Origin of the sequence: Anaerofilum hominis, assembly GCF_014287275.1 — a bacterium.
In the GTDB taxonomy this organism is placed as follows: domain Bacteria; phylum Bacillota; class Clostridia; order Oscillospirales; family Ruminococcaceae; genus Pygmaiobacter; species Pygmaiobacter hominis.
The window spans coordinates 1-55,903 of sequence record NZ_JACONZ010000001.1 but is presented as its reverse complement, the minus strand read 5'-3'; the positions used below and the strand labels follow the sequence as shown (position 1 = coordinate 55,903).

The window sequence follows — 55,903 nt, the reverse complement described above, 5'->3', positions numbered from 1 at the left end:
TGGGGGAAAACGACAGCCCTGCCGGACAAAAGCCCGCTGCCGCCGCATACCCGACCGCGTTTTGGATGACCTCGCGGTGGGTCTCGGCTTCCCGCACCACGCCCTTTTTGCCGACCTTTTCCCGGCCGGCCTCAAACTGCGGCTTTACCAGGCAGACGCCGGCGGCGTCTGCGGCTGTGAGGGCCGCGGCAACGGGGAAAACATGCCTGAGGGAGATAAAAGAGACGTCGACACTGAAAAAATCGATCTTGTCGGGAACCTTTTCACTGGTGAGATAACGGATATTGGTGCGCTCCAGGTTGACCACCCGCTCATCACAGCGCAGCTTCCAGGCCAGCTGCCCGTAGCCCACATCCACGCAGTAGACCTTTACCGCCCCGTTCTGCAGCATGCAGTCGGTAAACCCCCCGGTGGAAGCGCCGATATCCATGCACACGCGGCCGTTCAGCTCCAGCGGGAATTCCGCAAACGCTTTTTCCAGCTTCAGGCCCCCGCGGCTGACATATTTGATGTCCTGCCCGCGCAGCTCCACCCTGGCGCCCTCCGGCACTGTGATGCCCGCCTTGTCGGCTTTCTCGCCGTTGAGATAGACCAGTCCCTCCATGATCAGGGCTTTGGCGCGCTCCCGGCTCTGCACCATGCCGTGCTCGGTGAGATAAAGATCCAGCCTGCTACCCACGCTTTCCATCATCCTTTATCCATTTGATTATGCCGTCCCGGTCAAGACCGTACATTTTTTGCAGCTGCGGCACCTCAGCGTGGTCGATATGTCCTGCCGGCAGCCCGCGGCTGCGATAACGGCCCGCATAGTCCCGCCGCTGCAGCGCCAGCCCCAGATGCGCCCCCAGCGAGCCGGAGACGATGGCGTCCTCAGCCGTGTACACCCGGCTGTAAGCACACAAAAGCAAGACCAGCTTTTCCGGCAGCGGATTGAGACGGGTGACCTTGTAGACGTCCACCGGCAGGCCCTCCGCCGTCAGCGCACGGCCCGCCGCCAGCGCCTCCCGCGTCAGCAGGCCATAGCTTACCAGAGCGACCGGGGCTTCGGCGCCGCTGTGAAGCACACAGTCAAAGGGTTCGCCGCTGCAGCCCAGCGCCGCCAGTTCACGGCATTCCGCTCCCTTGGGGTAACGGATGGCCCGCGGGCCGGAGCACTGCGGCGACAGCAGGCGCAGCAGCCAGAAGCGCAGTTCGGCATAGTTGCAGGGCGCGTAGAGCGGCACATCCTCAAACTGACTGAAAAAAGCCACGTCGTAAATGCCCTGATGGGTCTCTCCATCTCCCGGCACCAGCCCGGCCCGGTCGATGGCGAACAGCACGTCCGCCTTTTGCAGGTTGACGTCATGGATGAACTGATCGTAACTGCGCTGGAAAAAGGTCGAATACAGCGCCACCAACGGGCGCATCCCCTCCACCGCCAGCCCTGCCGCAAAGGTGACCGCGTGCTGTTCCGCCATGCCCACGTCAAAAAAGCGGTCCCGGTGCTTTTTTGAAAAATGATGCAGCCCGGTGGCGTATTTCATGGCGGCGGTAACGGCGCAGACCCGGCTGTCCGTATCGGCAAAATCGGCCAGCGTGCTGCCCATCGCCTCGGAGAAAGAATCGTTCATCGGCTCGTCCGGGTCCGGCAGGTTCCGGGTATCGAAAGCGCCCACCCCGTGAAAAGCGGCAGGATTTCGCTCCGCCGGTGTAAAGCCTTTTCCTTTTACAGTTTCGATGTGCAGAAAAAGCGGGCTGTCATACTCTTTGGCGCTGGAAAAAGCGGCGATGAGATCCTCCAGATCATGGCCGTCCAGCGGGCCCAGGTACTGAAACCCCATCTCCTCGAAAAAAGTGGAATTGTAGATGCTGCGCCGCAGCACGGATTTGGAATAGACAAGCGCCTCTTTGATGTAGCGTCCAACCACGGGGGTCTTGTCCAGAATATCCTCCGTGCGGTGCTTGGCCGTGTGATAAGAGGGACTTGTGCGCAGGCTGGTGAGATAGCGGGAGACCGAGCCGACATTTTTGGAGATGGACATCTTGTTGTCGTTGAGGACCACCACCAGATTGTCGAGGGTGTCGATGTTGTTCATCCCCTCATAAACCATGCCCCCGGTAAAGGCGCCGTCCCCGATCACCGCAACCACGGTGCCCGGCTCCCCCTTCAGCTTTTTTGCCCGGGCAATGCCCACGGCTGCCGACAGCGCCGTGTTGCCGTGCCCGGCGATAAAGGCGTCGTGCGGGCTCTCTTCCCGGTTTGGGAAGCCGGAAAGCCCCCCCGCGCGGCGCAGGGTATCAAAACGCCCTGCCCGCCCCGTGAGGATCTTGTGGGTATAGCACTGGTGCCCCACGTCAAAGACAATGGCGTCCTGCGGGGTGGTAAAAACCCGGTGCAGCGCCACCGTCAGCTCTACGGTGCCCAGATTGGAGGATAGATGGCCGCCTGTTCTGGAGACGTGTTCGATCAAAAAGCCGCGGATCTCGGCGCACAGCTGATCGAGCCGGTCCGCGGGAAGTCCTTTCAACTGCAATTCTCCGGATAGGATCTTATCCAGGATGTTTTGCATGTCTTCCAACTCCTATCATGTAACGGGAAAGATCATTGCCATCAGGATGCCCAGCAGCGCGCCGCTGAGCACCTCGAACGGGGTGTGGCCCACCTTTTCTTTGAGGCGCTTCCCGTTTTCCCGCAGGGGATTTTCCTCGTCGTCCTCCTCGTTCATCCAGTCGTCCACGATGCGGTTGAGCACTTTTGCCTGCTCGCCCGCGGCGCGGCGCACCCCCATCGCGTCGTACATGACGATAGCGGCAAGGATAAACGCAAAAGCAAAAAAGGGCGAGGACACCCCGAATTTGCGCGCGGTGGCAATGGTCATGGAGCAGACCAGGGCCGAATGGGCGCTGGGCATGCCGCCCGCGCCGAACATCCGCTCCAGGTCCAGCTTGCCGGTGAGGAACAAATCGATGATCGTTTTGCAGATCTGCGCGGCAAGCCAGGAAAGAAGCGGGACGTACAGAATATAGTTGCACGCCAGAAATCCACACAACTTTTGCATTTGATCCGCCCTTCTTTTCAGCTTTTTCGTGCCGCCAGCGAACGCGCCAGCTCCACAAGGAACTCCGCGCGGCCGCCGTAAACGCCGGTCAGCCGCTCACAGGCGCGCTCTGTAAGCTGCTGCGCCTGCTGCATGGCAGCTGCCGGTCCCTTGAGGGTCGCAAAGGTGATCTTTCCCGCCGCGGCGTCGCTGCCCACCGGCTTGCCCATCTGCTGTGCCGTGGAGGTACAGTCCAGCACGTCGTCCACGATCTGGAACACCAGCCCCACGGCGCGGGTATAAGCGCCGCATTCCTCCTCGTCCTGCGGCGTGTGGGCCGAGGCCAATACGCCCAGCAGCCCCGCCGCGTGGATCAGGTCCCCGGTCTTGTGCGTGTGGATGAGGGTGAGCTCCTGCTCGGAGGGCTGCTTTTGTTCAAAAGCGAGGTCCAGCTCCTGGCCGTAGACCATCCCCCGGCCGCCTGCAGCGCGGGCGAGACAGGCGACGGCGGCGGCCGCCTGCGCGTTCTGCGCACCGCTTGCAGCGATCACCTCAAAGGCCTCCGTGAGCAGCGCATCCGCCGCCAGCAGGGCTGTAGCTTCGCCGAATTTTTTGTGGCAGGACGGCTGTCCGCGGCGGGTAGCCGCATCGTCCATGCAGGGCAGGTCGTCGTGGATCAGCGAATAGCAGTGCAGCATTTCCACGGCCGCCCCAAAAGCAGCGGCCGTATTTCTGTCCCCGTCCAGCAGGTCGCAGAACGCCAGGGTGAGGACGCCACGCACCCGCTTGCCGCCGGCCATCAGGCTGTAGCGGGCCGCTTCGCCCACCGCAGAACCGGGGACAAACCTGCGCCCGCACTCCAGCCTCAGCTGCTCTTCCAGCGCGTTCCCATAAGCGGCATACTGTTCGCTATAGCTTTTCATCCTGACCGCCTTCCGTCTGCTGTTCCATCGTCCTGCCGATCTCTTCGATCTGCACCTTGGCGTTTTCCAGCACCCCGCTGCAGGCGGCGATCTTCTCCGCCGCCTGGGCGTAGAGCTTCAGCGCCTCTTCGAGAGGGGTGTCGTCGTCCGAAAGCCGGGCGATCATCCCGTTCAGCTCGTCCAGCATCTCCTCAAAGCTCTGTTTTTTCTTCATCCGGCAAGCTCCCTTCCGTGATCTTGTCCACCGTGCAGCGCGCCCCAAAACCACTGAACAGCAGTGTGAGGCGGTCGCCCGGGGAAAGCTCTTCCCTGAGGCGCACGGCACGTCCGTCCTTCAGGGCGGCGCAATAGCCGCGGGACAGCGTGCGATGCGGGCTCAGTGAGTCCAGCAGCGCCGCCGCCCGGGAGAGCTGCTCCGACTTTTGCGCCGCGGACCGGCCCACAGCGCCCCGCAGCGTTTCCTTTGCGGCGGCAAGCTGCTGCTGCGCCTGTTCCACCCTGCGCGGCAGGCGCGCATAGGCGGAAAGCGACGACAGGGCATGATATTCATTATAACACATCTGCAGCCGCCGCAAAACCAGGGCGCGGGCTTTTTCCCGCAGCTGGACCACCTGCGCCCGCAGCGCAGGGCCGTCCGGCAGCACCAGTTCGGCCGCCGCGGTCGGGGTCGCGGCGCGCAGATCCGCCACAAAATCCAGGATGGTGTAGTCGATCTCGTGCCCCACCGCGCTGACCACCGGCGTGCGGCAGGCATATACGGTGCGCGCGAGCTTTTCCCCGTTAAAGACCCAGAGATCCTCGCGGGAGCCGCCGCCGCGGGCGACGATGATCACATCCACCTGCCCCTCTGCATCCAGACGCTGCACCGCCCCGGCGAGCTCGTCCTCCGCCTCCCGTCCCTGCACGCCCGCATGCGCCAGAAGAAAGCGGGCGGCGGGCCAGCGGCGCTGCGCCACCGAGAGGATATCGTGCAGGGCGGCCCCGCTTTTGGAGGTGACAAGGCCGATCCGGTGCGGAAAAGCGGGCAGCGGCTTTTTTTTCTCCGGCGCGAAAAGCCCCTCTTTCGCCAGCCGTGCCTTGAGCTGCTCGAATGCCATCTGCGCGGCGCCCAGCCCGTCGGGGAACAGATCTTCCACATAGACCTGAAAGGCGCCGTCCCGCTCATACAGGCTCACGCGGCAGCGCACCACCACGCTCATGCCGTTTTCGGGTTCAAAGCTCAGCCTGGCCGCATTGCTGCGGAACATGACCGCCTTGACCGAGCAGGTCTCGTCTTTGAGAGAAAAATAGAAATGCCCGCTGCGGTGATGCACAAAATTTTGGACTTCACCGCGGATCGCCACGTCGGTGAGCACCGCGTCGCTTTCCAGCAGGGATCTGACGTACCGGTTGAGCGCCGTGACCGTGATGATATTAGCCATGTGTCCCCTCCCCGCTCCTTGCCGCCAGGATCGCCGCGCCGGCGGCGTTGTCGGAGGAAAATTCCCCCGGTACGAACCGAACGCCCGGCACCCGGGCCGTGACATGATCGCGGATGATACCACTGCTCATCACGCCGCCCGCGCAGACACAGGGCAGACGGCCCTCCTGCGCCTGGGCGGCCTGCAGCATCCGCGTCACGGTCTTGGCGATGGCGGTCAGACAGTATTTTGAGACATACGCTGGGTCCCGGCCCTCGGCCAGCAGCTTTTCGCACTGATTCTGCAGGCCGGACAGGCTGCAGTTGGTCCCCTGCACGCTCACCCGCGGGTCGGGCTGCTCTGCACAGGAGGCGGCAAGGCGGCTCACCTCCGCCCCTGCGGGAAAGCCGTAGCCCAGCTTTACGCCCAAGCGGTCCACAGCCTGTCCCGCGTAGAGATCTTGTGAGGCGCCCACCACCCGCAGCACCTGCAGCCGCTCTACCAGGAGCAGTTCGGTGGTGCCGCCGGAAATATGGAACACCAGCGCCCGTTTTTCATACAGGTCGCCCCCCGCCGCGTACAGCGCCGCGGCGATATGTCCCTGCTGGTGGGTGGTCTCCACCAGAGGGATGCCCAAAGCGGCGCTCACCGCGCTGCCGATGGCGCGCCCCACCAGAAAACAAGGCATATAGGAGCCTTCCACCGGGCGCGGTTTGACGGACACGCCCACGGCAGAAAGCTCCCTGCAATCGGTTTTTGATTTCAGCTCGTCGATCATCTCCGGCAGCGCTGCCGTGTGATGAAATACCGCGTCGCTCTGGCGCAGCCCCAGCGCCCCCTCCCGCACCGGCAAAAAGCGCTTGAGCATGACCGGCACGCGGCCGCTTGCCGCATCGTAGACAGCCAGAGAGGTGGCGTAATTGCTGGTATCGATGCCCAGAAACGTACTCACGCCCGGTCTTCCTCCGTCAAAGGGGCGGCCTCGGCGGTTTCCTGCGCCTGCTCCGCGCCGGAACGCTCCCTTGCCAGAGAGCCCAAAACGCCGTTGACAAACTGGTAGTCCTCTTCTCCACCGAACTTTTTGACCAGCTCGACCGCCTCGTTGATGATCACACTGTCCAGATCTTCCTCTGCGCCGAAGAACATTTCGGTCACCGCCAGCTCCAACGCGACCAGACAGACCCGCGGGATGCGGTTCATCTTCCAGTTTTTCAGCTTGGGCTCGATCAGCTTGTCCGCTTCTTCACGGTGCAGGACCAGGCCGGTGAGCAGCGTTTCGCCGAAAGCGTCGACCTCCAACTCGCCTGCTTCGCGGGAATAGGCGATGATCTCCTCCATGCTGCCGGGCCGGAAGGACTCCTCAAACGCGGCGATAAAAGCGTTTTCTCTGGCTGTACGTCTTTTCATCGGATACCCCTTTTGCACAAATTTGCCCTCCTGCCGGGGCGGGAGAGCCAAAAAACACTCACGTCCCCGGTTTGCGGAAAGCCGTCCGCAAAGCCGGAGACACGAAAAATAGCCGCACGGCGGCTATTTTTTGGTCGTTCAAATTTCTTCTGCCGCGTCCTCGTCGGAGGGCTGCTGCAGCGAGACGCCGGTGACCACGACATTCACCTTTGAGACGGTGATGCCGGTCATGTTCTGCACCGACGCTTTCACGTTCTTTTGCAGCGCTTCGCTGACCGAGGGGATGCGGTACCCATAGCGCACGACCACATCCACCGTGATCTCAGCGACCTCGTCGGTCAGTTTCACGGTCACCGGCTTCTGGATGCTGACTTTGGCGAACATGCCCTTTACCGGGGAGTTGCCGCAGGAGACCGCCTTGACCCCATCGATCTCCAGCGCCGCGAGGCGGGAGATCTTTGCAATGACGTCGGTAGAGATCTGCAGGCTGCCGCCCATCATATCAGAACTTTTCACTTCCATGAAAGTGCCTCCTTTTATCTGTGGCCGTCTGCTTTCCAGGGCGAAAACAAGCCCCGCAGGAAAGATCGCCGGCCCGGTCGTTGATCTTTGTTCGCTTTGCGGCCATAGCGGTAAGGTGTCTGCCCGGACCATCCGGCGCATGGCCCCGCGACCGGGGAAAAGGCCGGCTGGAAGCTGCGCTGCAGCTGTCGCCGCATCCCGACCGCTTTCCGCTTTTAAGGCAGAGCCCAAAGCGCCGCAATAAGCGATATCCTGACCGCCTGCGGCTATACGACAGCAGCCGCGCCGGTGGCCGTGATACCAGCGCGCATCCAAAGCGGGTTGCCGTGTGTGCGGCTGCATGCGCGGCGAGGCGCTGCGCATAAATGGTATCACTTGCGATTATTATACCATTTATTTCTTTGGCATGCAACAAACGCCGCGCGCGCTATTTCACCTCGACCACCGTGATGTTTTTGGCTGAAATATCCGATTTGGCGATCACGATATCCCTGATCTGAGCCACCTCGCTCTTGGTCAGCGCGTCGCTTTTAGTCTTTACCGTGATGTTCGCCTTATCCCCGTCCAGAAAAGCGACGCAGTCCACAAAGCCTTTGGCCTTGACCATATTTTCGATCTCGCCCTCGGCCGCAATGCTGGTGATGATGCCCGAGAGCTGATCGGTCAGCGCCTTTTTCTCTTCGTCGCTGAGTTTCGAGTTTTTCAGCGATTTCTGAAGAGTGTCCAGAGCTTCGTCCCGCGTCTTGGAACGGGTGAGCCGCGCCTCGTCAAAATATTTCGAATCCCCCGAGGTGGAAAGAGAGACCAGCTGGGCGTCGCCATAGTTTTTATCCGCTGCCGGCGGCTGGCTTTCGGCCTCGCCCTGCACCTCCAGACCCGCGTCGCCATTGGGCTGGGCGGCGGTCTGCACCGTGCTTGCGGAAGAACCCGTCGTCAGCCCAAAATCCGCTGATCCGGTCTTGGCGTACTCCCAGTTCAGATAGACCGCAACGCCGAGCGCGACGACAAGGGTCAAAAGGGTGATCTTCTTTCGGTTGAGCATGCTTTTCATACATATTTCCTCCGTTATGTCATTTTTGTTACACAGATACGGTTCGTTGGTATGCCCAGAACTACCGACACGACATCGGTAATGCGTTTGACCACGGCAACGTCGTCGCCGCCCTCGCATACGATGGCCACCCCTTTGATCTCCGGTTCGCGCGCGGTCTCTACCAGAGCCTGACGGCCGGACCCGGCGTCCACAAGGACAAATTCATTCTCATAGCTGCTCTGCTGGCTGGAATTCGCTCCCGAATCGGAAACGGTCTGCGTTTTTGAGCTTTTTTCGGTAAAGGCGTACACCGTCTCGGCTCCGCCCTCCAGCGTCAGCATGACCTTTACTTTCCCCACGCCCTGGACGACCTTGACGGTATCCAGCAGCCGCTCTTCCAGCTTTTGGACGTAAAGTTCGAGGTTTTCGCCCTCCGCCTCAGCCGGCGCCTTTGTCTTTTGTCCCGCCAGATCCGAGAGAAAGATCAGCAGGATGCCAGCCAGACCGAGAAGAAACAGGGCGCTGGTCCTTTTCTTTTTCCCCTCCGGGGCCTTGAATCGTTCCCATAGCTTTTTCAGTTCCATGTCTCTTCCATTCCATCCCGGGCGGAAAGGACGAGCGGCGCCTCACATCCCAGCGCACTGTCCACCGTTTCCCGAATCGTTTCTGCGTCCCCATTGCATACCACGGTCACAGAGGCCAGGACCGCTTCCCCGCTTTCATTCAGTGCAAGTTCGACCGATACTTCGCCGGGCTCGAACCCGGCCCCCTCCAGCCCGCGTGTGACCGTGGCCTCCAGCTGCCGCCCCGCCTGCCCCAGAATACTTTCCGTCAGGTCGGCCTGCACGTAAGCAGGCTGCGACTGTTCCAGCGAGAGGCTGAGATCCGCGGCGGAAAACTCCCTGACCGGCGAGATGAGGGTTATTAAAATATATAGGGACAGCACCAGCTTTATGACTGAAAAAGAGCCCTTCTCGGGCAGTACGCTCTGCAGCACCGAGACGAGCACCGCGCTGACGCAGAGCACCAGCACCCACTTGCGGATCAACTCCATCTGCTTTGCCTCCCCTCAATTTCCCAGTGAGATCATCAGAGCGGTCGACAGGATGATCATCACTGCAAAGAAGATCAGGATCGAAATGTAGAGTTCCAGGCACTCGCAAAATCCCCCGAACACCCTGGAAGCCTTGCCGTTGCCGGTCACCGTGGCCGCGGCCGCGGCAAGGCTGAGTGAAAAATAGTAGGCAAGGCAGCGCAGCAGCAGGGGCGCAAACAGGACCACGATGGCGCAGATGCCCGCCGCCCCCGCCGTGCCCTTGACCACTTTGAGCCCGGCATAGACCGTGCCGATGGCATCCGAGACCGCGCCGCCGATCACCGGCACGCTGCTGCCAATCAAAAATTTACCCGCCTTGAGGGCGACGCTGTCCGCCGCCCCTGCCAAAAGGCTCTGCAGCCCGATCACAGCACCGAACACGGTGGCGATGAGCCCCAGCCCCCATTTGATGAATTTGGAGACCATGGCCGCCAGGCCGCCGAGGTCCACGGCGGAGGAAAGGCCGCCGGAGATATTAAGTGCCATATAGATCTTCATAAAAGGCAGCAGCACCCCGGTGATCAGCGTGGCCGCCACCACGACGCTGGAGAGAAAAAAGCCCGTGTACACCGCGCCTGCCGCCGGCTGGCCGCAGGTCGCCATCACGGTGGCGAACACCGGCACAAAGCTGACCACAAAGGTCTTGCACTCCAATATCATTTCTCCGATCTCTGAGAGCAGCTGTAAAAGCGGGCGGCAGGCAAACAGAAAAGAGGCGAGAATGACAGCCATATCCACCTGCCGGCCCACCTGCATGTTGGCCCAGTCTGCCGTCATGGCCTTTGCCAGGGCGGCCAGCACCAGCACTGCCGCCAGCTGATAGAACATTTTAAGAGGCCGCTGCAGCTGCTCTTTCAGCGCGCGGAGCAGCGCTTCCCACAGGCCTTGCGGGGTCAGCTCCTGCAGCTTTTCGGCCCCCTCGCCGTACTTGTCTAAAAATTCGCTCACCTGCTGGGGCAGGCCGTAGTCCTCCCTCTCGTCTGAGGCGGCGGCCACAGGGACCGCCAGCATCAGCATCAGGATCAGCAGCGCCACTATTTTTTTCATCCTTTTGCTCCTCGAAAATTTACGGCCCGGCGCGCCGGCGGGAAACGACAGGCGCAAACCCCGCGCTTTTGCCCAGCGAAGAGCGCTCTCCCCGCGGCCGCATTTTTATCGCAGCAGCTCTGCCAGCAGCTCGACAAGGCTTTGGAACAGCGGCAGGGTCACCGCCACGATGGCGATCTTCCCCGCCAGCACCACCCGCCCGGCTACAGCGCCCTGTCCTGCATCGGCGCAGATATCCGCCGCCCCCTGTGTGACGATGGCGATGCCCACCGCCTTGACCACGCAGCCAAAATCAGCGCTGCTGTAAGTGTCCGAAAGCCTGGCCAGCATGTCGAGAAGCGGGCTGAGCATCCGGACGCTGTAAAGCAGGAAAAGGCAGCATACCGCCACGGTCGCCACCACCGCATAGGTCTTGCTGTACTGGTTCAGCACACTGATCAGAACGGCTGCGACCACCGCCATCGCGGCGATCTTGACAAGCTCTCCCATCACAGGTTGAAAAGATATTTAATGGTGCTGAAAAGCTCGCTGATCTGCCCCACGATCATCATCAGCACCACGATCAGCCCGGCCAAGGTGGTCATCATGGCCTGTTCTTCCCGTCCCGAGCGGATCAGCACCTGGTTGAGCACCGCGACAATGATGCCGATCGCGGCGATCTTGAACACAAAATCAATATCCATGTTTTTCTCCATCCCGAAAAGCTAAAATAGTAAGATCGCGGCCGTCAGCCCCGCGCAGACGCCAAGGCTGCGGTAAAGCCTTGCGCACTCGCGCTCCTTTTTTCGCGCTTCCTCCTGCGCGGAGGCAAAAAGGGCGCCGTAGTAGTGCAGTCGGCCGCATTCCTCCTGGGCGCTTCCATTGCCGAGCCCCAGAAAAAACTCGTGAAAAACAGACTGCTCATGCGGGGAGAGCGAGAGCCGCGCCAGAGTGTCGGACAAAAAGCGTGTCCTCCAGGAGGCAAATTCCTCCAGGCCCCGGGTGTCAAAGCGCAGGACCGAGAACTGCCGTCCCTGCGTCTCCCTTGCAAAGAATACCGGCAGCGGGTCCCGCTGATAGGCCACGTTGTTCTGCAGCAGTTCGCACAGTTCGATCATGTCCTCGTAAAACATCCGCTTCGTCCGCAGCGAGGAGGCGCCGCCGCTGCCAGCCAGCCAGCCGCAGGCCACGATCACCAGCGCGCCGGCCAGCTTAAAAAACAGCGTCCACATCACAGATCGAAGCCACCTTTCCCGGGGAGGATGCCCCTGCGAGAAATACCACCCGGTAAAAGGCCCCGGTCTGCAGCAGCTCCCACGCTTGCGGCCTGCGCCGCAATTCCTCCATGCTTCGGCCGTGGATGGTGACGACCAGCCCAACGCCCGCGTTGGCCCCGGCCGCGACCGCCTGCGCGTCGCCGGACCCGCCCACCTCGTCGCAGAGGATCACCTGCGGCGAGAGGCTGCGCAGCGCCTGCAGGATCCCCAGATGTTTGGGATAGCCGGACAGCACATCGCAGTTGTCCGGGGGAGGATCTGTAAAACCCCGTTCCCCGGCAGGCCAGAGCTCCCGGCGCTCGTCCACCACTGCCGTGCGCCTGCCAAGCTCAGACAGCGCGAGAGAGCAGGCCCGCAGCACCGTCGTCTTGCCGCTGGCAGGCGCCCCGGCGATCAAAAGGCCCAGCGCAGGTTCCTGCAGCAGCTCGGACAGCTGCTGCGGTAAAAGGGCGTTTGGCGTGCGCGCGACGCGAATACACAGGGAGGTGGGGCATTTGATCTGCAAGATCCCGCCTTGCGCATCCCGCACCGCCGTGCCTGCGACCCCCACCCGGTGGCCGCCGCTGATGGTAAAAAAGCCCTCGGCGATCTCGCGTTCATAGCTGTGCACCGAATATTGACACAGGGCAAGGAAGCACTCTCCCAGCTGCCCGTGCGTCAGGCGCACCGATCTTGGACCCTCTTTTTCTTCCAGCGAGCCGTCCCGCAGCAGATATCTGCTCCCCTCGGGCAGCGTCAGCAGTACCGGCCTCCCGCTGCGCAGGCGGATCTCGGTGACTTCTGCCGCTTTCCTTTCGGCCACCCGCATCAGCACAGTGCTGAGGAATTGCGGCAGCTGGACCGCCGCCTCAAAAAAACGTTCAGACATCAGACAAGCCCCCCTTACCAGAAAATATATTGAGACCTGTCCACCGATAGAACCACAAAAAGGACGGCCCCCGAAAAATGCGATCTTTCGGAGGCCGTCCTTTTTTACCTTATAGGTCTTTTGAAAAGCAGGACATCTATTTTCAGCCGGGACGCAGAAAAAGCAAAGGTGTTCTGTTGGACACAGGGCGTATCCGCCCCGCCGCGGTGCGCGGCAGAAAGCGACCGTTCCGGCCGGGCGGAGCAACGCCCCGCGGACATTTTTCACGGTGCAGCGAGGGCCGACGGCACAGCGGAGGCGTTCCGGACAAAACAGTTCTCCTTGCTTTCTACTGTGCGGTACAACAAAGGCGGGGCGGCAAAACGGACCGCTGCGCACAAAAGCGCGCCGCAGATGGTAAAAAGAGCGCTCCTGCCGGACTTTTACCGTCAGGCGCTGTCCAACCCGACCAAAACAAAAAGTCCCGGCCATTTGGCCAGGACTTTTTGTTTTGGTGCCTCCGGGCGGAATCGAACCACCGACACGGGGATTTTCAGTCCCCTGCTCTACCGACTGAGCTACAGAGGCAAATGGCGACCCGGATGAGGCTCGAACTCACGACCTCTAGCGTGACAGGCTAGCGTTCTAACCAACTGAACTACCGGGCCAACTCTGGTGGGAACAACAGGGCTCGAACCTGTGACCCCCTGCTTGTAAGGCAGGTGCTCTCCCAGCTGAGCTATGCTCCCGCACCTGATCAGACAATCGTCATATCACAATTGACGGTGCGAGTCAACCGGGATATCCAGATCATTTTCACCGCAAAACGGTGATGGAGCGGCTTACGAGGCTCGAACTCGCTACCTCCACCTTGGCAAGGTGGCGCTCTACCAGATGAGCTAAAGCCGCAGATGTTCTGTCTTCAGGTCATGTTCTGACCCGCGGCGACGAAATTTATTTTACAGCAAAATACGCCCTATGTCAAGTATTGATTTTGAAATTTTTTCATTTTTTGTCGCTTTGCGGCAAAACTGCAAAACGACGCCTTTTTTGCGCCGTTCTGCCGTGCCCTTGCGCCGCAGCTGCAGCAGGCCGGGACAGTCTGTTTGACGTCCCGGCCTGCCTGGGTCATTTTTCTTTTTCTTTCAGCGCGCCGATCTTGCGCAGCTGCTGTTCATAACCGCCCGGTCCGTACTGAATACAGCGGTTGACCCGGCTGATGGTCGCGGTGCTGATCTCCACTTCTTTTTGGATCTGGTCATAGGTAAACCCGGAGAGCAGCATCTGGGCCGCTTTCAGCCGCTGGGCCATGTCGCGCAGCTCTTTAATGGTACACAGGTCCTCCAAAAAGCAGGCGCATTCCTCATAACTCTCCAATGATAATATCGCTTCGAACAGCCGTTCTGTCTCGGGACTCCGCAGAATATCCTTCGCTGCCATCAGCACCGCTCCTTTATTTCTGCTCTGTAATTTTTACTTTCGCACTTCACAGCTTCATTATAGTAAAAGAGAGGCAAAAAAGCAACCGGAAAAATAAATTTATTTTGAAAGCGTGCTCAGATCAGGAACCCGCCGTTGACGCCGAGTATCTGGCCCGTGATAAAAGAGGCCTCTTCCCCTGCCAGAAAAAATATCGCCGCCGCAATCTCCTCGGGCCGTCCGATGCGGCCCAGCGGCGTCTCCTCGGCCAGGCCGTCCAGCACCGCTTCTCCCAAAGACGCGTTCATCTCAGTGTCCACCACGCCCGGGGCGACACAGTTGACCCGGATGCCGCTGGGTCCCAGTTCTTTTGCCAGCGCCTTGGTCAGGCCGATCACGGCCGCTTTGGAGGCGGAATAAGCCGCCTCGCAGGAAGCGCCCGTGACGCCCCAGATCGAGGAAACGTTGATGATGCTGCCCGCTTGGCGGGGGATCATCAGCTTTGCCGCCGCCCGGGCGCAGTAAAACACGCTGTCCAGATTGACCGCCTGCACTTCGCGCCACTGTGCGGGCGTAAAGTCCGTAAACAGGCCGGTCCGGGAGATACCCGCGTTGTTGACCAGCACGTCCAGGCTGCCGAAAAGCTCTGCCGCCCCCTGTACCAGCGCTTCCGCCTCCTGCGGCTGGGAAAGGTCTCCCTGCAGCACCGCCGTCTGCAGTCCCGCGGCGTTCAGCTGCTCGCTGAACGCCAGCGCCTGCCGCTTGTGCCGGTTACAGCCGAGAACGACATTATATCCCCGCCGGGCGAACAGCTCTGCCGCGGCGCGGCCGATCCCGCGGGAAGCGCCGGTGACGAGCACGGTACGGTTCACGATTCCCCACCGCCGAAGATGACGTTGTCCAGCAGCTCCACATCGTCGGGGTAAGCTTCCGAAAACGCCTCGTAGGCTGCCCGCCGCAGCGGCTCAAACTTTTCTTCCATGCCCAGCTTGACCGGCAGTTCATAGGCCACGCTGTAAAGGTCATAGACGATCTTTTCAACCAGGCGTTCTTTTTTCAGGCGCATCAGGCCGAAGATCTGGGTATTGTAACTGCCCTCGGTGCAGGTGGAAAGATAGATGCCCATTGCGTGCACCAGCTCGCGATAGACCAGAAACCGTTCTTCCTCGCCGGCTTCGGGGGAATCGATCCCCAGCTTGACCAGCATGCCGCTGAGCTCTTTTTCCGCGGCGCGGACCCGGAACCGGGAATCCACGTCCTTGCGGCGGAAACTCATCGTCACCCACAGCGCCACATAACCGTCGGCAGGCGGCGCATTTTTTTTCGTCTTTTCGCCGTAGCGCAGCGCCCAAAGCTTTTGACGCAGCTCATTTACAGCGGGGTCCCCCTCCCCTTTTTCAACGGCTTCTTCCAAAAGGGCCCTGCGTTTCAAAGGGTCGGTCTCCTCATAATAACATTCCGGCCAGGGCGCGCGCTCTTTTCGCATCGGTGCTTTCCTCCATCCAAGTCAGCTGGTTCCAGCGGCGGCTCTTATCCCCAGGTACAAAAATGGGGGAAAGAAAAACCGACAGGCTGTTTTTTATTATTATATCATATCCTTATCACAAGGAGAAGAAAAAAGCAAAAGAGCGGCGGCGGGACGCTCCTTTGCCATTTCTTTCAATTGCCTAATTGCCGCTGGCCTGGCGGAAACAGGTCTATCAGAATGATATGTCTTCCATTTTGCTGGTTAAATGGAGAAAATAGGCTTTTTATCATTCGGCCGCCTTAAAATTATAGATGGGTTTGATGTGTTCTATCATCTGCGCAGTGGCTTGGATCTGTGCAAGGATATCCTCCATGCTCTTGTATGCCATGGGGGATTCATCGAGCGTATCCGGCAGGACGCAGGTGGAATAGACATCTTTCATTTCCTCCCGATACTGCTCCATGGAAAGAGAGGAAAACGCCGCTCTCCGGCTCATCAGCCGCCCTGCTCCGTGCGGCGCGGAAAAGTTCCAATCGGGGTTTCCTTTGCCGATACAGATGAGGCTGCCGTCGCGCATGTTGATGGGAATAAGCAGCTTTTCACCTTTCTGGGCGGAAACCGCCCCTTTTCTGAGGATCATCTCGTCAGTGTCGACGTAGTTGTGAATAGTGGAGAATTCTTCCACCGCGGAAAATCCCATACCACGCAGGATCACGTCCATCATCGCCTTGCGGTTCAGCACAGCGAAGCGCTGCACAATGCGCATATCATGGATATAATCCTCAAACAGCCTGCCCTGCACATAGGTCAGGTCTTTGGGCATGGCGATACGATGCTCTTTTTGAAGGGCGGTCACCGCGGGCTGGATCTCCTGAAAACGGCCTTCTGCCTTGAGGGACGCAATAAGCTGCCCGATTTGATAGTGCGCGCCTCCCCATAGGGCCCGCCGCCCCTGCTCCTGATAGTAATTGGCCACCTCAAGGCCCAGATGGCGGCTGCCGGAATGGACCACGACATAAACGTCGCCAGTGTCAGAGCGGTCCGCCTCAATAAAATGATTGCCGCCGCCCAGAGTGCCGATGCTTTTCGCCGCCCGGTCCAGGTTTACATGGGGCGCGCAGCGAAGTTCTGTTAAGTCAAGTTGCGCGCTGTACTCGTGCGGCAGGTGCCTTATCTCTCGTCCACAGGGGATATCGCGGTGGATCAGCGCGTCCAGCTTTTCGAAGTCGACGTCCCGCTGCGCGATTTTTACCGTCTCCATGCCGCAGCCGATATCCACACCCACCATTCCAGGAACGATTTTGTCGGTGATCGTCATGGTCGTCCCAATAGTGCAGCCTTTGCCGGTATGAACATCCGGCATAATGCGGATTTTACTGTCCTTGAACGCCTCTTCATCACAGAGCGCGCAGATCTGCGACGCTGCTCTTTCTTCCAACTCGGATGTATAGCACAGAGCGGTATTGAATTTCCCCTTGATTTCGATCATGATGTTTTCCTTTCTGCGTAAAGCCGGAATGTGTGCGCTTCTGGCTTGGGATTTGCCGTTCGGGAAAGAGCTTTTTGCGCATCAAACCCATAAACAGCTCTGTGCGCGTCTCCCTCTGCACGGCGGTGAAAGAAATTTTGAACATCTGCATCAGCTGGTGCGCAGCTATAGAATACTAAAGATATCCTCTTTTATCACGGAAAAAAAGCTGCGAACTTAACGCCGGGGCTGGGCCCGGCTAATTGAGTTCGCAGCTTTTTTGCATTTTCAGACGTTCTTTGATCAGATCCACAAAGGCCTCCGGCGCAGTCACTTGAATCAGGGGGCCAAAGGAAAGGATGCGGATCACCATTTCCGTCTCGTCTTCTTGACGATAAAAAAGCTTGATTCGGTAACGCTCCCCGCAAAGCCGCTGCGCTTCCTTTTCAAAGTGCGCAAAATGCAGCAGTACCCGCTCCAGCGCATTGCGGTCATCATACAATTCCAACACCACGCTTTTGTCAATGGCAGCAGCGGGATCTTCCAAACCGGGCGGAGCATGGCCCTGAAACGGCTTGCAGGACAGTATCCGCCCGAGATTAATGAATTTTCCGTATCGGGAGCCGAAAGTGACGAGCCGGAATTTGTCGTCCTTTTCGGAATACTCCAAATACTCCGGCATGACGTCTAAATGGATGCGGGTCCCCCGACGGCTTTTTACATCGATACTAAGTGGAGAACCGTTTTTGACAGCGTCCAATATCAGGCGAAAGGTCTGGATATACCATTCTTCTTCAAACGGATCGCCATCCGCGCACCGGTCAAAAATATGAACATCATCGGGCGTAAAGAGCGGCGAAATATCTTCAAGACCGGAATCATCAAAATCGAACAGCCGAATGCGTGGGTCCAGCGAAATCGCTTTCAGCCAGCGCTTTTGCAGCAGGGTAAGCGGCATAGTGGGCGGATATTCAAGGGGCGTTGTACCGTCCGGCCGCAGCAACTGCCATTTTCCGCTTGTGAGCGCCGGTTCGATGGTCAAAACGCTTTCTGAAAACGCCCGGCTCTCGATCATCGTCCGCAGCTCTTCCCTGGTGACAGGGCGCTTTACCGCCAGCTGCAGGATTGCTGCGACGGTGTTGTAATAGGCGCCGTAAAGCTCGCTGAAAATCATCCCTCATCGCCTCCGCTCAGCCCATACAGACGATACATCGCATCCATATCCTTTTTGAACTGGACTTCCAGTTCTCGGTTGGAGAAATGGATCTCAACAATGCGGCAGATAAAGGTGCGGATCCACGGGATCAATTCGCCTGAGTCATAAACATCGGCAGAAAAGCGGCTGGTATGCGCGTCCACGCGCTCTATCTTTCCGCAGCGCTTCTCCCGTTCCAGACGGCGGTGGATATGTTCTTCATCGCTGCCATATCGCACCGTAAACTGTACGTGCTCCAACTGATCTGCGCCGCCTTCGGTGCTGACGCCCCAAATATGTTTCTGCATCTGATCGAGCTTCTGCCTATATCTTTCATAGTTTTCGCACATCTCCCCTGCCTTGACCGACAAAATATTATCAAGCCGGACGGGATCGATTCGTCTGTTTCGCGGGACATAGGCCATCAAATACTGGCGGCCGTTCTGCACACTGATAAAAAGGCGCAGAGGAACGACTCTCTGCACGGCGGTACGTCCCCTGCGGCGGTTTACCGTTTCGATTTGGACAAATCGCCTCCCGCGCATCGCCTCAAACAAGCCGCACAGGATCTCGCTGTCCAGCGTCCCCGTGATATAGTGGTGTTTGAAAGCAAAGTGCCCCTCATGAGCGCCAGCTTTATCCAGCAAAAAGGAGCCTATCACCCCGCAGGGCGCGGCCTCAGAGAAAAAATCCAGCGCATCTGTACAGGGGAAATTGGCGGTGTCGGATCGGCGGTACAGTATCGTTTTCCCATGCGCTTCGGCGCGGAGCAACCCCTGCGAAACATATTCTTTTAATTTTTTGCGCACAGTGGATGCATCAAAAGTTTTTGGCGCGTCAAAACACGAAAGCCGCCTGTCGATTTCGTCCATGATCTCGTTCAGCGACAGCTGCGTATCAGAGTCGTGCAGAAAATCAAAAATCAGGAAATGGAGAGTGATGTCTCCGTCTGTAAAGCTTTTGGCTTTCCATGCCTGATAAAGCGGATCGTGACGAGAGATACGGCTGTCGATGGAGATCGAAACGCGTTTGCCGTCCGCCATCTGCCGAAAGCGCATATAGTCGCCCAGCCAACTTTCCACGCGGCGGCGTTCGTCGTCATAAGAGCGGGCGCTCTTGTGCGTAAATTCATCGCGGCTCTTGAAGCCGTACACATAAAATTCACGCAGATAGTCCCGAATATGGCTGAAGTTTTTGATCAGCTCGCTGTATGCCGTACGCTCATCTCCTTACGGTATCCTGTGATCAAGATCAATAGAAAAATGCAGAGCAGCGGCAAAGGAGGACGATCCCCCGCCGCCTGCATACAGAAAAACAGGCGCCCGCGCGCTTTATATAGTAATTATATCTTTTTGTCCCACCTGTGGCAATCTGGGGGCCGCAATCAGAGGCCCCGCCGCGCGCTGAGAGCGAGCAGCGCGCGGCGGCCCCCCGACACAGCGGCGATAAAAGAAAATGACCGGCCCCAAAAAGGGCCGGTCGTTTTTTCTGGTGCGGAAGATGGGACTTGAACCCACACGTCATTGACACACGCACCTCAAACGTGCCTGTCTGCCGATTCCAGCACTTCCGCTTATCTCGCGGCGCATCTCTTTGCCGCGAAACTTATTCTAGCACAGTACGCGCGGGAAAGTCAATATCCAGGTAAATTATTTTTATCCTCGCCGCGCCCCACATGCGGTGCCTCAGCCTCAGCCCCGTCCGCTTCCTCTGCAGCCGGGTCCTGTAAAGTGGTCACCCCGCGCAGACGCCGCTGGATCTGCCGCGTGCGCACCCCGACCAGATTTTCCAGCTCATCCGAGGCCTGGTGCAGCCGGTTTTGAGCCTGCGCCAGCGCCTTGCCAAAGGTTTCAAACTCGGACTTCACCCCGCCGAGAATATCCCATACCTCGCTGGAACGCTTCTGGATCGCAAGGGTGCGGAACCCCATCTGCAGGCTGTTGAGCAGCGCCGCCATGGTGGTGGGTCCGGCGATATTCACCTTGTAGTCGCTCTGCAGGCGCTCTACCATGCCGCGGCGGACCACTTCCGCATAAAGCCCCTCCACGGGCAGGAACAGAATGCCGAACTCGGTGGTGTCGGGCACATGGATATACTTGTCGCGGATGTCTTTCGCCTCGCTGCGGATGCGGTTTTCCAGCATCTTCCCAGCGGCTTCCACGCGGACCGCGTCCCCGCTGTCATAGGCGTCCATCAGGTCAGCATAGCAGTCGCCCGGGAACTTGGCGTCAATGGGAAGATAGATAAACTCTCCCGCTTCCCCTGCCGGCAGCTTGACGGCAAATTCCACCCGTTCGCTGGCGCCCTTGCGGGTGGCGACGTTTTCATCGTATTGATCGGGCGTCAGGATCTCTTTGAGGATGGCCCCGAGCTGGATCTCCCCCAAGATCCCCCGCGTTTTGACATTGGAGAGGACCTTTTTCAGGTCTCCCACTCCTACCGCCAGATTCTGCATCTCTCCCAGGCCTTTGTACACCTGTTCCAGCCGTTCATTCACCAGCCCAAAACTCTTGGACAGTTTATCCTCCAGCGTTTTTTGCAGCTTCTCGTCCACGGTTTCCCGCATCTGATCCAGCTTTTTTGCGTTGTCCTCCTGCAGGGCCGACAGACGGGTCTCCATGGTGCGGCGCACGGCGTCCAGTTTGAGTTCTGTCTGCAGGGAGAGCGTTTTAAACCGCTCGTCCAGGCCCTGCAGGCGGTTGTCCTGCAGCTCTGCGATCTGCTTGAGGGTGGCGGCCTGCACTGCGCCGTAATTTTTCAGGGCGCCGTTCATCGAGGCGGCCATCTCGGTGCGGGTGGCGCGCAGCTCGTCGTTCAGGTCGCGGCGCAGCGCCTCATCTGCGCCCCGGCCGCCGCCCTTTCGCAGCAGGGCGGCAAAGGAAAGCGCCAGGCTGACCACCGCAAGCCCCACAAGCAGATAAAATTGAAAGTCAGTCATCCGTGTTTCTCCTTCCGGCAGCTTCCGGGAAATAAACCGCAGCAGCGATTCATAGGTATAGTATAAGTGCTCTTCCACTCCAAATCAACTCAAAAGGTGGCCGGTAAATTATGTTCTATACCCTTATCATCAGCAAAAAACAAAAAATCATTGCAGCTGTGCTTCTCCTCGCCCTTGCCGGCGGCCTGGGCCTGCACGCGCTGCGCGGCGGTGTTTCCTATTGCACCAATGAAGATCTGGCCGGGGGCGCCTCCGACGGCGTTGCGGCCGGCCTGCCCGCCGTCAGCCCTGCCCCCGACGCCGCCCCGGACGGCGCGCAGAAAGTGGCTTATCTCACCTTTGACGACGGCCCCAGCAAAACCACTGAGCAGGTGCTGGACACCCTGAAGGAGTTCGGGGTCCCCGCTACTTTTTTTGTCTGTACGGCGGAAAACAACGAAAAGTATCTGCCCCTGCTCTCCCGCACCGCGGCGGAGGGGCACCAGATCGCACTGCACAGCAACAGCCATCGCTACCGCACCATCTATTCCAGCACCGGCGGGTTCTGGGAAGATCTCGAGGAGGAAAAAGAAAAGCTGAAGCCCTATGTCGGCGATCAGCAGCTCAACTGTCTGCGCTTTCCCGGCGGAAGCACCAACACGGTATCGCACAAATACGGCGGCAGCGGTATCATGAAAGCGCTCAAAAAGCAGGCGGCCGAGCGGGGATACCGCTATTTTGACTGGAACGTCTGCGCTTACGACGCCGTGGGCGGCCACCCCTCCGCTTCCACGATCCTGGGGCATGTGCTCAAGGAGGCAAAAGGGCACGACCGCATTATCGTATTGATGCACGATACCGGCGCCACCAAAACCACGGCTGAGGCCCTGCCGGATATCATCCGCGAGCTTTCAAGCATGGGGTATACGTTCGACACGGTCCAAAACTATCCGCTGCCCACGCCGGAGCCCAGTCCCACGCCCTCGGCCTCTCCCGAAGCGGCAGAGGCCCCCACAGCCCCGTGAGGCGGGCCTGAATAAAGTTTGTAAACACGGTGCAAATAGTGTATAGTAATACTGTTAAATCTCCGGGAAAGGAGCTGCGCCGTGTTCGGGTACCTGACGCCTTTGAACGACGAGCTGCGGATACGGGAATACAGGGCCTACCGCGGCGTTTACTGCGGCCTGTGCAAGGAGCTGGGCCGCCGTTATGGTCAGGCCAGCCGTCTGCTGCTCAACTATGACCTGGTGCTGATCGCCCTTGCGGCGGACGGCCTTGCGGGAGTGCCGCCGCAGCTTTCCCCGGAGCGCTGCATTGCGGGGCCGTTTGCCCGGCATCCCATCAGCGGGCCCACCCCGGGCCTTGCCCTTGCGGCGGACGCCCTGCTGCTGCTCAGCTGGTACAAGCTGAGAGACGACCTTGAAGACGAGGGCGCGCTGCGGCGGGTGGTTTCCGGCACGGCCTGCCTCGCCCTCAAAAGCGGCTATGGCGAAGCGACACGGCGGCGGCCGGAGCTGGATGCGCTTTTTTCCCGCTGTATGGCGCGTCAGGCTGAACTGGAAGCCGCGGGATGCGCGCTGCCGGACGAGGCCGCGGCCCCCAGCGCGGAACTGCTGAGCGGCCTTTTTGCCGCATGTGCCGCAAAGGATGAGCAGCGTCCCATCCTGGAACGATATGGGCTTTTTTTGGGCCGCGTCATCTATTTTCTCGACGCGGCGGAGGATTTTGAGCGCGATGCCGCACAGGACCGCTACAACGTATTCCTGCGGGCCGGCGTCTGCCGGGAGGAAATGCTGTGCCAGGCCCGGGCGCTGTGCAACATGTGCGCCGGTGAGGCGACACTGTGCTACAATCTCCTGCCGCTTCAAGAAAACCGGGCGCTTTTAGATAATGTGATGTACCTTGGGCTGCCCCAGAGCATCCTGAGGATCGGGGAAAGTCAAAAGGACAAAAGGAGAAACCGCCATGAGAGACCCATATGAGGTACTGCATCTGCAGCCCGGCGCCACGGAAGAGGAGATCAAAGCCGCCTACAAAGCCCTGGCGCAGAAATACAGCGCCGAAAACTATGCCGCCTCGCCCCTTGCGGAGGAGGCGGACCGGCAGATGGCGGAGATCAACGAAGCCTTTGACACGCTTATGGGGACGCTGCGCACCGGCGCGGGCGCGGGGGCTTCCGGCGGCAGGGACAGCCGCTATGCCAAGATCCGCCGCCTGATCAACGAGGGAAAGGCGGACGAGGCTCTGCGCAAATTGCAGGAGCAGGACGAGAGCGCTGTGAGCGGAGAGTGGAACTTTTTGTGCGCCAGCGCCTATTATTATAAGGGGTGGCTGGGGCAGGCCCTGCCCTATTTTGAAAAGGCGTCTTCCCTTTGCCCCGATAACCGCGAATACGCCGCCGCCTGCAGCAGGCTGAAAAATTCTGCGTCCGGCAATATGGCGGGCAACCCCTATGCGGGGACGCCGCAGGGTGTGGCCGGCTGCAGCTGCTGCGATATGTGCACTGCGCTGATGTGCGTGGATCTCTGCTGCGGTTTTGGACGGGGAGGCTGCTGCTGAGATGCATTCGCAAACCAGGAGGGTCGCGCTGTGCGGCGTTTTTGCCGCCCTCGCCACCGTGATCATGTTTTTGGGCGGGATGCTTCCGCTGGCCACCTTTACAGCGCCTGCCCTCGCCGGTATCCTGCTGTGGCCGGTGGCGCTGGAGTTTAACCTGCAGAGCGGGCTGATGGCCTGGGCTGTGGTGAGTGCGCTCTCCTTTTTTGTCGTCCCCGACAAAGAGATGAGCCTGATCTTTATTTTTCTTCTCGGATATTACCCCATGATAAAGGGAAAACTTGACAAAATCCACAAAAAGGCGATACAATGGCTGGCAAAGATGACAGTGTTTGATCTGTCGGTCTTTGTGATGTACAGTTTGATCCTGTTCGTGTTTCCTATCGGCGAGATCGTCGAGGAGTTCAGCGGCTCTTCACACCTGTTTCTGGCGGGGCTGGTGCTGCTCGGCAATTTTGCCTTTATCGTATACGACCTGGCTCTGGTGAAGATCAGGCTGGTCTATTATTATCGGCTGCGCCCGATGGTTTTTGGCCGGGGCAGATAGGAAAGCGCCGAGAACGCCGTAAACGGCAGAGGAGGTTTGATCGCCATGCAGCCCTAAGCGCCGGGCCCCCGCCCGCACAAGAGCGTGGGGTGACGAGGTGCGAAGTTTGCGGGACCGCTTCCCGGCAGGATGTTTTTCCGGCCAAAGACAGCGGCCTCCATCGAAAGATTCGGCGGATGCTTCGCCGGCCCGATTCCCGGATGGGTCGTAAGAAGACGCACAAAAAACGGCAGCAATGCCGCAACAGAGACGTCTTTACGGGATAAAAATGGATTTTTGCAGCGGCTTTTAGCGCCCTGCAGTTTTTTCGGCTGCCCGCTTCGCAGGCCCGCCCAGAGGGCGCGAAGCCGGGGTGTGGTGTCGCTTTTGAGGGGTTTGCCGCGTAAAGCGCAGCAGCTCTTTTGAAGTGGCCCCTCACAGCCGGTTATGGTGATCGCGCCGCGGCAGGTTGGGTCCCGCGCGCGCAAAAAAAACGTATGCCGCAGACGGCGTACAGCGGAAATGGCCGAAAAGACGGCTTTTTCTGAAAAGTGAAAAGACGCACAAAACACGGTATCTCCCCCTGGGGACTACCTCTGGTTTTATTTTGTCTTTTCAGCCTATACTGTGTTTGATAAAGGAGATTTTTTTATGTGTGGAATTGTCGGCTATGTCGGCCGCCGCGAGGCCGCGGAGGTCCTGATCGACTGTCTGAGCAAGCTGGAATACCGCGGGTACGACTCGGCGGGCGTGGCCCTGTTTGAGGGCAGCGAGATCGAGGTGGTCAAAGCGACCGGCCGTTTGAAGATCCTGGCGGAGAAACTGCGCGGGCGGGCGCCCATTGAGTCCCGCTGCGGCATCGGGCACACGCGCTGGGCCACCCACGGCGCGCCGTCTGACGTCAACAGCCATCCCCAATCCAGCTCGCGCATCAGCATCGTGCACAACGGCATTATCGAAAATTATCTCAAACTGAAAGAATTTTTGCTGCAGAACGGCTATACTTTTGAAAGCGAGACCGATACCGAGGTCCTGGTAAAGCTGCTGGACTACCATTACGACGGCGATCCGCTCTCCACGATCATCAGGACCCTTGCCAAAGTGCGGGGCAGCTACGGGCTTGCCATCCTTTTCCGCGATCTTCCCGGCCGCATCTATGCCGTGCGCAAAGAAAGCCCTCTGATCGTCGGCTATGGCGAGGGCGAGAATTTTCTTGCCTCCGATATCCCCGCGTTGCTCAAATATACAAGGGAGTACAGCATTCTGGAAGAGGGCGAGATCGCCGAGATCGACGAGGCTGGGATCCGCATTTACAATGAATTCGGAAAGCCGCTGGAAAAAGAGCGGCTCACCGCCGACTGGGATGTGGAAGCGGCGGAAAAAAGCGGTTACGCGCACTTCATGCTCAAAGAGATCCACGAGCAGCCCCGCGCCATGGCCAGCACCATCAATTCCCGGCTGGAAAACGGGCTGCCGGAGCTTCATCTGCCGGAGCTGACGGACGAGGCGCTGCGCGGCATCGAGCGCATCCATATCGTGGCCTGCGGCACTGCCATGCATGCGGGCATGGTGGGAAAAACCGCCATCGAGCGCCTGACGAGGGTGCCGACCGAGGTGGACATCGCTTCTGAATTTCGCTATCGGGACCCCATCGTGGACAAAAACGATCTGGTGATCATCGTCTCTCAGAGCGGTGAGACGCTGGACACGCTGGCCGCGCTCAAGCTAGCCAAAGAAAAAGGCGCCAGGACGCTGGCCATCGTCAACGTGGTCGGCTCATCCATCGCGCGTGCGGCGGATTATGTCATGTACACCTATGCGGGCCCTGAGATCGCCGTGGCGAGCACCAAGGCTTACAGCGTCCAGCTGGCGGTCCTGTATGTTTTTGCCCTGCGGCTGGCCCTGGCCCGCGGCACCCTGACGAAGGAGGAGACCCGCCGCTATGTGGGCGAACTGGACCGCCTGCCCCAGCTATTGGAGGGGCTTCTGGCCGACACGGAGCATATCAAATATCTGGCCTCTCTTTTTATGAACTGTGAGGACCTGTTTTATCTGGGGCGCGGTTTCGACTATGCCCTGAGCCTGGAGGGGTCATTGAAGCTGAAAGAGATCAGCTACATTCATTCCGAGGCTTATGCGGCCGGCGAGCTCAAGCACGGCACCATCAGCCTGATCGTGGACGGCACCCCGGTCATTGCCCTGGCCACCCAGGACGCGATTTTTGAAAAGACGATCAGCAATGTGAAAGAGACCAAAAGCCGGGGCGCCAGGGTGATCCTGTTCTGCAAAGAGGGCGTCGAGGTGCCGCAGGACGTGGCGGACTATGTGGTAAAACTGCCACGGTATGAAGAGATCTTCATGCCCATGCTGCTGGTGGTGCCTCTGCAGCTTTTCGCCTATTACATGGCGGTGCTGCGGGGCTGCGACGTTGACAAGCCGCGCAACCTGGCAAAAAGCGTGACAGTGGAATAACACTTGCCGCGCGCGGCAGCGGGCCGTCCGCCTTCCCTGCCTGCCCTGTTCAGAGGCGGCGTAGAACTTCAGTCCCGATAAAAGATATTCAAAGTCAAAACACCGTCAGGCCGAAGCGGCCTGGCGGTGTTTTTTATTGCTCCGCCCTCGCCGCTGGTGCGGCAACCGGGCGGATGGCCGAAAAAATAGCCGCTGCGCGGCTATTTTTTATTGTCACAGCGACCGCCGGCTATGGCGGCGGAGGTTTTGCGTAAAAAAGCTTTGGCTTCCGGCGTCAGGTGCAGCGAGCCGCTGCAAACCATCCTGCAGATCAGAATGGCTATCGAATAAAGGAATAATAAACCTGTTTACGGGCTTGCAGGGCAAGTGAGGCAAGTGATGTGAATGAAAAAATTTCGTGCCTCTTTAGAGGCTGTCTGGTGACAGGCCCCTTATAGAGCCCCTGCCCCCACGGCTAAGCCGGGGGATTTGACTTTTTCAGGCGGCGGCGCAGCTTTCACCCGGGGATATGATATAATAAAAGAAAACGAATAAAAGAATTGCCGAGGCGTTTTCCGCCTGAACACGAGAAACCGGGGAGGAAACAGGATGAATAAGATACGGCGCGCCCTGCCGGCCGTTATGATCGCACTTCTCTGCTTTGCCAATATCCTGTTGCTCCTGCGCCTGCATGCTCTGCGTGTAGAGCAGATGGAGCCGAGAATATATCTGTGCGGCGTTCTGCAAGAACTGGATATCGATGACGGCGGACATGCGCTTCTTCTCCTCGCCACCGAGGCAGGCCCCAAGCGCGTCGCACTGCAGAAAGACACCCAGATCCGGGACGAAGCGGGAAAAAGGCGCAGGCTTTCGGATCTTGAGCTGCAAAACGAGCTGTATCTGGTCGTGGGGACCTCTGTGGTGTATGACGAGCCGGAAACCTTTACACGCTGTTATGGGATCACAATAACGGACTGAAAGCGCTCCTCTGGTGTCGGTTTTGCCGTAAGCGGCCATTCCGACTGGTTCGGGCGGACACTTTCAGCTCTTTCAAAAAAGCGCGGCGAAAATTTGTCCGTTTTGCTCTTTCAAAATCTGCTTTTCTGACCTTCAGAGGTCGACAAGGCTCCCGCAATCTTTCTGCGGCAACGCCCAAATGCGGTCTGGCTCCCCTCCTCCACCTGGATTAAAGACTTCCATCGCAGAATAAAAAGCCATATGAAGTCATTTTTTGGTGTAAAGTTATACTACTTTTCAAATAAAATCTTTCAAAACTTCTTCCACACGGCGGCAGGTGTGATCCGCCTGGGCTTTCACGCCCGGGGACGCCCCCTCCATTGCATAGGAGACGCCGGCGAACCGCATCATGGGCAGGTCGTTAAAGTTATCTCCAAAGACGGCGATCTGCGCAGGGGGGATGCCAAGACGCTCTGAAATCGCCTGCAGGCCGGTGCCCTTGTTGGCAAGGGTGAAATCCAGCCAGCACTCCCCTGCCACCGCAACGCTGACCTGGTCCGCCCAGCGGGTCTCAAAAAAGCGTTCGATCTTTGGGGTCACCCCGTCCGGACACCACGCTGAGATCTTGAGAAACGGCTCCTCTATCGCGGAGAAATCTTCCACGGCCGTGGTGCGGTTGCCCACAAAATAGCGGATATGGTCCACATAGTCCGGCCTGCGCGGCGAGACGTAGCAGGTGCGCTCACCGCTGACCAGAACCTCCAGCGGCTGATATTCCTGAATCTGGCGGATAAGCTCCAGCCCCGCGTCGCGTTCCAGAGCCGTCTTGCTCAGGGCGCGGTCTTTTTCCATCACCAGTGCCCCATTTTCACACAGATAGATCAGTTCATCCGCCACCGGCGCGAACAGACTGCGCAGGTTGAGATATTGCCGGCCGCTGGCCGGGACAAAGAGGATGCCGCTGCGGTGGAGCTTTCGGATCAGGTCAAACAGTTCTTCGCTGAGGTCCCGCGCGCCGTTCTGCAGCAGGGTCCCGTCAATGTCGCTTGCGATCAATCGGATCATTTTCATCCCTGAGAAAATTTTTTCTCTTTTCCTTTCCCTTTGACTGTGCTAAGATAATCACCACGGTCCATAATATCACAAAGCCGCGATTTTGAAAACGGCAGAGAGGAAGTTTGTCATGCCCGAGCCTGCTCTTCTGGAACAGAAAAAGTCTCTCCGCCGTACCGTTCGCGCCGCTGCGGCAGATTTTTACCCCCGGCACGGTGCCGCATCTTCCCGCGAAATTTTTACCCGGCTGATATCTCTGCCGGAATATCAGGCCTGCCGTACCCTGTTCTGCTTTGTGGGCACGGGACATGAGACGGACACCTTTCTTTTGCTCCGGCATGCGCTGCAGCACGGACGCCGCGTGGCGGTCCCTTTGTGTACCGGCCCGGGGCGGATGGAAGCGCGCCTTATCCCCAATCTGGACGCGCTTTCGGCGCGCGGCGCCTACGGCATCCCGGAACCTGCGCCCGACGCGCCCCGGCTCGCCCTGCAGGAGATCGATTTTGCCGTGGTGCCCTGCCTGTGCTGTGACCGAAAGGGCCACAGGCTCGGCCACGGAGGCGGCTACTATGACCGCTGCCTTGAGCACGCTCTTTTCCCGTGGACCGTGGTCTGCCCCGAAGCCCTGCTTGTCCCCGCCGTACCCGTGGAGCCCTGGGATGTGACCGCGCCCATTGTGGTGACCGACCAGGGTGTTTACCGCACCTGAGACCCCGTCTTTTTTATAAAAAGGAGCATCATGTCGTTTTTCCTTTCCAAAGGCCGTCGGACCTCTTTCCCGCCCAAACAGCCGCCGCGTTTCGTGCCGCCCCTTGTGATTTTACGGGAAAATTTCTGGGATCTTCTGCTGCTCAACTTCTGCTTTTGCAGCTGCGTGCTCCCGTTCGCCGCAGCGGGGCTGTTTTTCTTTTTTGCCGGGGCCCTGCTGGCCGCCGTGCTCTGTCTTGCGCTTGCCGCCCTGCTGTCCGGCCCTGCCGGCTGCGCAATGGCGCGTGTGTTCTGTGATTGGCAATGCGGCCGCGCCTGTGCACCGGTCGGACGCTTCTGGCCGGCTTTTCGAGAAAACATCAAACACGGGGCATTGCTCGGGCTTTTTTATCAATCGATGCTTGCGCTGGCCGGCTTTGCCGCCTGCGTTTACTTCTTCAGCCCCCAGGGCTCGCCGCTCTTTCTCCTGTGCGGCTGGCTGTCGCTTTTTCTCTTTCTGGCGATCTTTCTCTCCTCTTTTTACGCGTATATGATGGCGGCCAATCTGGCGCTTTCTCTGCCGCAGATCCTAAAAAACGCTTTTCTTCTCTTTTTTCTGGATTGGGAAAACAGCCTTTTCCTGTGCACGGCAAGCGTTCTTTGCGCTTTGGCGGTGCTGTCAGCGCTTCCCTTTACGCTTTTTCTGGTCCCGGCAGGCGGTTTTTCCATCCTCTGGCTGTTCAATTCCTGTTTTGCCTGGCGCGGTATTCTGCGGTTTGCCGTTCTGCCCAGCGCACCGGAAAAAGAGTGAGAGCTCGGGGTGTCCCATGTCTCCCGCGCTCCGGCAGAAGCGTCTGCGTCAGGCTGGGGCCCGGACGGCGCTCTGCCAGGGCGGGCGCAGGGACGGTCCCCTCTGCCCGGATCTCTGTTTTTCCGCTTCAAAATGGCTGCGTCTCTGTTGGTCTCCGCGGCGGTCGGGGGACTTTGGGGCGTCTTTGACCGGCCCTGCGATCTCCCAGCCCCGGGGCTGGGAGATCAATGGCGCCGCTGTGGCCCCATCTGTCCCGGAGATCGTATGAAACACAAAAAAACTTCCCGCCAGCGGCGGGAAGTTTTTTGTTTGCACGGGAGAAAAGCGTCCTCAGCTCTGCCGGGCCGGGTAAAAACGCTTCTGCACCTCGCCTCGTATCGGACGAAGCGGAAAATAAGCAGCGTTTACAACACGCGGGCTGCAATTCGCGCCGAAAGCGCCCGTTTACACCCTCTGGGCCGGGCGCTGCGGCAAAAAGCAGCTTTTACTGCTCCTTGACCCTCTTTCAGCTTTGCTTGGGCAGGCGTCCTGCGTTTTTTGGGTCTTTTTCAGGCCATCCCGTTCGCCGGAGGGCCTGACCAAAAGCTGCTCTTTTCGGGCGCTGTTCCCGGGGAGAATGGGGTCTTTATTTCTTCTTTTCCGGCCGTCCGGCGCGTCTCTTTTTCTTTTTGACGGTCTCTTTTCCCTCCACAATGCGCCGCTGGGCACGCAGGCTTACCTTGTGCCGGTGTTTATCGTTGTGGGAGTGGAGCAGCAGACCTGCCAGTGCGGCGGCATAGAGCAATGCCTGGATGAGAGAAATGGGCAGGGGCAAGCCCTGCAGCACATGGGTCAGCGCCCCGACCAGGGCCAGCAGCAGCACTGCGATGCTGCTTTTCCAGAGCCGCCCGTCGCAGGCCCATACCGCCGCCAGGGCCAGATATCCCTCGCCCTGAGGCAGGGCCGAGAACACCGGCGCGGGGCCGGCCATCACCAGCGTCACGCCGCCCAGGCTCACCGCGGCCCCGGCGAACAGCATGCCGTACAGCTGGGTGCGGCTTGCGCTGAGGCCCGTGGCCGTCAGGGCGATGTGATTCTCTTCAGCCGCGCGCAGCCGCAGTCCGAAGCCGGTGCGGTTGAGCAGATAAAAAGCGGCCGGGGGCAGCAGCAATGCCAGATAGGTAAACCAGCCCGTATTCCCCAGCAGGCCGCCCAGCACAGGGAGTTCTGACAGTGCGGAAAGTTTCAGGGAGGGCAGGGCGGCGGCAACGGCGGAAGAGACCGCCCCATCCCCGCGGTTTACAAGATGGACCAGCACGCCGGCGCTTGCCGACGCAAAAATATTCAGCGCAAAACTGGTAAGCAGCACGTTGCTTTTGACCCGCAGAAGAAACCAGCAGAACACCAGTGTGAACGCCATGCCGCCCGCGAGGCCGCAGAGCAGGCCCGCCATCCACCCCAATGCATTTGCCCGCCCCAGCGCGGCCGCGTAGGCGTCGGTGCCCTCCGCTGCGCCGCCCAACAGAGCGGCGCGCACCGCGGCATTGGCAAAGTAGCCTGCGGTGGCGCTGAAGACCAGCACACCCTCCGCGGCCAGAAAAAAGACGCCGCTGCGCCGGGCAAAGATGACCCCGATCACGGTAAACATCAAAAATGTGCCCACCAGCAGCACGGAGGCGAGATAATCATTGCTGAAAATAGCGCTGAAAGCGGAAAACAGAAGGTTTTGCTGTGCAGTCATGTCACTCTACCTCCCCTTCCCGCTGCTCCGCTGCAGGTTTCTCTGACCCGGCATCAGCGGAAGAAGCCGCGGCTTTGCGCCCGCGGGCCAGCTTTTCAAAAAAGCGTACTGTGCTGTCCGCGACCCGCGCGTCCCGCAGTGCAAACAGGACCAGCACCACCACCGCGGCGGCCGCCAGCGCCAGTTCAGCGGGAAAGCCAGACTGTGCAGACAGGGCGGAAGCCCCGCTCCACAAATAGGTGAAAAACAGCGCGCTCAGAGGGACCCAGGCCGGATTATAGTCCACCAAAACGGCCGCCAGCACCCCCACAAAGGAGATCGCCGGGAATGCGCCGTTCCAGATATAGCGCGGCTGCACCCCCATCATCTCCACAGCGCCGCCCAGACCGGCCAGAGCGCCTGCCAGCAGCTGCGTCGTCATCGCGACCGCCCCGGCGGAGAGGCCCACATAGCCCGCCAGGCTCTCGCTTGCGCCGACCGCCCGGATGCCGTATCCCAGACGGCCGTGGTAGAGCAGCAGGTAAAGGATGACCGCTGCCGCCGCCGCCAGCAGCGTGCCGAAACGTATGCCGGTAGACGGGATGATCTCTGCCAGCCACATCCGCTGCGGGATCTCAAAGGAAGCCGCCTGCCCTGCCGCGGGGTCTCTCATGCTGTACATGAGCAGAAAGCTGACCGCCTGCAGGATCAGATAGTTGAGCAGCAGCGAGGACAGGGTGACATTCACCCTGCGCCGCACCGCCAGCCAGGCAGGGATCACCGCCACGGCGGCCCCTGCTGCCACGGCGATCACCAGCGCCGCCGGAATGAGATACCAGCCCGGCTTTTCATTGCCGCGCAGTAAAAACATCGTGACCAGGCCGGAGGAGAGCAAGAAAGAGCCGATCACTGCAAAGCTGTAGCGGCGGCATTGAAACACCACCGATACCCCCAGCGCCAGAAAGACGGCGGGAGTTGCCGCGGAGATCAGGCCGCCAAAGGCCGCAAGAGAAGAAAACGGACCGGCAAAAAAGGTCTTTAGCGCCGCGCCCTTTGCGGGTTCTGTCAAGAGGATCACCAGCAGGCAAAAAGCCAGTCCCGCCAGGCAGGCGGTCAGACGCCGCTGGGCGCTGGGCGGAAACTTTTCATTGAATTTATTCAAAACATACCGCCTCCAATTCCTCAGCGCTCATGCGGCTCTCGCCGTTGATATAGGCGTCCAGCTCTTCCCCGCCCTGTACTTTGGGGAGATAAGCGCTCACCTGGCCCTTATCCAGGACCAGCGCGCTGTCCGCCAGGGTCGCAAATTCGTCCCAATCCGTGGGCACCAGCAAAATCGCCGTTCCCTCGTCCCGCAGTTCGATCAGTTTCTTTTCCAGAAAGGCCGCCGTCTCCTCACTGGTACCAAAGGTGGGCCGGTAGGCGACCAGCAGCACCGGTTCGTTGGAGAATTCCCGCGCCGCCAGCAGCTTTTGCGCCGAGGAGGTGGAGAGCACCGCCGCGTTCTCCTGCGCATCCGCGCAGCGGATATCGTATTCCTCGATCAGCCGGTCGGCCTCCGCCTTTAATTTTTCCTTGTCCAGCAGCCCGTGGCTGCGGTAGGCCGGATTGGTGTACTGATAGGGCAAAAGATTCTCCTGGATGCTCAGCGCAGGCGCTACGCCGATGCGCTGCGGGGTGGAGATCAAAAAGGAGACGCCCAGCTCCCGTGTGCCGTGCACACTGTCGCCGGTGATGTCGTCGTCAAACACCAGCACTTTGCCGGCCACCGCGCTGGCAAGGCCGGCGACGACCTCGCACAGTTCCCGCGTGCCGCTGTCCGGCTTGCCCACCACGGCCAGGATCTCCCCCGCCCGCACCGAAAAGCTGACCTTGTTCAGCACCGGCCGCTGGGCGTCCCCAAAGGTGGACAGGCCCCGCACCTTGAGCACCGTGTCCCCGAGTTTGGCGCGGGTCTTGCGCACCTTGGGGGCCTTGTTTTCCTGCACCATACGGCGCTGCAGCTGTTGCGGGCTGGTATCAGCCGCGGCCAGGGTGGCCGTGGTCACGCCGCCCTCCATCACCGTGATCTTATCGCACAGCTCCAGCATTTCCCGCACCTGGTTAGAGACATAAAGGATCGCGACGCCCTTTGCCGCGACCCTGCGCAGCAGCGTGAACAGCTCTTCGGTCTGTGCCAGGCTGAAATAAGAGGCGGGCTCGTCCAGTATGATCAGATGGGCGCCCGCATAATACGCCTTGAGCACCTCCGTCTCCAAAGCGTCCTCCGCAGTGAGATGCAAAGCGAGGTCGCCGGGCCCCGGGTCCATGTGGAATTCTTCCAGCAGGGCGCCGACCTCCCGCCGCATCTTTTTGCGGTCCAGCGGGGAAAAGCTGTTTTTCTGCCTGCCCAACAGCATGTTTTCTTCCACCGTCAACGAGGGCACCAGCCCTGAGCGCTTTTGCAGCTTGACGATGCCGAGCCCCGCCGCTTCTACCGGGCTTTGGGGCGCGACCGGTTTCCCCATCAGTTCAAAGGTCCCGCCGTCCGGCGCGAGCAGCCCGCTGATGATCTTGACAAAGGTGGATTTCCCCGCCCCGTTCTCGCCCAGCAGGCCGTGGATCTCCCCCTGCATCAGGGTGAGGCTGGCGTCTTTGATCGTGACAAAGCCCTCCGTATAGGCTTTGCAGATATGTTCCATCCGCAGACATTCCTGTGGCATGAGATCGCCCCGTTTCTATCTAAAATATCCGCCCCGCGCCGGGTCCAGGGATAAACCGGGCGGCAGCGGCCGGAAAAGTCAAATCAAGACCTTATCATTTTATCCCAAAAGACGAAAAATGTAAACCGCCGCCTCCGCTGCAGCCTCCCTTTTCACAGGAAACACACAAAGCAGGGCCCGGAAAAAGTTTCCGGGCCCTGCTCTTTCAACTCAGTAGTCGTTGCGCTTTTTCTTGACGCTCTTGCGCCAGAGGATGATCACGATCAGGCCCACCGCCACCGCAAGAAGGGTGGGGATCAGCCAGGCGCTGCCGCCCTCATCGTAGCTTTTGACGTTGCTCCAGGCCTCGTCCATCGCCTTGTTGAGCTCGTCCGGCAGCACGTTGAAGGTCTCGGTGTTGGCAAGCACCTCCTGAGAGGGGTACATGATCGGGCTGTTTTTCAGCTCGTCCGGCAGCAGGGCCTCAGCCTCCACCTGCGGGGTGGAGTAACCGATAAATTCGCAGTTGGCCAGGGCCACCTCGGTCTCGCACATGAAGTTGATATACATCTCGGCCGCCTCTTTATGGGTGCTGGTAGCCGGCACGCACATCGCGTCCACAAAATAGTTGGTGCCCTCTTTGGGGATAGCGAAAGCCAGGTCGGGATTTTCGTCCATCATGATGATGGCGTCGCCCGCATAATACGGGGCCAGGGCGGCCTCTCCGCCCTCCATCTTGTCGAAGATCTCGTCCATGACGTAGGCCTGGACGACGCTTTTCTGCTTTTTCAGCTCTTCCGCCGCCTGCTGGATCTCCTCCGCGCTGGAGGGGTTCAGGCTCAGACCCAGCTTTTTGGAGGCGATGGCAAAGGCGTCCCGGCTGTTGTTGAACATCAGCACGTTGCCCTTATAGGCAGGGTCCCACAGGGCGTCCCAGCTGTCGATCTCGCCGTTTACCATGGTGGTGTTGTAGATGAGGCCGACCACGCCCCAGGTGTACGGCACGCAATAGGCGTCGTTCGGGTCGTAGTCGCGGCCCTTGTACTGGCTGCCGATCAGGGACATGTTGGGGATATTTGAAAAATCCAGCTCGGCAAGCAGGCCTTCTTTGATCATCTTGCCAATCATATAGTCGCTGGGGACCACCACGTCGTAGTCCGCTCCACCGGATTTGATCTTGGCATACATGCTCTCGTTGGTGTCATAGGTGGTATAGTTGACCTTGATGCCGGTCAGCTCCTCGAACTCTTTGTTGATGTCCATGCCGCCGTCCGAGCCATCCGAGATATAAAGGCCCCAGTTGTACACGTTCAGGGTGATGTCCTGCCCTTGGAATCTCTCCCAGTCATAGCCGTTGTCCTCGACCGTCACCGCGGCCTGCGCCGGCGCCGCCAGGGTCAGCGCCAGCAGAAAGACAGATAAGATGCAGCTTACCACTTTTTTCATTTTTTATTTTCTCCTCTCGTTGCCTCAACACTCTGTTTGAGATTTTGGCCGTGTCAGTCGCGCACGGTTTCTTTTTTTTCGCTGTGGCTGTCCTTGGCGTTGATGATCAGGATAATGGAAAGGATCACCACAAAGATAATGGTGGACAGTGCGTTGATCTCGGGGCTGACCTTTTTGCGGGTCATGCTGTAAATGGCGATGGGCAGCGTCTGCACGGTGCCGCTGGTGAAATAGCTGATGATAAAATCGTCGATGGAATAGGTCAGGCAGATCAAAAAGCTGGACAGCACCGCCGGCATGATCTCGGGCAGCACCACCTTAAAAAACGCCTGCACGGGCGTGCAGCCCAGGTCCAAGGCCGCTTCCCACATCCGCACGTCCATCTGGCGCAGCTTGGGCGATACGTTGAAGATGACGTAGGGCACGCAAAAGGTGATGTGGGCGATCAACAGCGTGGGCATACCGAACACCTTGCCGCCCATCCAGCTCTTAAAGACCACAAACAGCAGCATCATGGAGACGCCGGTGATGATCTCGGGGTTGATGACCGGCATGTAGCTGATGTTCATGATGACGCCGCGCGTGGTGCGGCCCATGGAATGGATACCGATGCTGGCCATGGTGCCCAGCACGGTGGCGATCACCGAAGCCACCAGCGCGATGAGCAGCGAAATGCCGAGGGCGCTGAGGATCATCTCATTGCGGAACAGATTTTTGTACCAGTCCAGCGTGAAGCCAGTGAAAAGCGTGCGGCTTTTGGATTGGTTGAAGCTGAACACCGCCATCACCGCAATGGGCATGTACATGAAAGAGAAGATCAGGACCATGTAAAACCGGGAAAGGGCTCCCATCTTTTTCATCAGAGAACGCCCCCTTCCTTGCTCTCGCTGTCCATCATATTGGTCAGGCTCATACACAGAAGCACCAACACCATCAGCACCAAGCTCATGGCGCTGCCCAGGTTATAGTTATAGCTGTTGCCCAGGAACTGCAGCTCGATCAGGTCGCCGATGAGCAGGTTGGAGCCGCCGCCCAGCATACGGCTGATGATAAAGGTGGAGATGCTGGGCACAAAGACCATGGTGATGCCGGTGGTGATGCCCGGCAGGGAGAGCGGGAGCAGCACTTTGGTCACCTTGTGGAACAGCCCGGCGCCCAGATCCTCCGCCGCCTCGATCAGGCTGTCGTCGATCTTGACCATGATCGTATAAAGGGGCAGGATCATATAAGGCAGATAGTTGTAGACCATGCCCAGCACCACCGCGCCCTGGGTATTGATCATATTAAAGGGGCCAAGGCCGAACAGGCCAAAAAATTTGTTGATCAGGCCGTTGCGCTCCAGCAGGGTCATCCAGGCATAAGTGCGCAGCAGAAAATTCATCCACATGGGCAGCATCACCAGCATCAGCATGATGCGCTGCTTGTTCGCCCGCAGGCGGGACAGCATAAAGCTGAGCGGATACGCCAGGACAAGGCAGATCACCGTGGCGATGGCCGCCAGCAGGATGCTGCGCACAAAAACCGGCGCATACTGGCTGAGCCCGGAAAGATTGTCCAGCGTGAATTTTCCATTTTTGTCCGTAAAGGCAAAATAGATGACCATCAGCAGCGGCGCAACGATAAACGCCACCATCCAGACAAGATACGGCGCGGCGCATGCTTTGGATTTTAATTTCATCGCGCCTGATCCTCCATCTTGTGCATGATGTGGATCTCGTCGGGGCCGATATTCATGCCGATGATCTCCCCCGGCTGCTGGGCCTGTGTGGAATGGATCTTCCACTCTGTGCCCGCCTGCTCGACCAGGATCTCATAGTGCACGCCCTTGAAAATGACGCTTTTGACCACGCCGGACAGCTGGCCCTGGATGGCGGGCACGACCTGGATGTCCTCAGGGCGCACCACCACGTCCACCAGCGCGCGGGGCGCAAAGCCCTTGTCCACACAGGTGAACTGGCGGCCGGCAAACTCCACGCTGAAATCGCGCTCCATCACGCCGGACAGGATATTCGACTCGCCGATGAAGTCCGCGACAAAGGCGTTCTGCGGCTCGTTATAGATATCCACCGGGCTGCCGATCTGCTGGATATAGCCCCCGTTCATGACCACCACGGTGTCGCTCATGGTCAGGGCTTCTTCCTGGTCATGGGTGACGTAGATAAAGGTGATGTCCAGGCTCTGCTGGATGCGTTTGAGCTCGGTCTGCATCTCCTTGCGCAGCTTGAGGTCCAGCGCGCCCAGCGGTTCGTCCAGCAGCAGCACTTTGGGATGGTTGACCAGCGCCCGCGCGATGGCCACCCGCTGCTGTTGACCGCCGGACAGGGTGGTCGGGTCGCGGCGCTCAAAGCCGCGCAGGCCCACCAGCTCCAGCATTTCCAGCACCCGGGCTTTCAGTTCTTTCTCTTCCACCTTGCGCAGCCGCAGCCCGAACGCCACGTTCTCGTAAACGTTCAGGTGCGGAAACAGCGCGTATTTCTGAAAGACCGTGTTCACCTGCCGCTTGTACGGCGGCAGCCTTGTGATGTCCTTGCCATTAAAAAAGACACTGCCCGACTTTGGCTCAAGGAAGCCGCCGATCACCCTGAGGGTGGTCGTCTTGCCGCAGCCCGAAGGGCCCAGCAAGGTGACGAACTCCTTATCGTGAATGTCCAGCGACAAGCCGGTAAGGACCGCTTCCCCGTCAAAATCTACCACAATGTCTTTTAGTGCAACGATCGTATTATTATCCATCCTGCATCCCCCTTTGCGGTATTGGTCCCGGCGGCTTTCGGCCTGCCGGGCAGGCGCCAATTATACTACCCCGCAAAAGGTTTGTTACACCCCCGCACGTGGCGGCGGCTACAGCAGTACATACAACGCCCATGTTGCGATGGGCCGGCGGGTGGAAAGCGCCGTGCCCCCGGTGCACAGGATGGAACTGACCACCCCGCAGTGCACCTTAGATGCAAACACACAATATGTACTATAAAGGCGGAGGCAGCGTTTGTCAATAGTTTTGCGCAAATTTCTCGATTTTTTGGAAAAGACCGTAAAGAACCGAGATTTTTTGTAGAGGATGCCGGAAATTCTCCGATTTGCTCCGAAAAACTCATTTTTACTCTGTTCGGCGCAAAATTTTATTGCGGCACAAAGCACGCGCTGCGCAGACGGTCCCCGCCTCAAAAAAACAGTCACAGACAGCGCTGCGGCTGTCTGTGACTGCAGGGAGGATATTCGTTTCGCTTCCTCGTGGCCCGCCGCGTCCTTTCCCCCTCACATCCTGCTGCGGATCTCCAGGATCTCTTTTTTGCAGGGCAGGCCCTCCGGCGGGGTATGCGCAGGCCGGCAGAGATAATAGCCCTGCAGATAGTCCACGCCCGCGCGGATCAGATACTCCATTTCGGCAAAGGTCTCTACCCCCTCGCCGATCAGGCGGATGCGGCGTTTTTTGCAGTAAAGCACCAGATTCGAGAGCAGCGCCTGCCGGTCCTCATCCCGCTCGATGCCCTGCACCAGCGAGATATCGATCTTGACAAACTGCGGGGCAAGGTCGACCAGGATGCCCTCGCCGCTGTACCCCACGCCGAAATCGTCCAGGGCCAGGGAAGCGCCCCATTTTCGGGCGAAAGCCTGCTTTTTCGCCGTCTTTTCGGGGTCCATCCGCTCCTCTTCGGTCAGCTCGATCACCAGCCGGTCCAGATAACAGCCGAAGCGCTCTTCCATGCGGGCCAGGTCCGGGTCGGACAACACTTGGTTGGGGATCGAGTTGATGAAAATGCGGCTCCCGGTGGCCACCACGCCCTGCGCGACGGCGCACTCCAGGGCGCGGAACATGGTCAGCCGCTCGATCTGCGAAAGCTTGGATTGAGAGCGGGCCAGCTCCAGCAGCTGTGCCGGGCTGTGGATGTTCTCGGTCGCCGGGCGCATCAGCGCCTCATAGCCGAACACCCCTCCGTTCACGGCATCCACAATGGGCTGGAACTGATAATCCAGCCGCTCTTTTTCGATCAGCAGGTTGAGTTCTTCCCGGCACTGGAGCAGATAGGCGTCCCGGTTATAGGCCGCGATATTGAACTCGGTAAACTGCCCTTTATCCGTGTGTTTGACCTGATACATCGCAAAGTCGGCATATTGCAGCAGAGGCGTGTATTCCGCCGCGTCTTTCGGGTAAAACGCGAGGCCCGCGGAAGCCCGCACCGGCAGCCTGCTGCCGTCCGGCAGCGCCAGAATACTGCGCCGCAGCTCTTTTTCAATGCCGCGGCAGGCCTCCCTTGCGGCATCCACGCTCTCATAACCATAGAGAAACGCCACGAACTCGTCTCCTGAAAGACGCGCTGCAAGGCTCTTGTCCGGCGTGCTGCGGCGCAGGGCCCGGGCGGCCGCCCGGATATAACCGTCGCCAAAGTCGTGCCCGTAGGTGTCGTTGACATATTTCAGGTTATCCAGGTCCATCATCACCAGCACCGCGGTGCCGACCTCCCCGGGCCGCGTCAGCATCTGCTCGATCCTGCTTTGGAACGCGCGGCGGTTGAACAGCCCTGTCAGCAGGTCGTAATCCCGCTCATGCTCCAGCTTCTGCTTTTCGCTGATCTCCTTGGTGACGTCGCTCAGCACGCCCAGGGTGCTTGCCCCGCGCGCCACCGTCTGCAGCCGGACCCAGTGTACCCCGTCCTCTGCGTTGAGGGTGAACAAATAGCGATTCTGTTCCCCCTGCTCCGCCTGGCAGGGCAGCGCCGACAACCGGCGGTGCAAGATGTCGCGGTCGAACTTTTCGCCCGGCCGTATCCCCAGCATACCCGGCAGCTTATCGGTGTAATAAAAGCCCGGTCCCTCTTCATCCTGTTCAAAAACGCCGATCTCAATGCCCGCCATATCCAGGATGCGGGACATTTTCTGCGCGTTGTCCGCCACCTGACTGCTCAGCGAGACGATCGCCTCGCTGAGCTGATCGATCTCCGCTACGCCGACCCCTGCAAGGCGGATGGGCTGCCGGGGATCGGCGCTGCGCAGATTTGCCGCGAGCACGCTGATGCGCTTGGTGGCGCGTCTGGCCACGAAGACGATGCCGATCACCCCGACCACCGAAGAGAGTACCAGGGCGGCAAACAGCAGCAGGCGGAAGCTGGAAGAAAAGGCCAGCAGGTCGTTTTTCTGTACTACGCCCAGCACCGCCCACCGCTCGCCCTCAAACGGCGTGTTGCTGCTGTAAAGCCGCATCTCCCGCACGCAGGCCACGACCTCGCTGTCGCCGGCGCCGCTTCCCGCCGCGATGCGGTAAAAGCCGGACGCGCCCGCCGCGGCTGTGACAGTCACTTCCTCGCCGTCACCGATCATGCCGCGCAGCGCGGCCCCGTTGGCCAGCAGCTCGCGGTAGGTCATCTCGGCAGTGTTCTCGTCGGTAGTCATGCCCAGCAGATAGCCTGCCTTGTTCTCACTGTTCAGCTCTTTGCCGGGCAGTTTTTTCATCAGATAGTCGGAGGAGATATCCACCCCCGCCACACCGTAGACTGTGCCGTCGGCCCCGATCAGAGGCACTGAATAGGCGATGACCTGGTTGCCGGCATAATCCCGGTTGTTGCCCAGATAGAACGGCGGGCTCCAGTAGGCCAGATCCTCCGCGTCCATCCCCGGATACTGCTGCGCCGCGCGCAGCGGCCGGAAGAAAAAACGGTTGCAGGCCTCTTCCTCCCCGCCCTCGAATACAAAGGCGGATGTCCAGGAAGCGTCCAGTGCGACATTCAGCTTCTGGGTGATGGCGGGCGGGGCGCAGAGCGCCTGCAGGTCGGAATAGCCGCTGGGGTTTGACTCCGGGTCCGTGTCCCGCAGGTAGATGCCCGGATACTTCTCCCCCACCGGCGCGTTGAGCACCACAAAGACCCCGGTAACGCTGTTTTTTCGCAGCGTATAGATGAGTTCATCGGTATACTCTGCCAGCAGGCGGCGGCTGAGGTCCGGGTCCGCCATCAGCTCTTCCAGCGTGCCTCCCCGCTCGGCCAGCAGGGACTCGGTGTCCTCCTGCAGGCCGGTGAGCATTTCCTGTATTTTAGACCAGCGCTGCAGCATCTCGCTTTGAAGATCGTTCTTCCGTCCCTGCACCTTTTCAGAAAAGATGTCGTAGGCATTGGCTTCCAGCTGGGTCACCGCGCCGCCCAGGATGGTGGTGCCGTAGAGCAGGACCGCCTGGAACAGCATGACCAGCAGGATCGGGAAAACGATCTTTTTAAACAGAGACGCCTTTGCGCGTTTCATGGGCTATTCTCCCTTCTGCGTCGCCTCCAGCCGCTGAGAAAAGTCAGCAAACCAGGCCGCAAAATTTTCATCCGTATCGAACTGCGCCACCGCCTCGCTGCGGCTCATTCCCTGTGCCACCAGTTCGTCAACGGCCGCTTTGTCCGCGGCCGCCTTGTCCTGCAGGGCGTATTCCAGCACCTTGCGCGCATCCGCGCCGCCTGCAAACGCCTTGCTGGTGTAGAGCGGCTGGGTGCCGGTCGTCTCCAGGGCCACGGCAAGGGTCTGTTTGATGAGATCCGTGTATTCCGTCTGCACGCCCTCGATGCTGGCGGTCTCCAACTTTTTGGGGTCGTTTGCCGCCTGTTTGACCGGCAGATACCCTGCCAGGCTTGCAAAAACGAGATTGCGATCCTCTTCTGTGAACCATTTGAGGAATTCCACGCTGGCGTATTCCTGCTGGGGAGTGGATTTGGTGACCACCATGCCCGCCCCCTGCTGGACCGCATAGGGCTCGCCGCCCTCAAAGACCGGCGCCGGAAGCACCAGCGTCTCAATGGGATAGGGGTCGGCATCCCCCACCGTCACCTCAGAGGGGAAGTAAGAGGCAGAGGCCGTCGACCCCACCAGTGCGATCAGGTTGCCCACTTTGGCGTCGTCCGAGCGGAATTTCCCCGCCGCGGTGAACCAACCGTTGATGAAAGGGACGTAATAGTTGTCCCAGATACGGCGCAGCGCGCTTTCGTCGGCCTGGAACGAGACTTTGCCGTTTTTCACCGAAAAGATCTCGACCCCCATCTGACGGCAGCCGATCAGCAGATAATTCGCCATAGCGTCCCGGCCGAAAAACGCTTTGCCGTCATTGGCCGTTTCGGGCGTCTGGTCGTCGGTCCATTCGTAATATTTTTGCGCGGTTTGCACCACGCCCTCGATCGTGGACAGATCGTCCAGAGACACGTTGTTTTCCGCCGCAAATTTATCCCAGTCGGTCTTGTTGAGCATAAAGATCTCAGTGGATTTTGCGGTGGGAAAGATCTTCAGCCCGCCGTCGTTTCCGATGCGTCCCTCCTCGATATAGGAGGGGATATACTCGCTGAGCTCCTCTTCGCTGAGATAATCCTCAAGGTTTGCCAGCAGCCCCATCTGGTCCACCTGATATGCATTGTCCGCATAGGCGGCAAAGATGTTGGGCACCGGGGCCGCCCCCGCCTTTTTTTCGACCGAATCCAGAACGCTGCTCTCCAGGCTGTTCACATCGCCCTGGCTGATGGCCTCGACGATGATGCCCTGTTCCAGGCCGACCGTCTCGTTAAACTCTTTGACGAGCAGGTCGAACGCATTTTTCTGCGCCCCGTTGTAATAGTGCCAGACAGTAATGGTGACCGGGTTCTTGCTGCTGGGGCGCTGGGCGTCTCCCCCTGCCCCGCAGCCGCTAAAAAGGCCGGCGGCCATCGCGATGACCAGCAGGCCTGACAAAAGCTTTTTCATTTTTGCCTCCCACAGCGTTCTCTTCCTGCATGGGAAACAGAACGCGTCTTTAATTAGCACAATTATAGTACTTTTGTGACCTGTTAGCAAGAAAAGAATGGAAAACGCCGCTTCTTCCGTCCGGCCCAAGGGGACCAAACGGAGGAAGCGGCGCGAGACCATGTCACCATAAACGGATCAGGCTGCGAACTCCAAGAAACAGGCCGTAAGCCCCCGCGGTGGTGAAAAAGCCGGAGACGATGATACCGGCCAAAATTGCGGCCGTAGAATGCTTTTTGTCCAGGCCCAGCATATTTGACAGCAGCACCCCGGCCCAGCTGCCGATCCCGGTAAAAGGGACCGAGATGATGAGCGCCAGGGCAAGATACCCATGGCGCTGCAAAAACGCCTCGTGCTGGTGGGAGAACGCTTCCACCTGGTCCAGCGCTTTCGCAGCGGGGCTGAACCGCCGCAGCTGCCGCATGCCGCGTTCCCCCGCTCTCAGCAAAAAGGGCACGGGAAGAAAAGAGCCGATGGAAGTGCCGACATAGGCGAGATACCATTTGACATCCAGCGCCGCCGCCAACAGGATAGAGCCCCGGTTCTCCACAAAAGGCGCCATGGAAGAAAGCACCACAAAAACGCTCTTGACCACGCTGCCGGTCCCCGCAAACACCGCTTGAAAAGGCATCGTCCCACCCCCTTGAGGTTTTACTCAAAAAGACAAAAAAACAGCCAACATCTCATCGTCGGCCTTTCTTGTGATGTCCGGTATTATACCACCGGGCCCGGGGTTTGTAAACCATGCCCGCTTTTGGGTGAGGGAAAGCGGACCCGTGTCAAGGCCTAAATAAGCTGTGCACGCAGCTGACAAGGTTTGCTTGCCCTGTTTTTTTATGTCTTTTGTGGTCTTTAGTCGTTCTTCCCTCCATAAGGCCGGCATATCTCTGCCGGGCATATTCCAGCCAGGGTAGCGTGCTTTCGGTATTCCGCTCCGCGTTCAGGCTGTATTGCCCCCCGCCGCTTTTTAGTCTTTGGAGGTCTCGCCGTATTCCTCCTCCCACTTTCTCAGCTCGTCCATCTCTTTCAGGCAGTATTCGTACTGCTCCTCCGTCAGTTCCACTCCCTCCGGTATGTACATCCCGTCCGCGTCGATACACACCCCGCCAGGAATCCTGTTTATCATCTCCGACAACTCTTTCAGTGTCACCGCTGAGTTCCCCCTTCATGAGAGCATTTATTTGCTATCCTGCGCAGCCCATATCCGAAATCATCGCGTTGTCCTTCACTGGAACCTTCCCCTCTATTGCGTTTTCTCCTCTTGGTGATATACTGATATCCATAACAGGTGTTGTCGTATGCGAAGACGCTTTGGGCGTATGGAGTGGGGTCTCCCGGGAGACATCAATCGTCGCAGAAACAGCGCCTGTTTTCTTTTCCTCTGGTATCTTTTATCCCGCGGTTCTTAAAGCACCATGAAGCTTGTTAACACCCCTAACAAAGACAAATTAGGGTTGATCGGGTACACCAGCACAGAAATGTTGACACATAATTTACCTCAATAAAAGAAAATCCCGCAGACCGGCGATGAAAGCCAATCTGCGGGGGTTTCTTTGGTGCAAGTAACTCGCAGACCCTCATAAAACAAAGTCTTTATGGCATCAAGCAGACGATCATCCTATCGGATTTGCGCATTTATGATAAGAATTGAAAGGTTATAGAGGGTGTTTCTGCATGAACATCGTCAAAAACTTCAAGCATCTTTACGCACTCCTGCTGCAGTTCCTGCGGCATGGAAGAAAAGCCTTTTATCTGCACTAAATAATTGCCTTGTCCGATGAACAACCCATCTAGACAATCCCACAACGCGTCCCAATTTTCTCCATAGTATTCGGGCAGTCCAAATTTTTGTTTGAGCATCAGGTGAACTTCTCCCAAATACCTGCACCCTTTAAAATCTAATACGATAGGGTTTTCCTCAATTGCTTTAAAGGCGTTGCGCTTCTCTTCTTCATAATAATTCATATGGTTTGCCCTTCCTAAACGATCTCATAAAACGTCGAATAGTGGTCGTATGTATAGTAATTTAGGAGAGCAAAAACAGCTTTGGCCGTTTGCCAAAGCTGTTTTTGTCCTTATGACTACGCGAGGGGCCTTCGCAGTAATCGGAGCATATTTTAGGATTTGTAGAAGTTCACATGATCAATCAGGAGAAGCTGGTCTCAAACAAACTATGGAAGGATTGCAAACTCCACTTCCTCTGGATATACAACATCGGAATCATGCGTCCAATCAAAGAAAAATGTTATATCGCGTGCATTCTGATTAGGGTCATCTTTAGCAGGGATGAGTTGGACCTTTTGGCTATTTTGAACCCACCCAAGTTCTACGATTTTCTTTATCGTTTTTTCCTTATAGGATTCTGGTGTATCTGGCTCAAACCTTACTCTGATCTGTTTCACTTAGTTCCCCTCCAATAAATTCAAATCAGCATTGTTTGTATTCTGATTATAATAACATACAAAATATTAAAAAATAAACAAAATAAAAAATCGAAACTTGTCTTTCGACAAGTTTCGATTTTGGTCCGAGTGACATGACTTGAACATGCGGCCTCTTGACCCCCAGTCAAGCGCGCTACCAACTGCGCCACACCCGGATAACGATGCCGCCTCTCAGAGGCAGCGTTATTATTATACTGAACGCCAAAACTTTTGTCAATCATTTCTTGCCAAAAAATTTCTCCTCCCCACTTTTGCCTCCCGGCGGCCCCCGAGATGATTCGACAGAAATTTTCAAAAAACTTCCAGCTGCTGCGTCTCAATATACCGCCTTTCCCCACATATAATACCAATGGGGGTGTAAACACTGATGAGCAAAGAAAAACGTGCACAGAACCGCCGCGAGGCGGTCAAAAAAGATCATCCTTCCACCGTCAATATCAACGAGCGGATTTTTGCCGCCCTTGAGACGGATGAGCTGGTGCCGCCCAGCTGGCCTGAGCGCCCGCTGGACCGCACGGAAAACGGCGTAGGTACCAATGAGAACGACCGCTTTTCCTTTGAAGAGGATGATTTTTGACAAAGGGCGAAAAGAGGCTGCCTCCTCTTTTCGCCCTTATACTTAAATCTGCTGCAAAAGCTTTGCTAAGCTGTATCAGCCGCCCCTGCCCAGCTTTTTCAGCGCCGCCCCAAGACCGCACAGCAGTCGTTTCCAGCCGCCGCGGCCGTTGCAGACGTCCAACAGGGCGTCCGCCGTTTCATAGTCTATCAGACCATCCGACATCAGCACAGTGTTTTTGACCGGGAACTCGGAGGTCATCCGCCGCACGATCCGCCGGTTGACCCTGGGAGATCTGACAAAACGGATGGAAGCTCCGCCCACCCGGTAGGCGATGCGCCGCATCAGCCTGCCCGGCCAGGTGACGGCCAGTTCGCCCAGCGGCGTGGTGCGGTCGAACTCCCCGCGCTGTGCCGGCCTGTTCTCCCGTGCGGGCAGCGGATGCAAAGTCTCGAACCAGTCGTCCGGGAAGCGGTTGTCACGGATGGACCCGTAAGGGGAAGAGGCCAACTGCGCGGCGGGAAGCCGCAGGGAGGTTTCCCCCGCCACGGTTACCACTGCGCGCAGCGGCAGTTCCCGGCTGGAGGGGCCGACACGAAGCTCATATCTTCCCTGCTCCACCACGAAATCCTGCTCTGCGGGCAAATAAAAGCTGAACGCCCGCGCCGGCAGCTTCAGAACGACCTGCCGGGTCTCACCGGGGCGCAAAAACACCTTGGCAAAGGCCGCCAGCTCCTGTTCCGCCTTGAACGCCGATGGGGCCTCGTGGTGGACGTAGCACTGGCAGATCTCCGCGCCGGCCCTGCCGCCGGTATTCGTCACGGAAAAGCGCAGGGCCAGCTCTTCTCCCCGCCCGACAGACTCCGGCGCAGACAGGTCGGAATAGGCAAAGCTGGTGTAGGAAAGACCGTAGCCGAACGGAAAGCGCACCTGCGCTTTCACCGTGTCGTAGTAACGGTAGCCCACAAAGATGCTCTCATTGTAACTCACGTAGCGCGGCCCCATGGGATAATGGTGAAAGGCCGGGGTGTCCGAAAGCGACAGCGGCCAGGTCTCTGCCAATTTGCCGCAGGGGTCCGCCTCGCCCCAAAGCAGACGGCAGGCCGCCTGACCCACGCCCTCTCCACCGAGATAAAGCGCAAGCAGCGCATCCGCCTGGTCCAGCCAGGGAAGTTCTACCGGGCTGCCGCCTGAAAACACGACCGCCACCGGCTTGCCCGCGGCGCGCAGCGCCGACAGCAGGGCCGTATGGCTGGGCGGAATGGACAGGTGGGTGCGGTCGTACCCCTCGCACTCGTACACGTCGGTAAGGCCGAGAAAAAGCACCGTCACGTCATGAGCCGCGGCGGCGGCTGTCGCTTCGCGCAGCAGGCCCGCATCCTGCCGGTCCTCGTCGCCGCCCGGCCAGCCGCGCGCGAACGAGACTTCATAACCCAGCCTGCGGGCCGCCGCCAGCGGGCTTTCCAGCGCCCGGGCGTTGACGATGGAACTGCCGCCCCCCTGATAGCGGGGATGCTCGGCCATATCCCCTACAAACAGGATCTTCTGCCCTTTTTTCAGCGGCAGCACGCCGTTGTTCTTCAGCAGTACGGCCGACTCCTCCAAAGCGCGCACGGCAAGGGCATGGTGCGCCTCATAGTCGCAGGGGACGGGCGTGCAGCTTTCAGCGCAGTCGAACACAAAGCGCAGCAGGCGGCGCACCGCCGTGTCCAGTTCTTCTTCCGACAGGGCTTTGTCCTTTATAGCCTGCACGATCAATTCATCGTTCACGCCCCCGCTGCCCGGCATCTCGAGGTCCAGCCCTGCACGGATGCCCTGCACCCGGTCGTTCACTGCGCCCCAATCGCTCATGACAAGGCCGTCAAACCCCCACTTTTCCCGCAGGACGCCGGTGAGCAGTTCCCTGTTGTCGGCAGCATAGACCCCGTTGACGCGGTTATACGAGCACATCACGGTGCTGGGCCGGGCCTCCTTGACGGCGATCTCGAAAGCCCGCAGATAGATCTCATGCAGGGCCCGCTCGTCCACCTCACTGCTGATGGACATGCGCAGCGTTTCTTCGCTGTTGCAGGCAAAGTGCTTGAGGCTGCAGCCGACGCCCTGGCTGCGCAGGCCCTGGATAAAACCCACCGCCAGCTTGCCTGCCAGAAGCGGGTCCTCTGCGTAATACTCAAAATTGCGGCCGCAGAGCGGGCTGCGCTTGATATTGACCCCGGGCGCCAACAGGGTGGAAACGCCGTGGGCGCGGCACTCTGCCCCGATGGCCTCCCCCACCGCGCGGGTGAGCTGCGGGTCCCACGAGCCGGCCAGCGTCGCCTCGGTGGGGAAACAGGTCGCGCGCACGCTGGGGCCCCCGTTCTCCGCTTCGTGCTCCCGGTCCTCTTTGCGCAGCCCGGTAGGGCCGTCGGCCATGAACACCGACGGCACGCCCTTGCCCTCCACCGGCTTGGTGGTCCAGGAGGTCAGGCCGGAGCAGAGCGAAGCTTTTTCCTCCAGCGTCAGGGTCTTCAGTATCGCTTCGATCTTTTGTTGATCCATTCAGGGTCCGTCCTTTCTCCGCTTCTGCGGCCGCAGCTTTCCGGCCAAGGCCTGCCGGGCCAGGATAACTGCGGCTGCGGGCCCGCTGTGTCAGACGCTCTCTTCCCCGTCCGCGCCGGCGCGCTGTTCCAGCTCGCACACCATCTGCCGGTACATCTTGTCGTCGATCTTATAGTATTTGCGATAGATCCCATAACTTGCAAGGATGAGCGCCAGCGGCAGCACGATCATGGAGGCGCGCATGATCAGGGTGGCGCTGCCGGGGATGGTGGCCACCAGAGCATTTGCCTGCTGCTTGATCTCCACAGTGGAAAGCGAGGTGCTCTTTTCGAGCTCACTGATCTGGTTGGAGTACTGATTGAGGCCGGAAACGGCCAGTGTAAAGGCAAAAATGGCCGCCTGGATGGCGCTGGCCAGCTTGGTGATGAACGGGTTGAGGCTGAAGATCACACTTTCGTTGCGGGTCCCCAGTTTCCACTGCCCGTACTCGATGGTATCGGCCAGCAGCACCAGGTTGAGCAGCTGGATGATGGCCTGCCCGGCGAACAGGACCAGCCCGATCACACAGAGCACCACCATATTCATGGGCAGCAGATAACCCACCAGCATAAAGCCCAGGTAGCCCAGGACCACCAGCAGGATGGCAAGACCGAACAGCTGCCTGCGGTCCAGGTTTTTTGAAATTTTCGGGTAAAGGGCCAGCGTCACGATCTGCGCCACGCCGATCGAGATGGCAAAGATCGTAAACTCCATGCCGCCGTACACGCCGTAGTCAAAATAGAAAAACTGCATGCCAAAGCCGGTGGTGGTGAAATAGCCGATGTTGAACAGCAGCATGCAGATGATGATGGCCAGCAGCTGATCGTTTTTGAGGATGATCTTCACCATGCCGCGCAGCGTGGTGTGGCTCTGCGCCGCCGTGACCGCGTTCTTCTGTTCTTTCACCCCCAGCACCACCAGCAGCTGGCAGCCGATGAACAGCACTGCGATGGCGATGGCGACGGCGCGGTACATATCGGTCATTTTGCCCATCTGGGTCACCACCGGCACCGCCGCCGTGACCACAAACAGGCCGATGTTCGCCCCGATGCGGGCAAGCGAAGAGACCTTTTCCCGCTCTTTGGGGTTGACGGTCAGGCTGGGCAGCATGCTCCAATAAGAGATATCGTTCATCGTGTAGGTCATGCCCCAGAGGATATACGTCACGGCAAACACCACCAGAAACGCGGTTTTGCCAAGACCGGCAAAGTCGGAGAACAGCAGCACGATGAAAATGCTGTTGAGCACCGCGCCGGTGATGATATAGGGCTTGAACTTGCCCCAGCGGGTATGGGTGTTGTCGATGATAGCGCCCATCATGGGGTCATTGACCGCGTCCCAGACACGGGCCGCCACCATGATGACGCCGACCCAGGCCAGCTGCCAGTTGCTCAGTCCCACGGCCAGGGTCAGATAGGTCATGATAAAATTGGTCACCAGCGTGTAGGCTGCATCCCGGCCGATGCAGCCGAAGCCGAAGCTGTACCTGGTCCGCTTGGGCACCTGTGCTTTCGTCTCGTCCATCCGTTGTGTCCCCCTTGCTTTTCAAATGAAGCGCGCGCTTTTTGCAGCGCCCCTGTCCTGAAAAGGCCGGAGGGTCGCTGATCCACGACTGCTCCGGCCCTCCTGCTTTTTTATTCCCTGCGCGCCGCGCTATCCGCGCCCCTTGATCCTGTCCCAATAGGCCTTTGCCGCCTGCTCTGTTTTGTTGGGACCAAATTCATAGTAGACCGTGCCCACCAGCTCGTCTGGGAGATACTGCTGGGCGACCCAGTGATCCGGGTAGTCGTGGGGATAGAGATAGCGCTGCCCTTTTACCTTTGCATCCGCTCCGTCATAGTGCTTGTTCTGCAGCTGGCGCGGCACCTGGCCGCTGCGGCCGCGGCGCAGGTCCTCGCGCGCGGCGATAATGGCGTTGTGCGCCGAGTTGCTCTTGGGCGCGGTCGCCAGCAGCACCACGGCGTCCGCCAGCGGCAGCTGCGCTTCCGGCAGACCCAGCTGCAGGGCGCTGTCCACGCAGGCCTTGACGATGGGGATGGCCTGCGGATAGGCCAGGCCCACGTCCTCGGCGGCAATGACCAGCAGCCTGCGGCAGGCGGAGAGCAGGTCCCCCGCCTCCATCAGACGCGCCAGATAATGGATCGCCGCGTCCGGGTCGGACCCCCGGATGCTTTTCTGCAGCGCTGAGATCGTATCGTAATGGTTGTCAGCGTCCCGGTCATAGTTCATGCTGCTGCGCTGGGCCACCTGCTGCGCCATTTCCAGCGTGATGCGGCGCACGCCGTCCTCCGGCTGGGCCGCCCCGGCCAACAGCTCCAGGCTGCCCACGCTTTTGCGCACATCGCCCCCGCAGGCCGTGGCCATCAGGTCCAGCGCCGCGGGCTCGATAGAGATGCCGCAGCCCTCTTCCTGCTCCAGAATCGCCTGCGCCCGGGCCAGCGCTTCCTTGATATCCTCCGGCGACAGGTGCTTGAACTCGAACACCGTGCAGCGGGAGAGCAGCGCCGTGTACACATAAAAATAGGGGTTCTCAGTGGTGGAGGCGATCAGCGTGATGCTGCCGTCCTCAATGCATTCCAGCAGGCTCTGCTGCTGTTTTTTGTTGAGATACTGGATCTCGTCCAGATACAGCAAAATACCGCCGTGCCCCATCAGCGTGCCGATCTCACCGATCACGGTGCGGATATCTGCCGTAGAGGCGGAGGTGCCGTTGAGCTTGTGCAGCCGCATGCCGCTGTTTTCCGCGATGATGCGCGCCACCGTGGTCTTGCCCACCCCAGGCGGGCCGTAAAAAACCATATTGGGCACCCGGCCCGCCTCGATATTGCGCCGAAACACCGTGCCCGGCGCCAGCAGCTGCTTTTGCCCGAACACCTCGTCCAGCGTTTTGGGCCGGAGACGGTCTGCCAGAGGGCTGTTCATAGATTCTCTCTCCTGTCAGAGGATGATCTGCGCCTCGCTGCGCCAGTCGCCGTGCTTTGCCTGGGCATATCCGGGCGAGAGGAACCAATCGATGGCGTATACGAGACTGCGGTCCCAGAACTTCCATTCATGGTTGCCCGGCCACTCCATATAGCGGTAGCCGGCAAAGGGCAGCGCGTGGATGCTGTCGTAGAGCGAACGGTTCTGCAGATGGATATAATAGGGCTCGTTGTCCTCAAGGCCGCAGGTGAACAGCAGCCGCGGCTGCTGTTCCGCCGGCAGCCCGCTGAGCCGCCCGGCCAGCGCCCGGAGGTCCCTGTCCTGCGGCAGGGCCAGCTGCTCGCCGAAAATGGGGACAAAAGATCGGCGCAGTTCCGGCAGCTGGGCCCCCTGCTGCTGCAGCATCATGGCCAGGTCCACCGCACCGGAAAAGCTGGCCGCGCCCGCATACCGCTCGGGGTGGGTCATCGCCAGCAGCATGGCCCCATACCCGCCCATGGAAAGGCCCGCGATGAAATTCTGCTCCCGCGCGGTGGGCACCCGGAAAAATTTTTCCAGCAGCACAGGCAGTTCTTCGGTGAGGAACGTATACCACGCGTCGCCGTATACCATATCGCAGTAAAAGCTGTTTTCACAGCTGGGCGCCACCAGGATCAGCCCGTTATCCGCAGCATACCGCGTTGCGGCCGAAAGCTGCAGCCAGTCCTGCCCGCAGCCGTTGAAGCCGTGCAGCAGCGTAAAGACGCCGCGGATGCCCGGCACGACCTCCTCGGGATAGTCGTTGGGATAATAGAGCGCCACGTCCACCGTGCGCAGCAATACCTGACTGCGCAGTTTTGCATTGATGTATGCCATCCTGTTTCACCCCAAAGCCTTCATTTGTGATCTGCCGCCGTGGCCCCCGGCGCCGCGCCCGCGCGCCGGCCACGGCCGGGCGGAAAACGCCGCCGGGAAAGGCCGACGCTGCGAACCGCGCCGCAGCCCGGAAAGCTTATTCGTACAGCGGGAAACGGGCGGTCAGCGACGCGACGCCAGCTTTGATATGCTCTTTTTTGCTTTCGAAATCAAAGACGCAGTCCGCGATGAAACCAGCGATCTCCTCCATCTCCGCCACGCCGAACCCGCGGGTGGTGACCGCCGGCGTACCGATGCGCACGCCGCTGGTGACGGTAGGCTTTTCGGGGTCGTTGGGCACGGTGTTTTTGTTGGCGGTGATGTTCACCTCGTCCAGCCGGGCCTCCAGCTGTTTGCCGGTGACGCCGGTCCCGCGCAGGTCTACGGTCATCAGGTGGTTGTCGGTGCCGCCGGAAACCAGATGCACGCCCTTTGCCAGCAGCGCTTCGCTGAGGGCCTTGGCGTTCTCCACGATACGGCGCTGATACTCTTTGAACTCGGGGGCAAGCGCCTCGCCGAAGCAGACGGCCTTACCGGCGATGACGTGCATCAGGGGACCGCCCTGGGTGCCCGGGAAAATGGCTTTGTCAATGGCTTTGGCATACTGCTCTTTGCACAGGATCATGCCGCCGCGGGGGCCGCGCAGGGTTTTATGGGTTGTGGTGGTGACCACGTCCGCATAGGGCACGGGGGACGGGTGCAGCCCCGCCGCGACAAGACCGGCGATGTGAGCCATATCCACCATGAACAGGCAGCCCGCCTCTTTGGCGATCTCCGAGATGCGGGCAAAATCGATGGTGCGGGCATAAGCGGAAGCGCCGGCCACGATCAGCTTGGGCTTTTCGGCCAGGGCCAGCTCGCGCAGCGCGTCATAGTCAAGAAAGCCGTCCGCGTCCACGCCATAGGGCACAAAGCGGAAATACTTGCCGGACATATTGACCGGGCTGCCGTGGGTAAGGTGGCCGCCGTGGGAAAGATTCATGCCCAGCACGGTGTCCCCGGGCTGCAGCAGCGCAAAATACACCGCCAGATTGGCCTGTGCGCCGGAGTGGGGCTGTACGTTGGCATGGTCGGCGCCGAACAGTTCGCAGGCGCGCTTGCGGGCCAGCTCTTCGACCTCGTCGACAAACTGGCAGCCGCCGTAATACCGGTGGCCGGGATAGCCCTCGGCATACTTGTTGGTCAGGATGCTGCCCATGGCCGCCATCACAGCCGGGGAGACCACATTTTCCGAGGCGATCAGTTCGATGTTTCCGCGCAGGCGGCCCATCTCACGTTCCATCGCAGCCCCGACCTCGGGGTCGCGCTCCCTGACAAAGCCGATCGTGTCCAGTACATCTCCAAACATTTCGTCAACTCCTCCGCTTTTTTGCAGCCCCTGCGCGCCGCCAAACCGCGGGCAGTCATGGGACCGATACAAAGAAATTATACTCGCCGCGGGCGCAAAACACAAGGTGGTTTTGAGCGGGAACAGCCCTGCGCCCCCACTGTCTTTCCCCCGCGGGCACAAGCGTTTTCCGTCATCCTGCCCGCCGGCGCGCGCACAGGTGGGCCCCGCGCGTTTTTTCGCCCGTTTGCAATCTTTTTCGCCTGTGCTATAATGGCGGTGATCATGTAATGACCGGCGCCTGCCTGTGCGGGCGCTTTGAGGAGGGACCGGGTTTGAAAACAAAAAAAGAGGTGCTCGCGATCATCGAACGGCTGAAAGAGGCCTATCCCCTGGCGGAGTGCACGCTGGACTACGACCACGCCTGGCAGCTGCTGGTGAGCGTCCGCCTTGCAGCCCAGTGCACCGATGCGCGGGTCAACATCGTCACCGAGGACCTGTTTGCCAAATACCCGTCGGTGGCGGCGCTGGCGGCAGCGGACCCCGCTGATATCGAGGCGATCGTCAAGCCCTGCGGGCTGGGCCACAGCAAGGCCCGGGACATCAGCCTGACCATGCGCAGGCTGATGAGCGACTTTGGCGGCAAAGTGCCGGATGACTTTGACACCCTGCTCACGCTGCCCGGCGTGGGGCGCAAAAGCGCCAACCTGATCATGGGGGACGTGTTCGGCAAGCCCGCTATCGTCACCGACACCCACTGCATCCGGCTGTGCAACAAGATGGGCATCGTCAAGGACATGAAAGAACCCAAAAAGGTGGAGATGGCGCTGTGGAAGGTCATCCCTCCCGAAGAGGGCAACGATTTCTGCCACCGGCTGGTGCTGCACGGGCGCGCGGTGTGCAGCGCGCGCAGCCCCCGCTGCGAGGAATGCTGCGTCCGCGATCTCTGCGATACCTACAAGGCGCAGCAAAAAGCCGCTGCGAAAGCGGCAAAATAGCCATTTCCGATCAGAAGTTTTCCGGCACCCATCTTTCCCCCAACGGCATGCCGGGCAAGCGGGCCGTGCACGGGTAAGAATGCCCAACGAGCAAACTCAAGGAGGACCTGTCCCATGAAAAAGCTGTTCTGTCTGCTGCTCTGTTCCCTGCTGTGCACTGGTCTGCTGGCCGGCTGCGGCGGCCTGTCGGACAAGTACGACGAGGAAGAGGCCATCGCGCAGGCCCATGCGGTGATCGAAAGCCTCAACGCGAAGGACTATGACGCCGTTGCCGCGACCATGAACGGCGAGATGAAAGAAGTTTTGCCTGCCGATAAACTGGCGGAGGTCTGGGAACCCATTGCCGGGCAGCTGGGTGCATTTGACTCGTTCACCCGGGACGCCGTCGCGGAAAAAGACGGTCTGGCCGTGGTGGTAGTGACCTCTAAATATGAAAACGGCAGTCTCACTTATACCATCAGCCTGGATACCGGGCTGCAGCTGTGCGGGCTGTATATGAAATAAGCGTGCCCCGTCCGCTTTGTCGATTTTTCTTGACAAGCCGTCCCTGCCTGCTATAATTAGAACGG

Annotated in this window: 54 protein-coding genes and 6 tRNA genes (1 of these 60 cut by a window edge); 11 read left to right on the top strand and 49 right to left on the bottom strand. The window is 59.3% G+C overall.

Translation table 11 applies throughout. From position 1 onward, the window contains the following. The 29 genes from H8S23_RS00300 to H8S23_RS00160 form a co-directional block, all read right to left on the bottom strand. Nucleotides 1–688: the 5' portion of a TlyA family RNA methyltransferase gene (locus tag H8S23_RS00300; RefSeq protein WP_186887200.1), read on the bottom strand. It extends 131 nt beyond the left edge of the window; only the first 688 of its 819 coding nucleotides appear in the window; its start codon is at nucleotides 686–688; its stop codon lies off the left edge, out of view. Beyond that, nucleotides 672–2,549, bottom strand: coding sequence for a 1-deoxy-D-xylulose-5-phosphate synthase (dxs, locus tag H8S23_RS00295; RefSeq protein ID WP_186886321.1), 1,878 nt, complete (start codon nucleotides 2,547–2,549; stop codon nucleotides 672–674). Before dxs ends, H8S23_RS00300 begins: the two co-directional genes overlap by 17 nt. Before the next feature lie 15 nt (nucleotides 2,550–2,564). Beyond that, entirely contained in the window at nucleotides 2,565–3,038 is a 474-nt protein-coding gene (locus H8S23_RS00290; RefSeq protein ID WP_186886320.1) for a divergent PAP2 family protein, read from the bottom strand. A 17-nt stretch (nucleotides 3,039–3,055) separates the two neighbouring features. After that, nucleotides 3,056–3,940, bottom strand: coding sequence for a polyprenyl synthetase family protein (locus tag H8S23_RS00285; RefSeq protein ID WP_186886319.1), 885 nt, complete (start codon nucleotides 3,938–3,940; stop codon nucleotides 3,056–3,058). Further along, complete coding sequence (xseB, locus tag H8S23_RS00280; protein WP_186886318.1) at nucleotides 3,927–4,154, bottom strand: exodeoxyribonuclease VII small subunit; 228 nt, start codon at nucleotides 4,152–4,154, stop codon at nucleotides 3,927–3,929. Before xseB ends, H8S23_RS00285 begins: the two co-directional genes overlap by 14 nt. Then, the gene (xseA, locus tag H8S23_RS00275) at nucleotides 4,132–5,361 is read right to left on the bottom strand and encodes an exodeoxyribonuclease VII large subunit (RefSeq protein ID WP_186886317.1); all 1,230 of its coding nucleotides are present in this window, start codon (nucleotides 5,359–5,361) and stop codon (nucleotides 4,132–4,134) included. Before xseA ends, xseB begins: the two co-directional genes overlap by 23 nt. Next, nucleotides 5,354–6,292, bottom strand: a complete 939-nt coding sequence (locus H8S23_RS00270) for a tRNA (adenosine(37)-N6)-threonylcarbamoyltransferase complex transferase subunit TsaD (RefSeq protein WP_186886316.1) — start codon at nucleotides 6,290–6,292, stop codon at nucleotides 5,354–5,356. Before H8S23_RS00270 ends, xseA begins: the two co-directional genes overlap by 8 nt. Beyond that, nucleotides 6,289–6,747: a transcription antitermination factor NusB gene (gene nusB / locus H8S23_RS00265; protein ID WP_186886315.1), complete on the bottom strand. Its 459-nt coding sequence runs from the start codon at nucleotides 6,745–6,747 to the stop codon at nucleotides 6,289–6,291. The genes H8S23_RS00270 and nusB overlap by 4 nt, the downstream gene beginning before the upstream one ends. 138 nt (nucleotides 6,748–6,885) lie before the next feature. Continuing rightward, the gene (locus H8S23_RS00260; protein WP_186886314.1) at nucleotides 6,886–7,269 is read right to left on the bottom strand and encodes an Asp23/Gls24 family envelope stress response protein; all 384 of its coding nucleotides are present in this window, start codon (nucleotides 7,267–7,269) and stop codon (nucleotides 6,886–6,888) included. A 427-nt stretch (nucleotides 7,270–7,696) separates the two neighbouring features. Then, a complete protein-coding gene (locus H8S23_RS00255) occupies nucleotides 7,697–8,320 on the bottom strand; it encodes a SpoIIIAH-like family protein (protein WP_186886313.1) in 624 nt (207 codons plus the stop codon). 14 nt (nucleotides 8,321–8,334) lie between these two features. After that, a complete protein-coding gene (locus H8S23_RS00250) occupies nucleotides 8,335–8,886 on the bottom strand; it encodes a stage III sporulation protein AG (protein WP_186886312.1) in 552 nt (183 codons plus the stop codon). Further along, a complete protein-coding gene (locus tag H8S23_RS00245) occupies nucleotides 8,877–9,356 on the bottom strand; it encodes a stage III sporulation protein AF (RefSeq protein WP_186886311.1) in 480 nt (159 codons plus the stop codon). Before H8S23_RS00245 ends, H8S23_RS00250 begins: the two co-directional genes overlap by 10 nt. Nucleotides 9,357–9,371: 15 nt before the next feature. Continuing rightward, a complete protein-coding gene (locus H8S23_RS00240; protein ID WP_186886310.1) occupies nucleotides 9,372–10,445 on the bottom strand; it encodes a stage III sporulation protein AE in 1,074 nt (357 codons plus the stop codon). A gap of 105 nt (nucleotides 10,446–10,550) precedes the next feature. Then, entirely contained in the window at nucleotides 10,551–10,934 is a 384-nt protein-coding gene (locus H8S23_RS00235; RefSeq protein WP_243165842.1) for a stage III sporulation AC/AD family protein, read from the bottom strand. Next, the gene (gene spoIIIAC / locus H8S23_RS00230) at nucleotides 10,934–11,128 is read right to left on the bottom strand and encodes a stage III sporulation protein AC (RefSeq protein WP_186886308.1); all 195 of its coding nucleotides are present in this window, start codon (nucleotides 11,126–11,128) and stop codon (nucleotides 10,934–10,936) included. Before spoIIIAC ends, H8S23_RS00235 begins: the two co-directional genes overlap by 1 nt. Before the next feature lie 21 nt (nucleotides 11,129–11,149). Then, on the bottom strand, nucleotides 11,150–11,656 hold the full coding sequence (locus tag H8S23_RS00225) for a stage III sporulation protein AB (RefSeq protein ID WP_243165841.1): 507 nt from the start codon (nucleotides 11,654–11,656) through the stop codon (nucleotides 11,150–11,152). Then, entirely contained in the window at nucleotides 11,637–12,569 is a 933-nt protein-coding gene (locus H8S23_RS00220) for an ATPase, T2SS/T4P/T4SS family (protein ID WP_186886306.1), read from the bottom strand. Before H8S23_RS00220 ends, H8S23_RS00225 begins: the two co-directional genes overlap by 20 nt. A 491-nt stretch (nucleotides 12,570–13,060) precedes the next feature. Further along, nucleotides 13,061–13,136: transfer RNA gene (locus H8S23_RS00215), tRNA-Phe, on the bottom strand. Nucleotides 13,137–13,139: 3 nt separating this feature from the next. Beyond that, nucleotides 13,140–13,216, bottom strand: a tRNA-Asp gene (locus H8S23_RS00210). Between the two features lie 5 nt (nucleotides 13,217–13,221). Beyond that, nucleotides 13,222–13,297: transfer RNA gene (locus tag H8S23_RS00205), tRNA-Val, on the bottom strand. A gap of 84 nt (nucleotides 13,298–13,381) precedes the next feature. Then, nucleotides 13,382–13,457, bottom strand: a tRNA-Gly gene (locus H8S23_RS00200). 219 nt (nucleotides 13,458–13,676) lie between these two features. Further along, on the bottom strand, nucleotides 13,677–13,988 hold the full coding sequence (locus H8S23_RS00195) for a YerC/YecD family TrpR-related protein (protein ID WP_186886305.1): 312 nt from the start codon (nucleotides 13,986–13,988) through the stop codon (nucleotides 13,677–13,679). 116 nt (nucleotides 13,989–14,104) lie between these two features. After that, nucleotides 14,105–14,839 carry an elongation factor P 5-aminopentanone reductase gene (ymfI, locus tag H8S23_RS00190; protein WP_186886304.1) on the bottom strand — a complete coding sequence of 245 codons (735 nt, stop codon included), beginning with the start codon at nucleotides 14,837–14,839 and terminating at the stop codon, nucleotides 14,105–14,107. Further along, entirely contained in the window at nucleotides 14,836–15,453 is a 618-nt protein-coding gene (locus H8S23_RS00185) for a DUF6553 family protein (RefSeq protein ID WP_186886303.1), read from the bottom strand. The genes ymfI and H8S23_RS00185 overlap by 4 nt, the downstream gene beginning before the upstream one ends. A 268-nt stretch (nucleotides 15,454–15,721) precedes the next feature. Continuing rightward, nucleotides 15,722–16,924: an RtcB family protein gene (locus H8S23_RS00180; protein ID WP_186886302.1), complete on the bottom strand. Its 1,203-nt coding sequence runs from the start codon at nucleotides 16,922–16,924 to the stop codon at nucleotides 15,722–15,724. Between the two features lie 238 nt (nucleotides 16,925–17,162). Beyond that, nucleotides 17,163–18,077 carry a WYL domain-containing protein gene (locus tag H8S23_RS00175; RefSeq protein WP_186886301.1) on the bottom strand — a complete coding sequence of 305 codons (915 nt, stop codon included), beginning with the start codon at nucleotides 18,075–18,077 and terminating at the stop codon, nucleotides 17,163–17,165. Next, nucleotides 18,074–19,252, bottom strand: coding sequence for a WYL domain-containing protein (locus H8S23_RS00170; RefSeq protein WP_341479870.1), 1,179 nt, complete (start codon nucleotides 19,250–19,252; stop codon nucleotides 18,074–18,076). The genes H8S23_RS00175 and H8S23_RS00170 overlap by 4 nt, the downstream gene beginning before the upstream one ends. Before the next feature lie 335 nt (nucleotides 19,253–19,587). After that, nucleotides 19,588–19,671, bottom strand: a tRNA-Leu gene (locus H8S23_RS00165). A gap of 60 nt (nucleotides 19,672–19,731) precedes the next feature. Next, nucleotides 19,732–21,036 carry a DNA recombination protein RmuC gene (locus H8S23_RS00160; RefSeq protein WP_186886300.1) on the bottom strand — a complete coding sequence of 435 codons (1,305 nt, stop codon included), beginning with the start codon at nucleotides 21,034–21,036 and terminating at the stop codon, nucleotides 19,732–19,734. 110 nt (nucleotides 21,037–21,146) lie between these two features. Here H8S23_RS00160 and H8S23_RS00155 point away from each other — a divergent pair, with 110 nt between their 5' ends. From H8S23_RS00155 to H8S23_RS00130, 6 genes are all read left to right on the top strand, one after another. Continuing rightward, complete coding sequence (locus tag H8S23_RS00155) at nucleotides 21,147–22,040, top strand: polysaccharide deacetylase family protein (RefSeq protein WP_186886299.1); 894 nt, start codon at nucleotides 21,147–21,149, stop codon at nucleotides 22,038–22,040. Between the two features lie 81 nt (nucleotides 22,041–22,121). Then, nucleotides 22,122–22,997 (top strand): DUF5685 family protein, encoded by an 876-nt coding sequence (locus H8S23_RS00150; protein WP_186886298.1) that lies wholly within the window; start codon nucleotides 22,122–22,124, stop codon nucleotides 22,995–22,997. After that, nucleotides 22,981–23,574: a J domain-containing protein gene (locus H8S23_RS00145; protein ID WP_186886297.1), complete on the top strand. Its 594-nt coding sequence runs from the start codon at nucleotides 22,981–22,983 to the stop codon at nucleotides 23,572–23,574. Before H8S23_RS00150 ends, H8S23_RS00145 begins: the two co-directional genes overlap by 17 nt. A 1-nt stretch (nucleotide 23,575) precedes the next feature. Then, complete coding sequence (locus tag H8S23_RS00140) at nucleotides 23,576–24,118, top strand: hypothetical protein (RefSeq protein WP_186886296.1); 543 nt, start codon at nucleotides 23,576–23,578, stop codon at nucleotides 24,116–24,118. Nucleotides 24,119–24,748: 630 nt separating this feature from the next. Beyond that, nucleotides 24,749–26,569, top strand: coding sequence for a glutamine--fructose-6-phosphate transaminase (isomerizing) (gene glmS, locus H8S23_RS00135; RefSeq protein ID WP_186886295.1), 1,821 nt, complete (start codon nucleotides 24,749–24,751; stop codon nucleotides 26,567–26,569). Nucleotides 26,570–27,157: 588 nt separating this feature from the next. After that, a complete protein-coding gene (locus H8S23_RS00130; RefSeq protein WP_186886294.1) occupies nucleotides 27,158–27,526 on the top strand; it encodes a hypothetical protein in 369 nt (122 codons plus the stop codon). Nucleotides 27,527–27,802: 276 nt separating this feature from the next. On the opposite strand, the gene H8S23_RS00125 is transcribed toward H8S23_RS00130, so the two are convergent. Further along, entirely contained in the window at nucleotides 27,803–28,570 is a 768-nt protein-coding gene (locus tag H8S23_RS00125) for an HAD family hydrolase (protein ID WP_186886293.1), read from the bottom strand. 118 nt (nucleotides 28,571–28,688) lie between these two features. Here H8S23_RS00125 and H8S23_RS00120 point away from each other — a divergent pair, with 118 nt between their 5' ends. After that, a complete protein-coding gene (locus tag H8S23_RS00120; protein WP_186886292.1) occupies nucleotides 28,689–29,267 on the top strand; it encodes a 5-formyltetrahydrofolate cyclo-ligase in 579 nt (192 codons plus the stop codon). A gap of 105 nt (nucleotides 29,268–29,372) precedes the next feature. Next, nucleotides 29,373–30,056 (top strand): YesL family protein, encoded by a 684-nt coding sequence (locus H8S23_RS00115; RefSeq protein ID WP_186886291.1) that lies wholly within the window; start codon nucleotides 29,373–29,375, stop codon nucleotides 30,054–30,056. A 625-nt stretch (nucleotides 30,057–30,681) separates the two neighbouring features. Here the strand turns inward: H8S23_RS00115 and H8S23_RS00110 are convergent. The 14 genes from H8S23_RS00110 to H8S23_RS00045 all read right to left on the bottom strand — a co-directional run bounded on the left by H8S23_RS00110 (nucleotide 30,682) and on the right by H8S23_RS00045 (nucleotide 46,215). Then, entirely contained in the window at nucleotides 30,682–31,776 is a 1,095-nt protein-coding gene (locus H8S23_RS00110) for an ABC transporter permease subunit (RefSeq protein WP_186886290.1), read from the bottom strand. 1 nt (nucleotide 31,777) lies between these two features. Further along, on the bottom strand, nucleotides 31,778–32,917 hold the full coding sequence (locus H8S23_RS00105; protein ID WP_186886289.1) for an ABC transporter permease: 1,140 nt from the start codon (nucleotides 32,915–32,917) through the stop codon (nucleotides 31,778–31,780). Continuing rightward, on the bottom strand, nucleotides 32,910–34,436 hold the full coding sequence (locus H8S23_RS00100; RefSeq protein WP_186886288.1) for an ATP-binding cassette domain-containing protein: 1,527 nt from the start codon (nucleotides 34,434–34,436) through the stop codon (nucleotides 32,910–32,912). The genes H8S23_RS00105 and H8S23_RS00100 overlap by 8 nt, the downstream gene beginning before the upstream one ends. A 231-nt stretch (nucleotides 34,437–34,667) precedes the next feature. Then, nucleotides 34,668–35,882: an ABC transporter substrate-binding protein gene (locus H8S23_RS00095; protein ID WP_186886287.1), complete on the bottom strand. Its 1,215-nt coding sequence runs from the start codon at nucleotides 35,880–35,882 to the stop codon at nucleotides 34,668–34,670. 53 nt (nucleotides 35,883–35,935) lie between these two features. Beyond that, nucleotides 35,936–36,742, bottom strand: coding sequence for an ABC transporter permease (locus H8S23_RS00090; RefSeq protein ID WP_186886286.1), 807 nt, complete (start codon nucleotides 36,740–36,742; stop codon nucleotides 35,936–35,938). Beyond that, entirely contained in the window at nucleotides 36,742–37,560 is an 819-nt protein-coding gene (locus H8S23_RS00085) for an ABC transporter permease (protein WP_186886285.1), read from the bottom strand. The genes H8S23_RS00090 and H8S23_RS00085 overlap by 1 nt, the downstream gene beginning before the upstream one ends. Further along, nucleotides 37,557–38,612 (bottom strand): spermidine/putrescine ABC transporter ATP-binding protein, encoded by a 1,056-nt coding sequence (gene potA, locus H8S23_RS00080; RefSeq protein ID WP_186886284.1) that lies wholly within the window; start codon nucleotides 38,610–38,612, stop codon nucleotides 37,557–37,559. Before potA ends, H8S23_RS00085 begins: the two co-directional genes overlap by 4 nt. Nucleotides 38,613–39,134: 522 nt before the next feature. Continuing rightward, on the bottom strand, nucleotides 39,135–42,110 hold the full coding sequence (locus H8S23_RS00075; protein ID WP_186886283.1) for an EAL domain-containing protein: 2,976 nt from the start codon (nucleotides 42,108–42,110) through the stop codon (nucleotides 39,135–39,137). 3 nt (nucleotides 42,111–42,113) lie between these two features. Beyond that, nucleotides 42,114–43,577, bottom strand: a complete 1,464-nt coding sequence (locus H8S23_RS00070) for an extracellular solute-binding protein (protein WP_186886282.1) — start codon at nucleotides 43,575–43,577, stop codon at nucleotides 42,114–42,116. Nucleotides 43,578–43,740: 163 nt separating this feature from the next. Then, nucleotides 43,741–44,247: a COG2426 family protein gene (locus H8S23_RS00065; protein ID WP_186886281.1), complete on the bottom strand. Its 507-nt coding sequence runs from the start codon at nucleotides 44,245–44,247 to the stop codon at nucleotides 43,741–43,743. A gap of 336 nt (nucleotides 44,248–44,583) precedes the next feature. Next, on the bottom strand, nucleotides 44,584–44,742 hold the full coding sequence (locus H8S23_RS00060; RefSeq protein ID WP_186886280.1) for a hypothetical protein: 159 nt from the start codon (nucleotides 44,740–44,742) through the stop codon (nucleotides 44,584–44,586). Nucleotides 44,743–45,251: 509 nt separating this feature from the next. Next, a complete protein-coding gene (locus tag H8S23_RS00055; RefSeq protein ID WP_186886279.1) occupies nucleotides 45,252–45,581 on the bottom strand; it encodes a barstar family protein in 330 nt (109 codons plus the stop codon). A 206-nt stretch (nucleotides 45,582–45,787) separates the two neighbouring features. Then, nucleotides 45,788–46,018, bottom strand: coding sequence for a hypothetical protein (locus H8S23_RS00050; protein ID WP_186886278.1), 231 nt, complete (start codon nucleotides 46,016–46,018; stop codon nucleotides 45,788–45,790). Between the two features lie 121 nt (nucleotides 46,019–46,139). Next, nucleotides 46,140–46,215: transfer RNA gene (locus tag H8S23_RS00045), tRNA-Pro, on the bottom strand. A gap of 212 nt (nucleotides 46,216–46,427) precedes the next feature. Here H8S23_RS00045 and H8S23_RS00040 point away from each other — a divergent pair. Beyond that, nucleotides 46,428–46,637, top strand: a complete 210-nt coding sequence (locus tag H8S23_RS00040) for a hypothetical protein (RefSeq protein ID WP_186886277.1) — start codon at nucleotides 46,428–46,430, stop codon at nucleotides 46,635–46,637. Nucleotides 46,638–46,712: 75 nt separating this feature from the next. Here H8S23_RS00040 and H8S23_RS00035 read toward each other — a convergent pair whose 3' ends face one another. The 5 genes from H8S23_RS00035 to H8S23_RS00015 all read right to left on the bottom strand — a co-directional run bounded on the left by H8S23_RS00035 (nucleotide 46,713) and on the right by H8S23_RS00015 (nucleotide 54,357). Further along, nucleotides 46,713–49,154 carry a glycoside hydrolase family 3 C-terminal domain-containing protein gene (locus H8S23_RS00035; RefSeq protein WP_186886276.1) on the bottom strand — a complete coding sequence of 814 codons (2,442 nt, stop codon included), beginning with the start codon at nucleotides 49,152–49,154 and terminating at the stop codon, nucleotides 46,713–46,715. Nucleotides 49,155–49,244: 90 nt separating this feature from the next. Beyond that, the gene (locus tag H8S23_RS00030) at nucleotides 49,245–50,717 is read right to left on the bottom strand and encodes a glycoside-pentoside-hexuronide (GPH):cation symporter (protein ID WP_186886275.1); all 1,473 of its coding nucleotides are present in this window, start codon (nucleotides 50,715–50,717) and stop codon (nucleotides 49,245–49,247) included. Between the two features lie 129 nt (nucleotides 50,718–50,846). Continuing rightward, a complete protein-coding gene (locus tag H8S23_RS00025) occupies nucleotides 50,847–52,115 on the bottom strand; it encodes a replication-associated recombination protein A (protein WP_186886274.1) in 1,269 nt (422 codons plus the stop codon). A 15-nt stretch (nucleotides 52,116–52,130) separates the two neighbouring features. After that, nucleotides 52,131–52,970: an alpha/beta hydrolase gene (locus tag H8S23_RS00020; RefSeq protein ID WP_186886273.1), complete on the bottom strand. Its 840-nt coding sequence runs from the start codon at nucleotides 52,968–52,970 to the stop codon at nucleotides 52,131–52,133. A gap of 136 nt (nucleotides 52,971–53,106) precedes the next feature. Continuing rightward, nucleotides 53,107–54,357, bottom strand: coding sequence for a serine hydroxymethyltransferase (locus H8S23_RS00015; protein WP_186886272.1), 1,251 nt, complete (start codon nucleotides 54,355–54,357; stop codon nucleotides 53,107–53,109). A 269-nt stretch (nucleotides 54,358–54,626) separates the two neighbouring features. Here H8S23_RS00015 and H8S23_RS00010 point away from each other — a divergent pair, with 269 nt between their 5' ends. Continuing rightward, a complete protein-coding gene (locus H8S23_RS00010; protein ID WP_186886271.1) occupies nucleotides 54,627–55,334 on the top strand; it encodes an endonuclease III domain-containing protein in 708 nt (235 codons plus the stop codon). A gap of 114 nt (nucleotides 55,335–55,448) precedes the next feature. Then, nucleotides 55,449–55,838: a DUF3887 domain-containing protein gene (locus tag H8S23_RS00005; RefSeq protein ID WP_186886270.1), complete on the top strand. Its 390-nt coding sequence runs from the start codon at nucleotides 55,449–55,451 to the stop codon at nucleotides 55,836–55,838. The last annotated feature ends 65 nt before the right edge of the window (nucleotides 55,839–55,903 follow it).

Excerpts from the sequence above, each read along its gene's own strand:
- H8S23_RS00180 (WP_186886302.1), bottom strand. The coding sequence starts at position 16,924 with ATGATCGAAATCAAGGGGAAATTCAATACCGCTCTGTGCTATACATCC.
- nusB (WP_186886315.1), bottom strand. The coding sequence starts at position 6,747 with ATGAAAAGACGTACAGCCAGAGAAAACGCTTTTATCGCCGCGTTTGAG.
- H8S23_RS00120 (WP_186886292.1), top strand. The coding sequence starts at position 28,689 with ATGCCCGAGCCTGCTCTTCTGGAACAGAAAAAGTCTCTCCGCCGTACC.
- H8S23_RS00015 (WP_186886272.1), bottom strand. The coding sequence starts at position 54,357 with ATGTTTGGAGATGTACTGGACACGATCGGCTTTGTCAGGGAGCGCGAC.
- H8S23_RS00240 (WP_186886310.1), bottom strand. The coding sequence starts at position 10,445 with ATGAAAAAAATAGTGGCGCTGCTGATCCTGATGCTGATGCTGGCGGTC.
- H8S23_RS00110 (WP_186886290.1), bottom strand. The coding sequence starts at position 31,776 with ATGACTGCACAGCAAAACCTTCTGTTTTCCGCTTTCAGCGCTATTTTC.
- H8S23_RS00260 (WP_186886314.1), bottom strand. The coding sequence starts at position 7,269 with ATGGAAGTGAAAAGTTCTGATATGATGGGCGGCAGCCTGCAGATCTCT.
- spoIIIAC (WP_186886308.1), bottom strand. The coding sequence starts at position 11,128 with ATGGATATTGATTTTGTGTTCAAGATCGCCGCGATCGGCATCATTGTC.
- xseA (WP_186886317.1), bottom strand. The coding sequence starts at position 5,361 with ATGGCTAATATCATCACGGTCACGGCGCTCAACCGGTACGTCAGATCC.
- H8S23_RS00075 (WP_186886283.1), bottom strand. The coding sequence starts at position 42,110 with ATGAAACGCGCAAAGGCGTCTCTGTTTAAAAAGATCGTTTTCCCGATC.
- H8S23_RS00285 (WP_186886319.1), bottom strand. The coding sequence starts at position 3,940 with ATGAAAAGCTATAGCGAACAGTATGCCGCTTATGGGAACGCGCTGGAA.
- H8S23_RS00100 (WP_186886288.1), bottom strand. The coding sequence starts at position 34,436 with ATGGAACATATCTGCAAAGCCTATACGGAGGGCTTTGTCACGATCAAA.
- H8S23_RS00030 (WP_186886275.1), bottom strand. The coding sequence starts at position 50,717 with ATGGACGAGACGAAAGCACAGGTGCCCAAGCGGACCAGGTACAGCTTC.
- H8S23_RS00095 (WP_186886287.1), bottom strand. The coding sequence starts at position 35,882 with ATGAAAAAAGTGGTAAGCTGCATCTTATCTGTCTTTCTGCTGGCGCTG.
- dxs (WP_186886321.1), bottom strand. The coding sequence starts at position 2,549 with ATGCAAAACATCCTGGATAAGATCCTATCCGGAGAATTGCAGTTGAAA.
- H8S23_RS00060 (WP_186886280.1), bottom strand. The coding sequence starts at position 44,742 with ATGATAAACAGGATTCCTGGCGGGGTGTGTATCGACGCGGACGGGATG.
- H8S23_RS00090 (WP_186886286.1), bottom strand. The coding sequence starts at position 36,742 with ATGAAAAAGATGGGAGCCCTTTCCCGGTTTTACATGGTCCTGATCTTC.
- H8S23_RS00020 (WP_186886273.1), bottom strand. The coding sequence starts at position 52,970 with ATGGCATACATCAATGCAAAACTGCGCAGTCAGGTATTGCTGCGCACG.
- H8S23_RS00250 (WP_186886312.1), bottom strand. The coding sequence starts at position 8,886 with ATGGAACTGAAAAAGCTATGGGAACGATTCAAGGCCCCGGAGGGGAAA.
- H8S23_RS00175 (WP_186886301.1), bottom strand. The coding sequence starts at position 18,077 with ATGATTTTCAGCGAGCTTTACGGCGCCTATTACAACACCGTCGCAGCA.
- H8S23_RS00195 (WP_186886305.1), bottom strand. The coding sequence starts at position 13,988 with ATGGCAGCGAAGGATATTCTGCGGAGTCCCGAGACAGAACGGCTGTTC.
- glmS (WP_186886295.1), top strand. The coding sequence starts at position 24,749 with ATGTGTGGAATTGTCGGCTATGTCGGCCGCCGCGAGGCCGCGGAGGTC.
- H8S23_RS00225 (WP_243165841.1), bottom strand. The coding sequence starts at position 11,656 with ATGTGGACGCTGTTTTTTAAGCTGGCCGGCGCGCTGGTGATCGTGGCC.
- H8S23_RS00025 (WP_186886274.1), bottom strand. The coding sequence starts at position 52,115 with ATGAACAGCCCTCTGGCAGACCGTCTCCGGCCCAAAACGCTGGACGAG.
- potA (WP_186886284.1), bottom strand. The coding sequence starts at position 38,612 with ATGGATAATAATACGATCGTTGCACTAAAAGACATTGTGGTAGATTTT.
- H8S23_RS00035 (WP_186886276.1), bottom strand. The coding sequence starts at position 49,154 with ATGGATCAACAAAAGATCGAAGCGATACTGAAGACCCTGACGCTGGAG.
- H8S23_RS00255 (WP_186886313.1), bottom strand. The coding sequence starts at position 8,320 with ATGAAAAGCATGCTCAACCGAAAGAAGATCACCCTTTTGACCCTTGTC.
- H8S23_RS00220 (WP_186886306.1), bottom strand. The coding sequence starts at position 12,569 with ATGTCTGAACGTTTTTTTGAGGCGGCGGTCCAGCTGCCGCAATTCCTC.
- H8S23_RS00185 (WP_186886303.1), bottom strand. The coding sequence starts at position 15,453 with ATGCGAAAAGAGCGCGCGCCCTGGCCGGAATGTTATTATGAGGAGACC.
- H8S23_RS00145 (WP_186886297.1), top strand. The coding sequence starts at position 22,981 with ATGAGAGACCCATATGAGGTACTGCATCTGCAGCCCGGCGCCACGGAA.
- H8S23_RS00155 (WP_186886299.1), top strand. The coding sequence starts at position 21,147 with ATGTTCTATACCCTTATCATCAGCAAAAAACAAAAAATCATTGCAGCT.
- H8S23_RS00245 (WP_186886311.1), bottom strand. The coding sequence starts at position 9,356 with ATGGAGTTGATCCGCAAGTGGGTGCTGGTGCTCTGCGTCAGCGCGGTG.
- H8S23_RS00040 (WP_186886277.1), top strand. The coding sequence starts at position 46,428 with ATGAGCAAAGAAAAACGTGCACAGAACCGCCGCGAGGCGGTCAAAAAA.
- H8S23_RS00005 (WP_186886270.1), top strand. The coding sequence starts at position 55,449 with ATGAAAAAGCTGTTCTGTCTGCTGCTCTGTTCCCTGCTGTGCACTGGT.
- H8S23_RS00130 (WP_186886294.1), top strand. The coding sequence starts at position 27,158 with ATGAATAAGATACGGCGCGCCCTGCCGGCCGTTATGATCGCACTTCTC.
- H8S23_RS00140 (WP_186886296.1), top strand. The coding sequence starts at position 23,576 with ATGCATTCGCAAACCAGGAGGGTCGCGCTGTGCGGCGTTTTTGCCGCC.
- H8S23_RS00235 (WP_243165842.1), bottom strand. The coding sequence starts at position 10,934 with ATGGGAGAGCTTGTCAAGATCGCCGCGATGGCGGTGGTCGCAGCCGTT.
- H8S23_RS00125 (WP_186886293.1), bottom strand. The coding sequence starts at position 28,570 with ATGATCCGATTGATCGCAAGCGACATTGACGGGACCCTGCTGCAGAAC.
- H8S23_RS00065 (WP_186886281.1), bottom strand. The coding sequence starts at position 44,247 with ATGCCTTTTCAAGCGGTGTTTGCGGGGACCGGCAGCGTGGTCAAGAGC.
- H8S23_RS00160 (WP_186886300.1), bottom strand. The coding sequence starts at position 21,036 with ATGACTGACTTTCAATTTTATCTGCTTGTGGGGCTTGCGGTGGTCAGC.
- H8S23_RS00290 (WP_186886320.1), bottom strand. The coding sequence starts at position 3,038 with ATGCAAAAGTTGTGTGGATTTCTGGCGTGCAACTATATTCTGTACGTC.
- H8S23_RS00010 (WP_186886271.1), top strand. The coding sequence starts at position 54,627 with ATGACCGGCGCCTGCCTGTGCGGGCGCTTTGAGGAGGGACCGGGTTTG.
- H8S23_RS00085 (WP_186886285.1), bottom strand. The coding sequence starts at position 37,560 with ATGAAATTAAAATCCAAAGCATGCGCCGCGCCGTATCTTGTCTGGATG.
- xseB (WP_186886318.1), bottom strand. The coding sequence starts at position 4,154 with ATGAAGAAAAAACAGAGCTTTGAGGAGATGCTGGACGAGCTGAACGGG.
- H8S23_RS00070 (WP_186886282.1), bottom strand. The coding sequence starts at position 43,577 with ATGAAAAAGCTTTTGTCAGGCCTGCTGGTCATCGCGATGGCCGCCGGC.
- H8S23_RS00055 (WP_186886279.1), bottom strand. The coding sequence starts at position 45,581 with ATGAATTATTATGAAGAAGAGAAGCGCAACGCCTTTAAAGCAATTGAG.